This is a genomic window from Caldimonas manganoxidans ATCC BAA-369 (assembly GCF_000381125.1).
Lineage (GTDB): Bacteria > Pseudomonadota > Gammaproteobacteria > Burkholderiales > Burkholderiaceae_C > Caldimonas > Caldimonas manganoxidans.
On the sequence record NZ_KB905936.1, the window covers coordinates 56,141 to 110,802 of the forward strand.

General features: G+C 65.9%; 50 protein-coding genes (1 of these 50 cut by a window edge). 24 read left to right on the forward strand and 26 right to left on the reverse strand.

Annotation, left to right across the window (positions count from 1 at the left end):
• The 5 genes from F615_RS0106565 to tsaD all read right to left on the reverse strand — a co-directional run.
• A protein-coding gene (locus F615_RS0106565) for an NAD(P)H-quinone oxidoreductase (protein ID WP_019560377.1) crosses the window boundary here: on the reverse strand, positions 1 to 723 show its 5' portion. 288 nt of this gene lie to the left of the window's left edge; 723 of the gene's 1,011 nt are visible here — the first part of the coding sequence; the start codon lies at positions 721 to 723; the stop codon falls past the left edge of the window.
• A gap of 28 nt (positions 724 to 751) precedes the next feature.
• Positions 752 to 2,902, reverse strand: a complete 2,151-nt coding sequence (pnp, locus tag F615_RS0106570; protein WP_019560378.1) for a polyribonucleotide nucleotidyltransferase — start codon at positions 2,900 to 2,902, stop codon at positions 752 to 754.
• 203 nt (positions 2,903 to 3,105) lie between these two features.
• Positions 3,106 to 3,375 carry a 30S ribosomal protein S15 gene (gene rpsO, locus F615_RS0106575; protein WP_019560379.1) on the reverse strand — a complete coding sequence of 90 codons (270 nt, stop codon included), beginning with the start codon at positions 3,373 to 3,375 and terminating at the stop codon, positions 3,106 to 3,108.
• A 169-nt stretch (positions 3,376 to 3,544) separates the two neighbouring features.
• Positions 3,545 to 4,804, reverse strand: coding sequence for a branched-chain amino acid ABC transporter substrate-binding protein (locus tag F615_RS0106580; protein ID WP_019560380.1), 1,260 nt, complete (start codon positions 4,802 to 4,804; stop codon positions 3,545 to 3,547).
• Positions 4,805 to 4,911: 107 nt separating this feature from the next.
• Complete coding sequence (gene tsaD / locus F615_RS0106585) at positions 4,912 to 5,946, reverse strand: tRNA (adenosine(37)-N6)-threonylcarbamoyltransferase complex transferase subunit TsaD (protein ID WP_019560381.1); 1,035 nt, start codon at positions 5,944 to 5,946, stop codon at positions 4,912 to 4,914.
• Between the two features lie 225 nt (positions 5,947 to 6,171).
• Between tsaD and F615_RS0106590 the strand changes: the two genes are divergently transcribed.
• The 5 genes from F615_RS0106590 to F615_RS0106610 all read left to right on the forward strand — a co-directional run bounded on the left by F615_RS0106590 (position 6,172) and on the right by F615_RS0106610 (position 10,451).
• Positions 6,172 to 6,444 carry a hypothetical protein gene (locus F615_RS0106590; RefSeq protein WP_019560382.1) on the forward strand — a complete coding sequence of 91 codons (273 nt, stop codon included), beginning with the start codon at positions 6,172 to 6,174 and terminating at the stop codon, positions 6,442 to 6,444.
• Positions 6,445 to 6,488: 44 nt separating this feature from the next.
• Positions 6,489 to 7,121, forward strand: coding sequence for an ANTAR domain-containing response regulator (locus F615_RS0106595; RefSeq protein ID WP_019560383.1), 633 nt, complete (start codon positions 6,489 to 6,491; stop codon positions 7,119 to 7,121).
• Between the two features lie 323 nt (positions 7,122 to 7,444).
• Positions 7,445 to 8,698 carry a CmpA/NrtA family ABC transporter substrate-binding protein gene (locus F615_RS0106600; protein WP_019560384.1) on the forward strand — a complete coding sequence of 418 codons (1,254 nt, stop codon included), beginning with the start codon at positions 7,445 to 7,447 and terminating at the stop codon, positions 8,696 to 8,698.
• Between the two features lie 24 nt (positions 8,699 to 8,722).
• Entirely contained in the window at positions 8,723 to 9,634 is a 912-nt protein-coding gene (gene ntrB / locus F615_RS0106605; protein ID WP_026330094.1) for a nitrate ABC transporter permease, read from the forward strand.
• A gap of 13 nt (positions 9,635 to 9,647) precedes the next feature.
• Complete coding sequence (locus tag F615_RS0106610) at positions 9,648 to 10,451, forward strand: ABC transporter ATP-binding protein (protein WP_026330095.1); 804 nt, start codon at positions 9,648 to 9,650, stop codon at positions 10,449 to 10,451.
• A gap of 1 nt (position 10,452) precedes the next feature.
• Here F615_RS0106610 and lgt read toward each other — a convergent pair whose 3' ends face one another.
• Positions 10,453 to 11,280, reverse strand: a complete 828-nt coding sequence (gene lgt / locus F615_RS0106615; RefSeq protein WP_019560387.1) for a prolipoprotein diacylglyceryl transferase — start codon at positions 11,278 to 11,280, stop codon at positions 10,453 to 10,455.
• Positions 11,280 to 12,188 carry a LysR family transcriptional regulator gene (locus tag F615_RS0106620; protein ID WP_019560388.1) on the reverse strand — a complete coding sequence of 303 codons (909 nt, stop codon included), beginning with the start codon at positions 12,186 to 12,188 and terminating at the stop codon, positions 11,280 to 11,282. Before F615_RS0106620 ends, lgt begins: the two co-directional genes overlap by 1 nt.
• Before the next feature lie 126 nt (positions 12,189 to 12,314).
• On the opposite strand from F615_RS0106620, the gene ilvD reads away from it, so the two are divergent.
• Positions 12,315 to 13,994 (forward strand): dihydroxy-acid dehydratase, encoded by a 1,680-nt coding sequence (gene ilvD, locus F615_RS0106625; RefSeq protein ID WP_019560389.1) that lies wholly within the window; start codon positions 12,315 to 12,317, stop codon positions 13,992 to 13,994.
• Between the two features lie 5 nt (positions 13,995 to 13,999).
• On the opposite strand, the gene F615_RS0106630 is transcribed toward ilvD, so the two are convergent.
• Positions 14,000 to 14,245 carry a TIGR04438 family Trp-rich protein gene (locus tag F615_RS0106630; protein ID WP_019560390.1) on the reverse strand — a complete coding sequence of 82 codons (246 nt, stop codon included), beginning with the start codon at positions 14,243 to 14,245 and terminating at the stop codon, positions 14,000 to 14,002.
• A gap of 120 nt (positions 14,246 to 14,365) precedes the next feature.
• On the opposite strand from F615_RS0106630, the gene F615_RS0106635 reads away from it, so the two are divergent.
• Complete coding sequence (locus F615_RS0106635; protein WP_019560391.1) at positions 14,366 to 14,668, forward strand: c-type cytochrome; 303 nt, start codon at positions 14,366 to 14,368, stop codon at positions 14,666 to 14,668.
• A 56-nt stretch (positions 14,669 to 14,724) separates the two neighbouring features.
• Here the strand turns inward: F615_RS0106635 and pabB are convergent, their stop codons facing one another.
• Both pabB and acs read right to left on the reverse strand, forming a co-directional pair.
• A complete protein-coding gene (pabB, locus tag F615_RS0106640; RefSeq protein WP_019560392.1) occupies positions 14,725 to 16,464 on the reverse strand; it encodes an aminodeoxychorismate synthase component I in 1,740 nt (579 codons plus the stop codon).
• 368 nt (positions 16,465 to 16,832) lie between these two features.
• Complete coding sequence (acs, locus tag F615_RS0106645; protein WP_019560393.1) at positions 16,833 to 18,800, reverse strand: acetate--CoA ligase; 1,968 nt, start codon at positions 18,798 to 18,800, stop codon at positions 16,833 to 16,835.
• 217 nt (positions 18,801 to 19,017) lie between these two features.
• Between acs and F615_RS0106650 the strand changes: the two genes are divergently transcribed.
• The gene (locus tag F615_RS0106650; protein WP_019560394.1) at positions 19,018 to 19,623 is read left to right on the forward strand and encodes a YqhA family protein; all 606 of its coding nucleotides are present in this window, start codon (positions 19,018 to 19,020) and stop codon (positions 19,621 to 19,623) included.
• Between the two features lie 6 nt (positions 19,624 to 19,629).
• Positions 19,630 to 20,151: a DUF2062 domain-containing protein gene (locus F615_RS0106655; RefSeq protein ID WP_019560395.1), complete on the forward strand. Its 522-nt coding sequence runs from the start codon at positions 19,630 to 19,632 to the stop codon at positions 20,149 to 20,151.
• Here the strand turns inward: F615_RS0106655 and F615_RS0106660 are convergent.
• Genes F615_RS0106660 through F615_RS0106685 form a run of 6 tightly spaced genes read right to left on the reverse strand, consistent with a single transcriptional unit; the run spans position 20,136 to position 26,067 of the window.
• On the reverse strand, positions 20,136 to 20,477 hold the full coding sequence (locus tag F615_RS0106660) for a Na+/H+ antiporter subunit G (RefSeq protein WP_019560396.1): 342 nt from the start codon (positions 20,475 to 20,477) through the stop codon (positions 20,136 to 20,138). The genes F615_RS0106655 and F615_RS0106660 overlap by 16 nt on opposite strands.
• A gap of 8 nt (positions 20,478 to 20,485) precedes the next feature.
• A complete protein-coding gene (locus F615_RS0106665) occupies positions 20,486 to 20,770 on the reverse strand; it encodes a K+/H+ antiporter subunit F (RefSeq protein WP_019560397.1) in 285 nt (94 codons plus the stop codon).
• Positions 20,767 to 21,288, reverse strand: a complete 522-nt coding sequence (locus tag F615_RS0106670; protein ID WP_019560398.1) for a Na+/H+ antiporter subunit E — start codon at positions 21,286 to 21,288, stop codon at positions 20,767 to 20,769. Before F615_RS0106670 ends, F615_RS0106665 begins: the two co-directional genes overlap by 4 nt.
• A complete protein-coding gene (locus tag F615_RS17885; RefSeq protein ID WP_019560399.1) occupies positions 21,285 to 22,892 on the reverse strand; it encodes a monovalent cation/H+ antiporter subunit D in 1,608 nt (535 codons plus the stop codon). Before F615_RS17885 ends, F615_RS0106670 begins: the two co-directional genes overlap by 4 nt.
• A complete protein-coding gene (locus tag F615_RS0106680) occupies positions 22,889 to 23,227 on the reverse strand; it encodes a Na+/H+ antiporter subunit C (RefSeq protein WP_198150852.1) in 339 nt (112 codons plus the stop codon). The genes F615_RS17885 and F615_RS0106680 overlap by 4 nt, the downstream gene beginning before the upstream one ends.
• A gap of 2 nt (positions 23,228 to 23,229) precedes the next feature.
• Positions 23,230 to 26,067 carry a monovalent cation/H+ antiporter subunit A gene (locus tag F615_RS0106685; RefSeq protein WP_019560401.1) on the reverse strand — a complete coding sequence of 946 codons (2,838 nt, stop codon included), beginning with the start codon at positions 26,065 to 26,067 and terminating at the stop codon, positions 23,230 to 23,232.
• Between the two features lie 264 nt (positions 26,068 to 26,331).
• On the opposite strand from F615_RS0106685, the gene F615_RS0106690 reads away from it, so the two are divergent.
• Positions 26,332 to 27,858, forward strand: a complete 1,527-nt coding sequence (locus F615_RS0106690) for a fumarate hydratase (RefSeq protein ID WP_019560402.1) — start codon at positions 26,332 to 26,334, stop codon at positions 27,856 to 27,858.
• A gap of 150 nt (positions 27,859 to 28,008) precedes the next feature.
• Positions 28,009 to 29,496, forward strand: coding sequence for a potassium/proton antiporter (locus tag F615_RS0106695; RefSeq protein ID WP_019560403.1), 1,488 nt, complete (start codon positions 28,009 to 28,011; stop codon positions 29,494 to 29,496).
• Between the two features lie 7 nt (positions 29,497 to 29,503).
• Here F615_RS0106695 and F615_RS0106700 read toward each other — a convergent pair whose 3' ends face one another.
• Positions 29,504 to 30,805: a mechanosensitive ion channel family protein gene (locus F615_RS0106700; RefSeq protein ID WP_019560404.1), complete on the reverse strand. Its 1,302-nt coding sequence runs from the start codon at positions 30,803 to 30,805 to the stop codon at positions 29,504 to 29,506.
• A gap of 62 nt (positions 30,806 to 30,867) precedes the next feature.
• Complete coding sequence (locus F615_RS0106705; RefSeq protein WP_019560405.1) at positions 30,868 to 31,803, reverse strand: histone deacetylase family protein; 936 nt, start codon at positions 31,801 to 31,803, stop codon at positions 30,868 to 30,870.
• A gap of 50 nt (positions 31,804 to 31,853) precedes the next feature.
• Here F615_RS0106705 and F615_RS0106710 point away from each other — a divergent pair, with 50 nt between their 5' ends.
• Genes F615_RS0106710 through mltB form a run of 4 tightly spaced genes read left to right on the forward strand, consistent with a single transcriptional unit; the run spans position 31,854 to position 36,982 of the window.
• On the forward strand, positions 31,854 to 32,792 hold the full coding sequence (locus tag F615_RS0106710; protein ID WP_019560406.1) for an AAA family ATPase: 939 nt from the start codon (positions 31,854 to 31,856) through the stop codon (positions 32,790 to 32,792).
• A gap of 5 nt (positions 32,793 to 32,797) precedes the next feature.
• Positions 32,798 to 33,778, forward strand: coding sequence for a DUF58 domain-containing protein (locus tag F615_RS0106715; protein WP_019560407.1), 981 nt, complete (start codon positions 32,798 to 32,800; stop codon positions 33,776 to 33,778).
• A gap of 8 nt (positions 33,779 to 33,786) precedes the next feature.
• Positions 33,787 to 35,862: a transglutaminase TgpA family protein gene (locus tag F615_RS0106720; RefSeq protein ID WP_019560408.1), complete on the forward strand. Its 2,076-nt coding sequence runs from the start codon at positions 33,787 to 33,789 to the stop codon at positions 35,860 to 35,862.
• Positions 35,855 to 36,982: a lytic murein transglycosylase B gene (mltB, locus tag F615_RS0106725; protein WP_051090199.1), complete on the forward strand. Its 1,128-nt coding sequence runs from the start codon at positions 35,855 to 35,857 to the stop codon at positions 36,980 to 36,982. The genes F615_RS0106720 and mltB overlap by 8 nt, the downstream gene beginning before the upstream one ends.
• Here the strand turns inward: mltB and F615_RS17890 are convergent.
• The 4 genes from F615_RS17890 to F615_RS17895 form a co-directional block, all read right to left on the reverse strand.
• Complete coding sequence (locus tag F615_RS17890) at positions 36,960 to 37,172, reverse strand: hypothetical protein (protein ID WP_019560410.1); 213 nt, start codon at positions 37,170 to 37,172, stop codon at positions 36,960 to 36,962. The genes mltB and F615_RS17890 overlap by 23 nt on opposite strands.
• A 169-nt stretch (positions 37,173 to 37,341) precedes the next feature.
• Positions 37,342 to 38,298, reverse strand: coding sequence for an alpha-E domain-containing protein (locus tag F615_RS0106735; RefSeq protein ID WP_019560411.1), 957 nt, complete (start codon positions 38,296 to 38,298; stop codon positions 37,342 to 37,344).
• A 2-nt stretch (positions 38,299 to 38,300) separates the two neighbouring features.
• Positions 38,301 to 39,737: a circularly permuted type 2 ATP-grasp protein gene (locus tag F615_RS0106740; protein WP_019560412.1), complete on the reverse strand. Its 1,437-nt coding sequence runs from the start codon at positions 39,735 to 39,737 to the stop codon at positions 38,301 to 38,303.
• The gene (locus F615_RS17895) at positions 39,737 to 42,229 is read right to left on the reverse strand and encodes a DNA internalization-related competence protein ComEC/Rec2 (RefSeq protein WP_019560413.1); all 2,493 of its coding nucleotides are present in this window, start codon (positions 42,227 to 42,229) and stop codon (positions 39,737 to 39,739) included. Before F615_RS17895 ends, F615_RS0106740 begins: the two co-directional genes overlap by 1 nt.
• 97 nt (positions 42,230 to 42,326) lie before the next feature.
• On the opposite strand from F615_RS17895, the gene F615_RS0106750 reads away from it, so the two are divergent.
• The 3 genes from F615_RS0106750 to F615_RS0106760 are packed head-to-tail and all read left to right on the forward strand — an operon-like array spanning position 42,327 to position 44,465.
• Positions 42,327 to 42,782: a RidA family protein gene (locus tag F615_RS0106750; RefSeq protein ID WP_019560414.1), complete on the forward strand. Its 456-nt coding sequence runs from the start codon at positions 42,327 to 42,329 to the stop codon at positions 42,780 to 42,782.
• A 10-nt stretch (positions 42,783 to 42,792) separates the two neighbouring features.
• Positions 42,793 to 43,269 (forward strand): disulfide bond formation protein B, encoded by a 477-nt coding sequence (locus tag F615_RS0106755; protein WP_019560415.1) that lies wholly within the window; start codon positions 42,793 to 42,795, stop codon positions 43,267 to 43,269.
• 23 nt (positions 43,270 to 43,292) lie between these two features.
• A complete protein-coding gene (locus tag F615_RS0106760) occupies positions 43,293 to 44,465 on the forward strand; it encodes a zinc-binding metallopeptidase family protein (RefSeq protein ID WP_019560416.1) in 1,173 nt (390 codons plus the stop codon).
• Here F615_RS0106760 and parC read toward each other — a convergent pair.
• From parC to F615_RS0106775, 3 genes are read right to left on the reverse strand one after another with little or no spacing between them, the layout of a single operon-like run.
• The gene (gene parC / locus F615_RS0106765) at positions 44,454 to 46,766 is read right to left on the reverse strand and encodes a DNA topoisomerase IV subunit A (RefSeq protein WP_026330099.1); all 2,313 of its coding nucleotides are present in this window, start codon (positions 46,764 to 46,766) and stop codon (positions 44,454 to 44,456) included. The two genes, F615_RS0106760 and parC, sit on opposite strands and share 12 nt — an antisense overlap.
• A 20-nt stretch (positions 46,767 to 46,786) precedes the next feature.
• The gene (locus tag F615_RS0106770) at positions 46,787 to 47,314 is read right to left on the reverse strand and encodes a GNAT family N-acetyltransferase (protein WP_019560418.1); all 528 of its coding nucleotides are present in this window, start codon (positions 47,312 to 47,314) and stop codon (positions 46,787 to 46,789) included.
• 15 nt (positions 47,315 to 47,329) lie between these two features.
• Positions 47,330 to 49,303: a DNA topoisomerase IV subunit B gene (locus F615_RS0106775; RefSeq protein ID WP_019560419.1), complete on the reverse strand. Its 1,974-nt coding sequence runs from the start codon at positions 49,301 to 49,303 to the stop codon at positions 47,330 to 47,332.
• Between the two features lie 108 nt (positions 49,304 to 49,411).
• Between F615_RS0106775 and F615_RS0106780 the strand changes: the two genes are divergently transcribed.
• The 6 genes from F615_RS0106780 (at position 49,412) to bamC (ending at position 54,285) form a co-directional block, all read left to right on the forward strand.
• Positions 49,412 to 50,629 carry an MFS transporter gene (locus F615_RS0106780; protein WP_019560420.1) on the forward strand — a complete coding sequence of 406 codons (1,218 nt, stop codon included), beginning with the start codon at positions 49,412 to 49,414 and terminating at the stop codon, positions 50,627 to 50,629.
• A 7-nt stretch (positions 50,630 to 50,636) separates the two neighbouring features.
• Positions 50,637 to 50,780 carry a hypothetical protein gene (locus tag F615_RS20145; protein ID WP_019560421.1) on the forward strand — a complete coding sequence of 48 codons (144 nt, stop codon included), beginning with the start codon at positions 50,637 to 50,639 and terminating at the stop codon, positions 50,778 to 50,780.
• A 7-nt stretch (positions 50,781 to 50,787) separates the two neighbouring features.
• Positions 50,788 to 51,594, forward strand: coding sequence for an SDR family oxidoreductase (locus F615_RS0106790; protein WP_019560422.1), 807 nt, complete (start codon positions 50,788 to 50,790; stop codon positions 51,592 to 51,594).
• Positions 51,591 to 52,145 (forward strand): class I SAM-dependent methyltransferase, encoded by a 555-nt coding sequence (locus F615_RS0106795; RefSeq protein WP_019560423.1) that lies wholly within the window; start codon positions 51,591 to 51,593, stop codon positions 52,143 to 52,145. Before F615_RS0106790 ends, F615_RS0106795 begins: the two co-directional genes overlap by 4 nt.
• Positions 52,146 to 52,204: 59 nt before the next feature.
• Positions 52,205 to 53,095: a 4-hydroxy-tetrahydrodipicolinate synthase gene (gene dapA / locus F615_RS0106800; protein WP_019560424.1), complete on the forward strand. Its 891-nt coding sequence runs from the start codon at positions 52,205 to 52,207 to the stop codon at positions 53,093 to 53,095.
• A 68-nt stretch (positions 53,096 to 53,163) separates the two neighbouring features.
• A complete protein-coding gene (gene bamC, locus F615_RS0106805) occupies positions 53,164 to 54,285 on the forward strand; it encodes an NlpB/DapX family lipoprotein (RefSeq protein WP_019560425.1) in 1,122 nt (373 codons plus the stop codon).
• Positions 54,286 to 54,419: 134 nt separating this feature from the next.
• Here the strand turns inward: bamC and F615_RS0106810 are convergent.
• A partial coding sequence (locus F615_RS0106810) for a transposase (protein WP_019375049.1) occupies positions 54,420 to 54,662 on the reverse strand: 243 nt, incomplete at its 5' end.

Consider the following 54,662-nt stretch of genomic DNA (forward strand, 5'->3'; position numbering starts at 1 on the left):
GGCAATGATGACCAGGCGGCCGTCGTCGGCCAGGCAGCTGATTTCGCGCGGCAGGTAGTCACCGGCCACCATGTCGAGGATGACATCGGCGCCACGCCCGCCGGTCAGCTCACGGGTACGCTCGGCGAAGTCCTCGCGACGGTAGTTGATCGCGTGGTCGGCCCCGAGCCGGCAGCAAGCCTCGCATTTCTCGTCGGAGCCTGCCGTGGCGATGACGGTCGCACCGAAGGCCTTGGCCAGCTGGATGGCCGTCACGCCGATGCCACTGCTGCCCCCCTGCACGAGCAGCGTCTCGCCTGCCTGGAGGCGGCCGCGCTGAAAGACGTTGGACCACACGGTGAAGAAGGTCTCGGGCAGGCCTGCGGCCTCGACATCGGACCACCCCGGCGGCACCGGCAAGCATTGAGCCACTGGCGCCACGCACAGCTGCGCATAGCCGCCGCCCTGAACCAAGGCGCAGACCCGATCGCCCAGCCGAAAGCCGGCTTCGGCCAACGCCTGTGCATCTCCGGCCACGATCTGGCCAGCCACCTCGAGCCCCGGGATGTCCGAAGCCCCCGGCGGCACGGGATAGAGGCCCTTGCGCTGCAAGACATCGGGCCGGTTGACCCCCGAGGCGCTGACACGAATCAGCACCTCACCAGGCCCCGGCACTGGATCGGGGCGCTCGGTCAGGCGCAACACCTCGGGTGCGCCGTATTCAACGATCTCGACCGCTTTCATGAGGTCTCGTCCCGTGGCCTGCTCTGGCTCACTGTTGCTGCTGCTGTTGTTGCTGCTGCTCCTGAGCGTCACGTTCGGCCGCGGGCGCCCGTTCGGTCAAGGCCTTCATCGACAGCTTCACGCGCCCCTTGTCGTCGGTTTCGAGCACTTTGACACGCACGATCTGGCCCTCTTGCAGGTAGTCGCTGACCTTGTTGACACGCTCGTGAGCGATCTGGCTGATGTGCAGCAAGCCGTCTTTGCCAGGCAGCAAATTGACCAGGGCACCGAATTCCAGCAACTTGGTGACGGGGCCTTCGTAGATCTTGCCGACTTCGACTTCGGCAGTGATCTCCTCGATGCGGCGTCGGGCCTCCTCGGCGCGCGCGCCATCGGTGGAGGCAATGGTGATCGTGCCGTCTTCGGCGATGTCGATCTGGGTGCCGGTTTCCTCGGTCAGGGCGCGGATCGTGGCCCCTCCCTTGCCGATCACGTCGCGGATCTTCTCCGGATTGATCTTCATGGTGTACAGACGCGGAGCGAACTGCGACACCTCGGCCTTGGCGCCACCGACGGCCTCAACCATCTTGCTGAGGATGTGCATGCGCGCCTCCTTGGCCTGGGCCAGCGCGACTTGCATGATCTCTTTGGTGATGCCCTGGATCTTGATGTCCATCTGCAAGGCCGTGACGCCTTCGGTCGTGCCGGCGACCTTGAAGTCCATGTCGCCGAGGTGGTCCTCGTCGCCCAGGATGTCGGTGAGCACCGCAAAGCGGTTGCCCTCTTTGATCAGGCCCATGGCAATGCCGGCCACATGGGCCTTCAGGGGAACACCGGCATCCATCAGCGCCAAGCAGCCACCACACACGGAGGCCATGGAGGACGAGCCATTGGACTCGGTGATCTCGGAGACCACGCGCATCGAGTAGGCAAATTCGTCTTTGGAGGGCAGCACGGCCACCAACGCCCGCTTGGCCAGACGGCCGTGGCCGATCTCGCGACGCTTGGGGCTGCCCACACGGCCGGTTTCCCCGGTGGCAAACGGTGGCATGTTGTAATGCAGCATGAACCGGTCGGTGAACTCACCGGTCAGCGCATCGATCTTTTGCGCATCGCGATCGGTACCGAGGGTGGCCACGACCAGGGCCTGGGTTTCGCCGCGGGTGAACAGGGCCGAGCCATGGGTGCGCGGCAGCACGCCGGTGCGGATCTCGATCGGGCGCACGGTGCGCGTGTCGCGACCGTCGATGCGCGGCTCTCCGGCCAGGATCTGGCTGCGCACGATGCGCGCCTCGATGTCGAAGAGCAGCCCATCGACTTTGACCTCGTCGAATTCGAGGCCTTCGGTGCTGAGCGCCTCCTTGACGGCGGCATAGGCTTCACGGCAAGCCTGGGTGCGGGCCTGCTTGGAGCGAATTTGGTAGGCCGCGCGCAGTTTGTCTTCGGCCAGGGCAGTGACCTTGGCGATGAAAGCCTCGTCTTTGGGGGGCGGCTGCCAGTCCCATTCAGGCTTGCCCCCCTCACGCACGAGCTCATGGATCGCTTCGATCGCCACCTTGCCCTGCTCGTGGCCGAAGACGACGGCGCCAAGCATGACATCTTCGGGCAACTGGTCGGCCTCGGACTCGACCATCAAGACGGCCGCCTCGGTGCCGGCCACCACCAGGTCCAAACGGGACTGCGCCAGCTGGGTCTTGCCCGGATTGAGCACATACTCACCGTTGATATATCCCACGCGCGCCGCACCGATCGGACCGTTGAAGGGGATGCCCGAAACGGCCAACGCCGCGCTGGTGGCAATCATCGCAGGAATGTCCGGCTCGACCTCGGGATTGAGCGAGAGCACGTGCACGACGACCTGCACCTCGTTGAAGAAGCCCTCGGGAAAGAGCGGACGAATGGGTCGGTCGATCAGGCGAGAGGTCAGGGTTTCGTACTCGCTGGGCCGGCCCTCCCGCTTGAAAAAGCTGCCCGGGATCTTGCCAGCAGCATAGGTCTTTTCGATGTAATCGACGGTCAGGGGGAAGAAGTCCTGGCCAGGCTTGGCATTCTTGGCCGCCACCACGGTGGCCAGCACGACGGTGTCGTCCATGTTGACCAGCACCGCACCGGTGGCCTGACGAGCGATTTCGCCCGTCTCCATCGTGACGGTGTGCTGCCCCCATTGGAAGGTCTTGGTGACTTTGTTGAACATGCTCATGGATATCTCCGGTGATCGACGCGCATGTGGCCGCGCGCCAAGCCTGGAGCCTCGTCACCGGAGCGGAGTGCCATTCCAGGGCGCCTGCCCCGCAGGCGCCTTGGAATGACACAGCAACTCCATTGCAGTGGCGCGGACTCCGACAAAAAAACAAAGAGCCTGTGCTGGGGACGCCAGACAGGCTCTCGGTCATCCTCGGGCGCTTACTTGCGCAGACCCAGTTTCTGGATCAACGCCGTGTAGCGCTCGGCATCCTTGTTCTTCAGATAGGCCAGCAGACGCTTGCGGCGGTTGACCATCTTCAGCAAACCACGGCGACCGTGATGGTCCTTCTTGTGGAGCTGGAAATGCGGGGTGAGTTCATTGATGCGGGCGGTCAGCAAAGCCACCTGCACCTCGGGAGACCCGGTGTCGGCAGCGCCGCGGGCATGGGCCTTGATGATCTCGGCCTTGTTCAGATCTGCGATCGACATATCGTTCCTTGGAATCGACCGCCTCCGCCGGCACGCGAAAAGCGGGCTGCCGGAAGGGACGGTTTCGTGTTCACTTGCGGTCGCGGGCGAAACCTCCCCGCGCCGTGCCTCGTCCTGCAGTTTCGAGCTGCAAAACTTGCGCATTGTACACGATGGCTCGGTGCCGGGCTCAGGGTCGGCGCATCTGGCACTGATGAGGCGGCTCGGTGCTTGCGGCGCTCAGATGGCGCACGGTGGCAAATCCGTAGCCCGAGCCCTCGTTGTCGAAGCGCACGCCTGGGCCGCCGGCCTTTTGCATCAGGCTGACGTACAAGGGCTGGATGAACTGGTGATCGGCAGCACGCATGTAGCCCTGATGGACCCCGCCGAGGGCCGCCCCATCGAAGCGCGCGCCCTCCAAAGCCCGGGCCACGGCCAAGGGATCGGTCGTGCCCGCGCGCTCGACGGCAGCCACCAGCATCTCGACCATGGCCTGCATGCGCATGTGCAGGTAGTCGTCAGCGGCTCGGGGAAAGCGTTCGCGAAACGAAGCATAAAAGCGGTCAGAGGCCGCGCCGCCCGCATTCGGATGCCATTCAGCCACCGCCAGGACACGGCCCACGCCGGCCTCGCCGATGGCCGCCGGGACCCCCAGGGCATTGCCGTAGAAGGTGTAGAACTTGGCCTGCAGGCCCACCTCGCGCGCCGCCTTGATCATCAGCGTCAAGTCGTTGCCCCAGTTGCCGGTCACCACGGCCTGCGCGCCCGAAGCCTTGATCTTGGCCACGTAGGGCAGGAAATCCTTGATGCGGCCCATCGGGTGCAATTCTTCGCCGACGATGTTCAGGTCGGGCCGGCGCTTGGCCAGCATCTCACGGCTTTTGCGCACGACATGCTGCCCGAAGCTGTAGTCCTGGCCGATGAGGTAGACGCTGTGGACCGAACGGTCTTCGGCGAGCACGTCCATCAGCGCGGCCAGGCGCATGTCGGCATGGGCATCGAAACGAAAGTGCCAGAAACTGCAGCGCTCATTGGTCAGGCTGGGCTCGACGGCGGCATAGTTCAAGAACAGCACGCGGCGCTGAGGGTCGCGCTCATTGTGCTTGTCGATGGCATCGATCAGTGCGGCCGCCGTGGCCGAGCTGTTGCCCTGCGCCACGAAGGCAATGCGCTGGTCGATCGCCGAGCGCAGCATCGACAGGGCTTCTTCGGTTTGGCCCTTGCTGTCCAGGCGCACGATCTGCAGCGGCCGCGCGCCCTCGGGCAGTTGGACGCCGCCGCGGGCATTGATCCGCTCGGCCGCCCAGGCAAGATTGCGAAACACGGCCTCCCCGGCATTGGCGAAGGGGCCCGACAAGCCTTCGATGAGCGCCAGACGCACCGGCTCGGGCCTGGGCTGAGCCGCCGCAGGCCAGCTGCCGCACCACGTGGCCGCCAACACGGCAAGCATAGACTTCAAGACACGGTTTTTCATGGGCCGCAGGCGTGGACATCGATCGAGACAGGAACCGGGCCCGGATTGTGCCAGCACGCCGGGCCGCGCCGACGATGGCTGGCTCAGGCGCTGGCCAAGTCCCAGCGGGGGGCCACGTCGAAGGCGTAGTCGCGCCGGGCACGCTCGGGCTCACGTTGCAGACGCATGGCAGCGGCCAAGGCAATCATGGCGCCATTGTCCGTGCACAAGTGCAGCTCAGGATAGTGCACCCGCCAGCCGCGGCGCTGCGCCTGGGCGTTCAGCCGCTCGCGCAGCCGCCGGTTGGCCCCAACCCCACCGGCCACGACCAGACGTCGCAGCCCGGTTTGTCGCAAGGCCGCCAGCGACTTGTGCACCAACACATCCACGATGGCGGCCTGCGTCGAAGCCGCCAGGTTCGCCCGGTCGGGATCGCTCATGGACGGCCCGAGTTTGCGCACCTGGGTCCACACGGCGGTCTTCAAACCGGCAAAGGAAAAGTCGAGGTTGCCGCTGTGCAGCAGCGGGCGCGGCAGCTCGAAGACATCCGGATCGCCAAACTCCGCCAGCCGCGCCAGCGCCGGACCGCCGGGGTATCCCAGCCCCAGCAACTTGGCCGACTTGTCGAAGGCTTCGCCGGCCGCATCATCGATGGTCTCCCCCAGCAGGGCGTAGCAGCCCACATCATCCACCCGCATCAACTGGGTGTGGCCGCCAGACACCAACAGGGCGACGAAGGGAAACTCCGGCGGATCGGCCGACAGGAAGGGCGAGAGCAAGTGCCCCTCGAGGTGATGCACCCCGACCACCGGCCGATCCAGTGCCATCCCCAGTGCGCACGCCAACCCGGCGCCCACCAGCAAGGCGCCAGCCAAGCCCGGACCGCGCGTGTAAGCGATGGTGTCGATGTCGTCCAGGCGGCAGCCAGCCTCGGCCAGCACTTGCCGCGTCAGTGGCAGCACGCGCCGGATATGGTCTCGCGAAGCCAGCTCGGGCACCACGCCGCCGTAGGCTTGGTGCATGTCGATCTGGCTGTGCAGCGCATGGGCCAGCAAGCGGGGCGCCACCCGGCCCGCCTCGGCGCGCACCAAGGCCACGCCAGTTTCGTCACAGGAAGACTCGATGCCAAGAACCAACATCCGGCCAGTGTAGCGCCCTAGGGTCGGCCCGGATGGCAAGAGCCTTGCGCGCGACGCTGTTACAAATTCGCCGAAACCGTTTGCGCTTTGTCACAACTTGGACCTAGGGAATGCACCACACTGCGTCGAAATCACTTTCAGAAAAACGCACGGGCGGTTAGTCTTGTCACCCGTTTGCGCGAAGTAGGGAAACGGCGTTCGACCGTTGCAAAGTCGTTTGGGAACATGAAGGAATACAAGCTCTCGGGCTGGCCCGAATTGCCCCCGGCCTACCAGCGCACCGCCTATCAGCGGATGCTGCACCAAATGTCCCAGGGTTTCGTCCCGTTGAGTTTGCTGGTACGCGCCAGTGGGTTGGGCCGCGACGCGGTTCAGCATTTCCTTGCACAGCTCGACACCCGCGGCGTGCTGGTGGAGCGCACCCAGCCGCGTCCTCCTTTGGGCGCGGGCATGGCTTCGCGGTCACTCGCCTGGCTGCGCCGCGCGCTGCGCGTTTGAGTGCATAGCCTTGGCGTGGCCCGATATTTGCATGCTCGACGGGCATGAGCCCGTCTGCTGCACTACGCATTCTCATCGTTGCACCAGAAACGCTCAGCCCGGACCCTGACGATGCCCTCGCGGGCTGGCATGCCGAGCGCTCGCGCCGCCTGCGCATCGGTTTGCTGGAGGCCGGCTGCAACATCGTGGCCGTGCTGCCGGCCGATGCCTATCTGCCCGAGCGGGTGGCCCAGATCCAACCGGACATGATCATCGTCGATGCCGAGAGCGAGGCACGCGACACGCTGGAACACGTGGTCATGGCCACGCGCGATGCGCGCCGGCCTATCGTGCTGTTCACCGACGATGAAGACACCTCCCATGTGCGCGACGCCATCGCCGCGGGCGTCAGCGCCTATGTCGTGGCCGGGCTTGCACCGGAGCGGGTCAAGCCAGTGCTGGAAGTGGCGATGGCCCGCTTTCATCACGAGGAAGGTTTGCGGCGAGAACTGGCCGACGCACGCAACCAGTTGCATGAGCGCAAGCAGGTCGATCGGGCCAAGGGCATCTTGATGGAGCGCCTGGGCTGCACGGAAGCCCAGGCCTATGCACGACTGCGCAAGATGTCGATGGACAAAGGCTTGCGGCTGGCCGAGTTGGCCCAGCGGCTGATCGACGCCCACGACTTGCTGGCTTGAGGGTGTTCGGGGTCGGGCCCCTGCCCGCCCCATCGTGCGCGATCATTGTGCGCCGCACCATCCCTCAAGGCCTGCCGTCTGCGGCACGTGCACCGTGCCAGGGCAGGAATGCCGGCCGGTTCACCGCCTCCCCGAGGCCACCGCTGGCACGGTTCATGCATAGCCTCCTGTGCCCGGGTCAATGGCGACCCGCGGTCGTGGCCCGGCGGCATCGAGGAGGATGCACCGGCCCCTAGGACGAAGGCGTCCCCACCGGTCTGTCATCAGACCGCGTGAGGACGCCTTTTCTGTTTGGTGCTTCGATGAAATCAAGGACGCGACGCATGAAAGCCCACGATCTGCTCAAGGCCCGCCTGAGCCGCCGGACCCTGCTCAAAACCACGGCCGCCGCCGGCGCCACTGGCATGGTGCCCGGACTGCAAACGGCCGTATGGGCCCAAGGCTCAGACAAGCCCGAGAAAGAGGAGGTGAGAATCGGCTTCATCCCGCTGACCGATTGCGCCTCGGTGGTGATGGCCTCGGTGCTGGGATTCGACAAGAAGTACGGCATCAAGATCATCCCCAGCAAAGAAGCCTCTTGGGCGGGCGTGCGGGACAAGCTGGTCAACGGTGAACTCGACATGGCGCATGTGCTGTACGGCCTGGTCTACGGTGTGCACTTGGGGATTGCCGGGCCCAAAAAAGACATGGCCGTGCTGATGACCATCAACAACAACGGTCAGGGGCTGACCTTGTCGAAAAAGCTGGCCGACGAAGGCGTCACCCACGTCGCGCAATTGGCCGACCTGATGCGGCGCAAGACACGTGAATACACCTTTGCGCAAACCTTCCCCACCGGCACGCACGCGATGTGGCTGTATTACTGGCTGGCCAGCGCAGGCATTCATCCCTTCAAAGACGCCAAGGTGATCACCGTACCGCCGCCGCAAATGGTGGCCAACATGCGTGTTGGCAACATGGATGGCTTTTGCGTGGGCGAGCCTTGGAACCATCGCGCCATCATGGACGGCATTGGCTTTTCGGCCGCCACCACGCAAGACATCTGGAAAGATCATCCGGAAAAGGTCTTGGGCACGACGGCCGACTTCGTCAAGCAATATCCCAACACGGCCCGCGCCGTGGTGATGGCCATGCTGGAGGCCAGCCGCTGGATCGACGCCGGTTTGCAAAACAAGCTCAAGATGGCCGAGGTCGTGGCGCAGAAGGCTTATATCAACACCAGCGTGGATGTGATCAATCAGCGCATCCTGGGGCGCTATCAAAACGGCCTGGGCAAGACCTGGGACGACCCCAACTACATGAAGTTCTTCAACGACGGAGCGGTGAACTTCCCCTACTTGAGCGATGGCATGTGGTTCCTGACCCAGCACAAGCGCTGGGGGCTGCTCAAGGAACATCCGAACTATTTGGAAGTGGCCAAACAGATCAACCGCATCGATCTGTACAAGCAAGCGGCATCGGCCCTGAACGTGAGCATCCCCAAAGACGTGATGCGCACCAGCAAGTTGATCGATGGGGTGGTGTGGGATGGCAAAAACCCAGCCGCCTATGCCGATGGTTTCAAGATCAAAGTGTGAACGCGCAGCCTCAGGAGCCCCATCATGGTCAGTGCAGTGTTCCATTCCTCGGTAGGTCAGGCCCCCACAGCCCAGACTCAAGCCGCCCAGACTCAAGCCGCACCGAGTCGAACCCAAACGGCGGATCGCCTCCCCTCGACGGCCCGTGGCCCAGGCCCCAGGATCGATGTGCGCGCCGCCGCCGCGGCATGGCTGGCCCCGATGCTGGGCATGGCCTTGTTGATCGGCCTGTGGGCTTTGGCCACCACCGGGGGCTCGGGCTTTCCGACGCCAGCACAGACGTGGCAAGCGGCGGTGGCCTTGTTTTCCGACCCGTTTTATCACCACGGCCCCAATGACCAAGGCATCGGCTGGAACGTGTTGAACTCGCTGGCCCGGGTGGGCGTGGGCTTCGGCCTGGCCGCCGCAGTGGGCATTCCTTTGGGGTTCCTCATCGGCCGCTTCGCCTTCGTCCACCGAATGGTCTCTCCCGTCATCAGCCTGCTGCGCCCGGTCTCGCCGCTGGCGTGGCTGCCCATTGGGTTGTTGGTGTTCAAGGCCGCGCACCCGGCGGCGATCTGGACGATCTTCATCTGCTCGATCTGGCCGATGATCATCAACACCGCCGTGGGCGTGCAGCGGGTGCCGCAAGACTATCTGAACGTCGCCCGCGTGCTCAATCTGTCCGAATGGAAGGTGATCACGAAGATCTTGTTGCCTTCGGTCTTGCCCTATCTCCTGACCGGCGTGCGTCTGTCCGTGGGCACGGCATGGTTGGTGATCGTGGCCGCGGAAATGCTCACCGGAGGCGTGGGCATCGGCTTTTGGATATGGGATGAGTGGAACAACCTCAATGTGCAGCACATCCTGGTGGCGATTTTCGTGATCGGCATCGTGGGCTTGGTGCTGGAGCACACCCTCGTCACCGTGGCCAAACGCTTCAGCTACACCGACTAATCAAGGTTCGATCATGTCTACCCATTTCATTCAAGTCCAGGCCGCCGAGATGGTGTTTCAGACCCGCCAGGGGCCATTCCATGCGCTGCGCGACATCCATCTGACCGTTCAGCGCGGGGAGTTCGTCAGTCTCATCGGGCACTCCGGCTGCGGTAAATCCACGCTGCTGAACCTGATTGCCGGACTGCTCAAGCCCACGGCCGGGGTGCTGCTGTGCGACAACCGAGAAATCCGTGAGCCCGGCCCGGAACGCGCCGTGGTGTTCCAAAATCACTCGCTGCTTCCTTGGCTGACTTGCTTTGACAATGTCTATCTCGCGGTGGACCGTGTGTTCGCAGCCAAGGAGTCCAAAGCCCAGCTCAAGGCGCGCACCCAGGCGGCGCTGGAGCTCGTGGGCATGGGCCATGCCGCCACCAAGCGGCCGCACGAGATATCCGGGGGCATGAAGCAGCGCGTAGGCATTGCCCGGGCCCTGGCGATGGAGCCCAAGGTGCTGCTGATGGATGAACCATTCGGGGCGCTGGACGCCCTCACCCGGGCTCACTTGCAAGACGAGTTGCTCAAGATCGTGGCGCGCACCCACAGCACCGTGGTGATGGTGACCCACGACGTGGACGAGGCCGTGTTGTTGTCCGACCGCATCGTGATGATGACCAACGGGCCGGCGGCCACCATTGGTGACATCGTGCGGGTGGACCTGCCGCGTCCTCGCGACCGTGTCTCACTGGCCGAGGACGCGCGCTACATGGCGTGCCGCAAGGCGGTGCTGGACTTTCTCTACACCCGGCATGGACGAAAAGAAAAGCTGGCCGCCTGACTCAGCGCGCCGGCGTCGGCCGGGGGCCCGCCACGTCTTGTCGGCGCCCGGCCCACCACCACAGCACGGCGCCAGCGACCACCATCGGCACACACAGCCACTGGCCCATGCTGAGGTTGAGCGCCAGCAGTCCGAGGAAGCTGTCGGGCTCGCGGAAATACTCGGCCAGGAAGCGCAGCACCCCGTATCCCACCAAGAAGGCCCCCGAGACCTGCCCCATGGCACGCGGCTTGCGGGCATACCACCACAGCACCACGAACAGCAACAATCCCTCCAACGCAAACTGATACAAGGGCGAAGGATGGCGGGGTATCGCGGTGCCCGACTGCGGAAACACCATGGCCCAGGGCAAGGACGGGTCGGCCTCACGCCCCCAGAGTTCACCATTGATGAAATTGCCCAAGCGACCCGAAGCCAAGCCGGTGGGCACGCAAGGCGCAATCAGGTCGGTCACTTCGAGAAAGGGACGCTGGCGCTGCCAAGCAAACAAGGCCACGGCCAACAAGACCCCAAGCAGTCCACCATGAAAGGACATGCCGCCCTTCCACACGGCAATGATCTCCAGCGGGTGGACCATGTAGTAGCCGGGCTTGTAGAAGAAGACGTAACCCAGACGGCCCCCGATGATCACACCGAGCACCCCATAGAACAGCAAGTCCTCGACATCCCGGCGCGTCCAGCCGGCGTCTGCATAGGGCGAACGGCCGACCCGGATCGAAGCCAACCAGAGGAACAGACCGAAAGCCACGAGATAGGTCAGGCCATACCAATGGATGGCCACCGGCCCGATGTGCAGGGCCACGGGGTCGAACTGGGGATGCACGAGCATCAGAGCTTTTCCTTCTCGAACGATGGCACTGAAGCCATCACATGATCGACGAAGCGGCTCACGACCGGGGGCTGCGGAAGCCGCCACACCAAGCTGGTCTCGCAGGCCAGGCCCGCATCTTCGACGGTGCGGTAGACGACCCCGGGACGCTGCAGCCGCGTGACCGTCTCAGGCACCCAAGCCACACCGATGCCCGCAGAAACCAAGTTCACGATCGTCTGCATTTGAATGGCTTCCTGGGCGATACGCGGAGCACGCTGCCGGTCGCGATAGAACGCGAGCATCGCATCATATAGCGACGGGCTGATGGCGCGTGGGAAGATCACCAGCGGCTCGTCCAACACCTGCGCTGCCTTCAAGCTCGGATGAGCCGTCAGTCGATGGTCGCCCGGCAGGGCCAGCACCAGCGGCTCGCCCTGCACCCGCACGGCGCCAAATCCTGCCAGTCGTTCACCCGGAGCATGCAGCACGAAGCCGGCATCGATCTCGCCAGCCTCGAAGGCTGCCAACTGCACATCGAGGGTGGCCTCACGCAACGCCAACTCCACGCCGGGATGGGACTCGCGAAACGTCTTGAGCCAGCCCGGCAGCGGGCCGTAGCCGATGGTGGAGACGAAACCCAGGCGCAGCCGCCCAAGCGTGCCGGCCGCAGCAGCGCGCGCCATGGGCCCGAGCTGCTCGGCCTGTGCCAGCAGGCGGCGCGCTTCGGGCAACAGGGCGTGCCCGGCAGGACTCAGCAGCACCGAACGCCGCGTGCGATGGAACAAGGGCGCGCCCAACAGCGACTCGAGTTGACGAATGCCCATCGTCAACGGTGGCTGGGTCATGTGCAAGCGCGCGGCGGCGCGGCCGAAGTGCAGCTCCTCGGCCACGGCCACGAATTGACGGAGGTGACGCAACTCCAGCATTGATATTTAGAACGAATCAAAATGGTTTGAAAGATATATTGGAATCGATTTTGATAGCGCTGCATACTGTGCGGCCGACGGCCCTGCGAGGCCTGCTTCCCCACGACTGCATTGCTAGGACGAGCCATGAGCTACAACCGCCGCTCGAAGAACATCACCGAGGGCATCGCCCGTGCGCCCAACCGTTCGATGTACTACGGCATGGGCTACAAAGAAGAAGACTTTGGCAAACCCATGATCGGCGTGGCCAACGGCCACTCCACCATCACCCCGTGCAATTCCGGCCTGCAACGCTTGGCCGACGCGGCGGTCGAAGGTCTGAAAGCCGCCGGCGCCAACCCGCAAGTGTTTGGCACGCCCACGATCAGCGACGGCATGGCCATGGGCACCGAGGGCATGAAGTATTCGCTGGTGTCACGCGAGGTGATCTCCGATTGCGTGGAGACCTGCGTGGGCGGCCAATGGATGGATGGCGTGATGGTCATCGGCGGCTGTGACAAGAACATGCCCGGCGGCATGATGGGCATGCTGCGCGCCAACGTGCCCAGCATTTACATCTACGGTGGCACGATCCTGCCGGGCAAGTACAAGGGTCAGGATCTCAACATCGTCAGCGTCTTCGAGGCCGTGGGCCAGTTCACCGCGGGCAAACTGAGCAAGGAAGACTTCTGCGAGATCGAGCGTCGCGCGATTCCCGGCAGCGGCTCCTGCGGCGGGATGTACACCGCCAACACGATGAGCTCGTCCTTCGAAGCCTTGGGCATGAGCCTGCCCTACTCGTCCACGATGGCCAATGTCGAGGACGAGGTGGTGGAGAACGTGAAAAAGGCTGCCGCCGTGCTGGTGGAAGCCGTCAAGAAAGACTTGAAACCGCGCGACATCGTCACGAAAAAAGCGATCGAGAACGCCGTGGCGGTGATCATGGCCACCGGCGGCTCGACCAATGCCGTACTGCATTACCTGGCCATTGCGCATGCCGCCGGCGTGGATTGGACCATCGACGACTTCGAGCGCATGCGCAAGAAGATTCCCGTGCTCTGCGATCTGAAACCGAGCGGCAAGTACCTGGCCATCGACCTGCACCGCGCCGGAGGCATCCCGGCGGTGATGAAGGAACTGCTCAAAGCCGGCTTGCTGCATGGTGAGTGCATGACCATCACGGGCAAGACGGTGGCCGAGAACCTGGCCGACGTGCCCGACCTTTCCCCGCATCAAGACGTGATCCGGCCGGTCAGCCAGCCCATCTATGCCCAAGGTCATTTGGCGATCCTGAAGGGCAATCTGGCCCCCGAAGGCAGCGTGGCCAAGATCACCGGCTTGAAGAACCCGAAGATCACCGGCCCGGCCCGGGTGTTCGACGACGAACAGTCGGCCCTGGCGGCCATCATGGACAACCAAATCAAGCCCGGCGACGTGATGGTGCTGCGCTATCTCGGCCCCAAGGGAGGACCGGGCATGCCCGAAATGCTGGCACCCACCAGCGCGCTGATCGGCCAAGGTCTGGGCGAATCGGTGGGCTTGATCACCGACGGGCGCTTCTCCGGCGGCACCTGGGGCATGGTGGTCGGCCATGTCGCCCCGGAAGCCGCCGAGGGCGGCGCGATCGCCTTGGTGCGCGAGGGCGACTTGATCACCATCGACGCCCACACGCTGAGCCTGCACTTGCATGTCAGCGACGAAGAATTGGCCCGTCGCCGCGCCGCCTGGACGCCGCCAGCGCCGCGCTACACCCGCGGCGTGCTGGCCAAGTTCGCCAAGCTGGCCAGCAGCGCCAGTTCAGGCGCGGTGCTGGACAAATTCGAGTGATCGCCTCAGAGCCTGCGCTTGCGCGGCTCTTGCCCCAGGGCGGCCAAGTTCTTCTTGCGCCGCTCTTTCTTTTTTTCTTCCAGCTTGTCCATTTGCCGGCGCTTGGTATAACCCGAAGCGTCGGCCCAAGCCCACCACACCACCGCCAGCGCAAACGGCGACAAGACGACCCACCACGACCATTGGGCCACGGCGCCGAACTCGGCCAGCTTCAGCACGATCAGCAAGACACCCAGGACGACGAAATACATGCCAAGACTCCGTGAAGCCGCCGGGGCCATCGGCTCGAAGGCCCACCCAGGCACCGGGCGCAAAGCCTAGAATGCATGGTTGCGACTGTCAATCAACCCCACGATCGCAGGAATCACGACATGAAGCCTTTCCTCGCCCTTGCAGCCCTTGCCTGCCTGAGTGCCCCCGTCCTGGCCAGCCCCCAGCTGGCCCAGCAAAAGGCCTGTGTGGCTTGCCACGCCGCGGACAAAAAGATATTTGGCCCGTCCTTCAAGGACATCGCAGCCAAATACGCTGGACAAAAAGACGCCGTCGACAAACTGGCCCAGAAGGTCATCAAAGGCGGTGTGGGGGTCTGGGGCCAAGTGCCCATGCCGGCCAATTCCTCCGTCAGCGAAGCCGAGGCCAAGACACTGGTGCAGTGGATCCTGACGCACAAGTGATCGACGTTCGGCCCCCGGTCTGAATCGGCACCCCGCTTGGGCGGGGTGTCGTCTTTTCAGGAGATCAACTCGGCATCCAGCCAGCCGCGCAAGCTGTTGAGGAAGGCCAGCCCTTGCGCCCGCGCCAGAGCGTCCCGGTGCACCACTTGCTCGACCAGACGGCCTTCACGCAGGGCCACGGCCCGGCCGATCCCCCCCAACAGCCCGCAGGCCAGAGGAGGCGTCACCCAACGGCCATCCAGTTTCACCGCAACATTGCCGCGGGTGAATTCGGTAAGCTCCCCCGCCTCGTTCCACAGCAAGGTGTCGAAAACCGCCGCATCCACAGGCGCGAAGGCTTCATAGTGCGCACGCCGGGTGGTCTTGAAGCGCACGAATTCGCTGCCAGCCGCCTCGAAGGGACGCTCGGCCAGCCGAACCCGCACCGGGCTGGCCAGCTCGTGCAGTTCGAACGCCTCGGCGCGGCAACCCCCGTCGGCCCTGGCCAGCAGTCGCACCCGCCACAAACCGTGCGGATGCTCAGCCACCAGCCGGTCCAGCGCCCGCTCGGCTGCATCGATCTGCCAAACAAAGCCAAAGTGCCGCGCCGCGGCGGCCATGCGCGCCAGGTGTTCAGCGCGGTGGACCACCTGGCCAGACTCCAGCCGCAGGGTCTCCAGCAGCTCGAAAGCCGATTGGGCCCGCACGAGAAAGGCCTGCTTGCTGCGCCATTCCGCCCACTCGCCCGCGGCATCGGCATCGGCCGTGATGCCGCTGCCAATGCCGCAACGGGCTTGGCCAGCGGCCAAACGCACGGTACGGATGGGCACATTGAAAGTGGCCGAGCCGCCCGGGCGCACCACACCCACGGCGCCGCAGTAGACGCCACGCGGGCCGCGCTCGAGCCGTGCGATCCAGTGCATGGCCCGCAGTTTGGGCGCCCCGGTGACCGAGCCGCAGGGGAACAGCGCCTGGAAAACGTCCTCCAGACCCACCCCCGCTCGGGTGCGCGCGGTCACATCCGAAGTCATCTGCCAAACGGTAGGCAGCGCCTGCACCTGGAACAGACGGGGCACCTGGACGCTGCCCGGCTCGGCCAGGCGCGACAGATCGTTGCGGATCAGATCGACGATCATCAAGTTCTCGGCACGCTCTTTCTCGCTGCTGCGCAAATGGGCGGCGCGGCGCGCGTCGGCCTGTGGATCCGCCTCACGCGCGGCGGTGCCCTTCATCGGCCGGCAAAGCAAGCAGCCATCGCGCCAGTCGAAAAACAATTCAGGCGATACCGACAGCACCTGCTGGGCGCCGGTATCGATGTAAGCGGCATAGCCATCGGGCTGGGCCCGCAACAAGGCCTGGAACAAGCCCAAGGGCTCGCCATGAAAAGCGCTATGCCAAGGCGCAGTGAAGTTGATTTGGTAGACCTCGCCATCGGCGATGGCTGCGTGGATGCGGGCCACTGCCCGGTCGAATTCGGCGCGGTCGATGCCTGCGGTCCACGACAGCGGCTCATATGGCCACAGCGGCCCATCCGGCCAAGGACGCGCCTGGTCGAACACGCCGAACCAGGCCAACGGCCCATCTTGCGGCCGATGCACGGCCATCGCGGCATCGAAGGCCGGCGCCGCCTCGTACGCAACGAAGCCCACACACCATCGCCCCTGCCGAGCTTGGGCATGGACCTGTTGCAACACGTCCCGTACCTGCTCCAGCCGGTTCGCCTGGAGCACGGTCAGCGGCTCATAGAAAGCCAGACGCTCGCGTGAGGCGCCATCGGTCGGCGCGATGAAATCGATCAGGGCGGTCGGGGCAGACACGAAGACGGGGCAGAAGACGGCATTGGGGCCGACAGTCTAGCGCCCGGCCGCTATCGGGGGGTTCTGGTGAGCCCATCACGTCGCTGCGCGACATGAGTGCTCCCCGTCCCCTCTCGGGCGCTACCGCGCCCGGCCGCCATCGCGGGGTTCGGGTGAGCCCATCACGTCGCTGCGCGACATGAGTGCTCCCCGTCCCCTCTCGGGCGCTGCCGCGCCCGGCCGCTATCGCGGCACCTCGATCAGTTGGACTGCGCCAACTGATCGAGGATCGCGGGGTTCTGGTGAGCCCATCACGTCGCTGCGCGACATGAGTGCTCCCCGTCCCCTCTCGGGCGCTGCCGCGCCCGGCCGCTATCGCGGCACCTCGATCAGTTGGACTGCGCCAACTGATCGAGGATCGCGGGGTTCTCCAAGGTGCTGGTGTCTTGGGTGATGGGTTCACCGCGCGCGATGGAGCGCAACAGGCGACGCATGATCTTGCCCGAACGGGTCTTGGGCAGGTTGTCGCCGAAACGAATGTCCTTGGGCTTGGCGATGGGGCCGATTTCCTTGGCCACCCAGTTGCGCAGCTCATTGGCGATCTTCTTGGCTTCCTCGCCAGTCGGGCGCGGACGCTTGAGCACCACGAAGGCACAGATGGCCTCGCCCGTGGTTTCGTCCGGACGGCCCACCACCGCGGCCTCGGCCACCAGTTCGGTGCAACTGACCAAGGCCGATTCGATTTCCATCGTCCCCATGCGGTGCCCCGAAACATTGAGCACGTCGTCGATGCGGCCGGTGATGGTGAAGTAACCGGTTTGAGGATCTCGGCTGGCGCCATCGCCCGCCAAGTAGTAGCCCTTGAGCTCAGGCGGGTAGTAGCTCTTCTTGAAGCGTTCCGGATCGCCCCAGATGGTGCGGATCATGCTGGGCCATGGCTTTTTGATGACCAGGATGCCACCTTGGCCATGGGGCACGTCCTGGCCGGTCTCGTCCACGATGGCCGCATCGATGCCCGGGAAGGGCAGCGTGCACGAGCCCGGCACCAGCGGCGTCGCTCCGGGCAGCGGAGTGATCATGTGGCCGCCGGTTTCGGTCTGCCACCAGGTGTCCACGATCGGGCAGCGCCCGCCGCCCACGTTGGCGTGGTACCACTCCCAGGCCGCGGGATTGATGGGTTCGCCCACCGACCCGAGGATGCGCAGACTGGACAGATCGTAGCGCTTGGGGTGCACCGCCTCGTTGCTTTCAGCCGCTTTGATGAGCGAGCGGATGGCCGTGGGCGCGGTATAGAAGATCGTGACCTTGTGGTCCTGGATCATGCGCCAGAATCGGCCGGCATCCGGGAAGGTGGGCACGCCCTCGAAGACCAGTTCAGTGCCGCCGAGCGCCAAGGGGCCGTAAGCGATATAGGTGTGGCCAGTGACCCACCCGATGTCGGCCGTGCACCAGAAGATGTCCTTGTCCTTGAGGTCGAAGGTCCACTTGGTGGTCAGTGCGGCATGCAGCAAGTAGCCGCCGGTGCTGTGCTGCACGCCCTTGGGCTTGCCGGTCGAGCCCGAGGTGTAGAGCAGGAACAGCGGGTGCTCGGCCTCGACCCATTCAGGCTCGCATGTCGTCGGCTGGTTCTGGGTGACCTCGTGCAGCCACAGGTCGCGCGCGGCGTCAAAGGCGACTTGGCCACCGGTGCGACGGTAGACGATGACCTTGCGCACCGTCTCGCACCCTCCCATGCCCAAGGCCTCGTCGACGATGGCCTTCAGCGGCAGCTGCTTGCCTCCGCGCACTTGCTCGTCGGCGGTCAGCACCATCACCGCACCAGCATCCTGGATGCGGTCGCGCAGCGACTGGGCCGAGAAGCCGCCAAAAACCACCGAGTGCGTGGCACCAATGCGCGCGCAAGCTTGCATGGCCACGACGCCCTCGACCGACATGGGCATGTAGATCACCACCCGGTCGCCCTTCTTGACGCCCTGGGCCTTCAACGCATTGGCCAGGCGACAGGTGCGCTCCAACAGCTCGCGGTAAGTGACCCGGGTGATCTTGCCGTCATCGGTCTCGAAGATGATGGCCACCTTGTCACCCAGGCCACGCTCGACGTTGCGGTCCAGACAGTTGTACGATGCATTGAGCGTGCCGTCTTCGAACCACTTGAAGAACGGCGCGTTGCTGTCGTTCAACACCTTCGTGAACGGCTGCTTCCAGCTCACCATCTCGCGCGCCAGGCGGGCCCAATAGCCAGGATAGTCGGCCTGGGCCTCGGCACAGAGCTTTTCGTAGGCCGCCATGCCGGAGACATGCGCGCCGGCAACGATCTGGGGAGGCGGGGGGTAGAGCTTGCTGTGCGAGTCGGACATGGGTGCGTCTCCTGTGGATGGTCGGTCAATCCGCTGGGTGCCAAACCTTAGGGCGAAGCTCTTACGAAAGGCTGACTCCCCGCCCCTCCGGTTTTACCCTGGCATGCAAAGAGCACAAAGCCCTGGAATACTGCCGCCCGCTTGAGCTCGCGGGCTCGGTTGCAAGTGTCGGCTCGCTCTAGAATTTGCGACATTCCGTAGTATCCCTAGGCCATCGATGAGTGCCATCCCAGATCCCCGCACCACACGGCTGCGTCCGCTGCCCAATCTGATCTTTGCCAGCCGCTGGTTGCAACTGCCCCTGTATCTGGGGCTGATCGTCGCCCAGGGCGTGTACGTTTTTCACTTCTGGGTGGAACTGGTCCATCTGCTGGAGGCAGCCTTCGGCAGCCAGGCCGCGCTGGACAAGCTGGTCACCAGCATCGGCTACAAGGCCGACGCTGAGGTCACCGCGCTGAACGAGACCATCATCATGCTCGTGGTGCTGGCGCTGATCGACGTGGTGATGATCTCCAACCTGCTGATCATGGTGATCGTGGGTGGTTACGAGACCTTCGTCTCTCGCCTGCACCTGGAGGGGCACCCGGACCAGCCGGAATGGCTCAGTCACGTGAATGCCTCGGTGCTGAAGGTCAAGCTGGCCACGGCCATCATCGGCATTTCGTCCATCCACCTGCTCAAGACCTTCATCAATGCCGGCAATTACGAAGAGAAAGTGCTGCTGTGGCAAACCGTGATCCACATTGCCTTCCTGTTCTCGGCCCTGGCCATCGCCCTGGCCGACCGGCTGATGAGCCACTCCTCCCCGCGCGACGACCGCTGACTTCCCATGAAGCGTTGGCTGCCCACGCGTGAGCAACTGCTGGCGTCCAAATGGCTGCGCCCGGTGGCGCACCGCCTGCAGGATGATCACCTTTGGCACCTGGACCGCGGCAGCGTGGCCCGCGCGGTGAGCATCGGCCTGTTCTTCGGCTTCATGCTGCCGGTGGCGCAGTTCCTCTTTGCGGTGGTGACGGCGGTGTTCTTTCGCGCCAACGTGGCGGTGGCCGCCGCCTCGACGCTGGTCACCAACCCCTTCACCTTCCCGCCGGTGTACTGGTTGGCCTATCAGATTGGCAGTTGGGTCCTCGGCCATCGCAGTGGCGAAATCGTCGCACAGGCCCTCGAAAGCCAGATCGAAACCTTGGCTCAACAACAGGGCTGGTGGCAGGGACTGTGGCAGTCCATTCAGTCCACCGGCACCCCCTTGGTGGTGGGGCTGGCCATTCTGGCCGTGGTCAGCTCGACCCTGGGCTACGTGCTCGTTTGGGTCCTGTGGCGCCCCCACGAGCCGCCTCAGGAACGGGGTTGATCCGGCGGCACCGGCGCCTTCGATGGGCTACGCCGGTGCAAGGCCGCTTTGGCCAGCAGATTGGCAGAAACCGGCGCGGTCACGAACAGGAACAGCGTGATCAAGAGCTCATGCAAGCCGAATTGCCCCGCAGCCCATTGACTGACCATGCTGGCGATCAGCACCCCGCCGACGCCGAGGGTGGTGGCTTTGGTCGGCGCATGCAGACGCATGAAAAAGTCGGGAAAGCGCAACATGCCAATGGCACCGATCAAGGCGAACGCCCCACCGACCACCAAAGTCACCGCGATGACGGCCTGCACGGCCCAGTGAATGTCGTTCCACATGGCTCACCTCACTCGATCACATCGCCACGGCTGAGGTAACGAGCCAGCGCCACCGTGGAAGCAAACCCCAGCAAGGCAATGATCAACGCGGCCTCGAAGAGCAGCTCGGTACGAAACCGCATCCCCAACAGGATGACCAGAGCCACGACATTGATGTACATGGTGTCCAGCGCCAGCGCACGATCGGTCAATTCCGGGCCACGCAACAGCCGCCAGACGCACAGCACCAGCGCCATCCCCACGCAAGCCGAGGCGATGTCCAGCGCCCACGGAATCACAGGCCATTCATTCATCCGAAGATCTCCCTCAAGGGTTGCTCGTAGCGCGACTTGATTTGCGCAGCCAAAGCCTCGGGGTCCTGGCAGTCCAAGGCATGGACGAGGATCTCGCCACGTTCTTCATCGACCACACAGGAGACCGTCCCCGGTGTGTTGGTGATGATCGTGGCCAGCAAACTGATCGCACCGGGATGTTGGAGCTGCAAAGGCACCCGCACCCAGGCCGGCTGCGGGTCTGCCCCTGGCCACAGGACGATGCGGGCAACAGTGAGGTTGGAAACCACGATGTCCCACAGCACGATGGCAGCCAGGCGCACAACCGTGCGCATCCGCCGCGGCTGCAGCGCCGGCCCAAGAAAGCCGGCCGTCAGTCGTGGCAGCCCCCAACCGAGCACGGCTGCCGTGATCAGGTGAGGCACGGCCACACTGCCTTGCAACAGCAGCCAAGCCAAGGCCAGCAGCACCGACAACGCCAGGTGGCTTCCTGCAGGCATGCGGGAGCGATCGCGAGGGCCGGAGGATCGATCGTTCATCGTGAGGTCTCCTGCGCGGGGCGATACGGCCGTGTGGTGCGCGCGGCCTCGCCGCCCATTTCGGGCAAGGCCGCCCGCGCATAGGCGGCGCGATCCACGAGCTGCAATGCCGCCGCCTCGGTATAGCGCTGAATGGGCGCAGCCCAAACGCTCAGCGCAACACTGGCGGCCAACAAGGCCAGCGTCGGAACCAGCAGCCTGGGGCTGGCGCCGGAGGCGCCGATGGCCGGGCGATCATCACGCACGTGCCAGAACAGGATGCTGCCGGCCCGCGCCAGACCGACCAGCGTGAGAAAGCCCACTCCCAGCACGACGCTCCACACCATGGCCTGCCAGGCATGATGGCTGGCCGCCTCGAGGATCATCAGCTTGCCGATGAAGCCCGGCAGCGGTGGCAGGCCCGCCGTGGAGGCGGCCGCCAGCAGCAGCATCAGCCCCAGCAGCGTGGGTTGGGCCACCGGCGACGCCGGCACGAGCTGCGTGGCCGCATCGCCCCGCTGGGCGCCGACGAGTTCGGCCAGCAGGAACAGTCCGGCCGTCACCAGCGTGCTGTTGAGCATGTAGTACAGCGCCGCCGACCAGGCCTGGGAGGAAAACAGCCCCAAGCCGGCCAGCACGGTGCCCACCGAAGCCACCGTGAGCCAGGCCACCAAGCGCGGCAACGTGCGCGCCGCCAGTGCGCCGATCACGCCCACGACGCTGGTGAGGAGGGCCAGCGGCAGCAGGACCGGCTGCACGGTGAGGGCCGCATCACCTGCCTCGGCGCCGAAGATCACGCCATGCACCCGCACGATGGCATAAACCCCGACTTTGGTCATGATCGCGAACAGGGCGGCCACCGGCGCACTGGAGGCGGCATAAGTGGCCGGCAACCACATCGCCAGCGGCATCAAAGCCGCCTTGAAACCAAACACCACCAACAGCACCAAGGCTGCGGCCTGCAGCACCACCGAGTCCGGCGCGGCCACTTGGGGCACGCGCAGCGCCAAATCGGCCATGTTGAGCGTGCCCGTCTTGGCATAGATGAGTGCCACGCCGATGAGGAACAGTGAGGATGCGGCCAGGTTCAACACCACATAGTGCACGCCCACGCGGAAGCGCTCCTTCCCCTGCCCATGCACCATCAAGACGTAGGACGCAATGAGCAGCACCTCGAAGAAGACGAAGAGGTTGAACAGGTCGCCGGTGACGAACGCACCGTTGAGCCCCATGAGCTGAAACTGGAAGATGGCGTGGAAGTAGCGGCCGTGTGCATCCCAACCGCCCGTGGCATACCACAGCACCGGCAGCGCCACGCAGGAGGTCAGCAGCAGCATCAGCGCGCCCAAGCGATCGACCAATACGAGAATGCCAAAGGGAGCCGGCCAGTCGCCCACCCGGTACGCCAGCAGCTCGCCACGACCGACTTCGACGACCAAGCCGACGGCAATGCACAGGCCCAGCACCGTCGAGGCCAAGCCGATGCGGCGAGCCCACAGCAGTTTGTGGTGTCCATGCCCGCCATGGGAGTCGCCCCCATGATCGCCAAGGAGCAGCAAGACGATGGCGGTGAAGGCCGGCAGCAGCACCGGCAAGATGGGCAGGTGGTGGATCAGTCCGCTCATGCCTGCTCCGTCTTGTCTGCGCGCCCATCGACATGGTCGGTGCCGCTTTCGTGCCGACTGCGCAGCGCCATCTCGATCACGAAGCCGGTGGTGGCAAACCCGATCACGATGGCAGTGAGCACCAGTGCCTGGGGCAGCGGGTCGGCCACCTCGGCGCCTCGTGTCAGGATGGGCGGTGCACCGCTCCACAGACGGCCCATCGCGAAGATGAACACGTTGACCGCATAGCCCAACAGACTCAGACCGAGCACCACCGGGAAGGTGCGCCCGCGCAGCATCAGGTAAATGGCGCAGGCCGTCACCCAGCCGATGCCAGTGGCCACGAGGAACTCCATCGTCATGCGCTTGCTCCCTTGTCCTTGGACGTTTCCTTGCTGGCCGCCCCCAGCACCGACAGCATCAGCATGGTCGCGCCCACCACGGTGATGTAGACCCCCAGATCGAACAGGGCGGCGGTGGCCAACGGCAGCTCTCCCAGCACGGGCACGACCGGATGACCATGGGCGCTGGTCAGGAAGGGCTTGCCGAAGAAGAAGGCCCCCACGCCGGTGGCCCAGGCAATGCCCAGGCCGATGCCGATCCAACGCACGAAGCGCCGACCGGCTGCGCTGCGCAGCACGGCCTCGGCACGGGCTTGCCCCATGGCCATGTACTGCAAGACCAAGGCCACGGCCGTGATCAATCCGGCAATGAATCCGCCGCCCGGCAGGTTGTGGCCACGCCAGAAAATGTAGACGCTGACCAGCAAGGCCAAAGGCAAGACCAAACGGGCGACCACCCGCAGCATCAAAGGTTCCTGACCATAGCTCCAGGGGCGCCCCTCGGGATCCAAGCGGGGCCGCCGCACGCGCAGGCCGTCCAGCAGCGCCAAGACGCCCAAGGCCGCAATCCCCAGCACGGTGATTTCGCCAAAAGTGTCGTAGCCACGAAAGTCGACCAGGATCACATTGACCGCATTGGTGCCGCCGCCAGCCGGCACGGACTGCTCGAGGAAGTACCAGGCGATGGACTCGTGGTTGCTGGTCAGCATCAACCACGTGACCCAGGCCACGGCCCCGCCAGCGGCCAGCGCCAGCGTCCCATCGCGCCATCGGCGCCAGCGGCTGGATTCGGCCGGCGTCGTCTGCGGCAGCAAGGCCAAGCCCATCAGCAGCAGCACGGTGGACACCACGTCCACCGACAGTTGCGTCATGGCCAGGTCCGGCGCGGACAGGGCCAGGAAGGTCAGTGAGGCCGCCAGCCCCACGGCCCCGGCCAGTATGGCTGCCACATAGCGCTGGCGGTGATTGAGCAGCAAGGCTGCACCAACGACGAGCAGCACGCCCCACACCCCCACGGCCACGGGCGATGCCGGCAACAACTCCCGATCGCCCGGCCCCAGCGTCGGGGCTGCTGGCGTCCAAAACGGCCAGGCTCCCAGCACAATCGCCAAGCCGATCATCCAGGCCAGGTAGCGCTGCAGCGAGCCGTTCTCGAAAACGGCCGTGATGCGACCGGCAAGCCCGAACAGACCGTCAATGAACGCCGTGAAAACGGCCTTGCCGCTGAAGGCGCGCGGCTCGTGGCGGTGCAGGCGACCGCCTGCCTGCAAAGCAAAGTAGTAGATGGCACCACCACCGACGGCGATCACGCTCATCAGCAGCGGCAGGTTGAAACCATGCCACAGAGCCGGGTGGAACTCCGGCGGCGGCGCGCCCAGCACCGCGGTGGCGGCGGCCACCACCAGCGGCCCGGTGATCAACGCCGGCATCAGGCCCACGGCGATGCAGATCGCCACCAGCAAGGCCACCGGGGCCTTCATGCCCCAGGGGGGTTCGTGCGGATGGACCGGCAGATCGCGGGCTGGGCCGTTGAAGAACACGTCGTGCACCAGGCGCAACGAGTAGGCCATCGAGAACAGCCCGCCGACGGTGGCCAGCGCCGGCACGAGCCAGCTCAACGAGCCCCAGAACTGCGCGTGCACGGCCTGCTCGAACATCATCTCCTTGGACAAGAAGCCGTTGAACGGCGGCAGTCCAGCCATCGAGGCCGCAGCCAGCATCGCAAAGCTGCCCATCCACGGCATGGCCGTCATCAGCCCGCCCAAGCGGCGCATGTCGCGGGTGCCGGTTTCATGGTCCACGATGCCGGCGGTCATGAACAGCGCCGCCTTGAAGCTGGCATGGTTGAGGATGTGGAAGAGCGCCACCACGGCCGACATCGGCGAGGACAGGCCGATCAAAAAGGCGATGAAGCCCAGGTGGCTGACGGTGGAGTAAGCCAGCAAGCCTTTCAGATCGTGCTTGAACAATGCCACGAAGGCGGCAAACACCATCGTCACCAGGCCCACGGTGGCGACGATGCCCTCGAACAAGGCGTTGCCGCCGACCACCGGGTACAGCCGCGCCAGCAGGAAGAGCCCTGCCTTCACCATGGTGGCTGAGTGCAGGTAGGCCGACACCGGCGTGGGCGCGGCCATGGCCTCGGGCAACCAGAAGTGGAATGGGAACTGCGCGCTCTTGGTGAAGCAACCCAGCAGGATGAGGACGAGCGCCACCGGGAACATCGGGTGGGACTGGATCTCGGCTCCGCGACCGAGCATCTGCGACAGCTCGTAGGTGCCAGCGATTTGGCCCAGCACCACGAAGCCGGCCAGCATCGCCAGCCCACCACCGCCGGTGACCGCCAGCGCCATGCGGGCCCCGGCGCGCGATTCTTCCTTGTGGCCCCAGTAGCCGATGAGCAGGAAGGACGACAGGCTGGTGAGCTCCCAGAACACCACCAGCAGCAGCAGATTGTCCGACAGCACGATGCCCAGCATCGCCGCCATGAAGAGCATCAGCGTGCTGAAGAACTTGCCGGCTGGATCGTGCTCATGCAGGTAGTAGGCGGCATACAGCACGATGAGAACGCCCATGCCACTGATCAGCGCGGCGAACATCCAGGCCAGGCCGTCCAGCCGCAGACCGACATTCAGGCCGATGGCGCTCACCCAGGGCCAGTGCGCCAGCAAGGTTTGGCCGGCCAACACCGGCGCGGCCGAGACGAGCAACAGCCCCAGCACGGCGATGGCCACCCCGCCGGCCGCCCAAGCGGTGGCCCGGCGTCGCGCCGGCGTCTGAATGCGCCCCAACCAGAAGCACAACCCAGTGCCCAGCACCAGGGGGAGCAAGACGACCGTGGCCAGCAGGTTCATCGTATCCATGCAAGCGAATGGGTGGCTCAAACCGCCGACATGGCACCCCATGACGGCGCGCAAAAACCGGCAGATTGTAGAAACATGTGCCGCCTCGTTTTCCGTGGTCGTCACTCGGACATTTCGCGGCAGCCGGTCCACCTCGTGCAAGCATGGTCCCGATCGCTCAGGCCAACGGGTGCTTGCCCCTTCGGCCAGCTAAAATCATGGGCTGCCCGGGCTTTCGCCGGTTTGCCCCACTCACACACTCCTCCAGCCAGCCCCATGACCACCACGATCCAGTACGACGATCTCGTCGAAAGCGTGGCTTCTGCCTTGCAGTACATCAGCTACTACCATCCGGCCGACTACATTGCGCATTTGGCCCGCGCCTATGAACGCGAAGAGTCACCGGCGGCCAAGGATGCAATTGCGCAAATCCTCACCAACTCGCGCATGAGTGCCGAGGGACGCCGCCCGATCTGTCAAGACACCGGCATCGTCAACGTGTTCCTCAAGATCGGCATGGATGTGCGGTTCGCCAATTTCCCCGGCTCCATCGCCGACGCGATCAACGAAGGTGTACGCCGCGGCTACCTGCATCCAGACAACAAGCTGCGCGCCTCGGTGCTGGACGATCCGCAATTCGAGCGCAAGAACACCAAGGACAATACGCCGGCAGTCATCCACATGGAGCTGGTGCCCGGCCACACCGTGGACGTGACCGTGGCGGCCAAGGGCGGCGGCTCGGAGAACAAGACCAAGTTCGTGATGATGAACCCCAGCGACTCGTTGGTGGACTGGGTGCTCAAGACCGTGCCCACCATGGGCGCGGGCTGGTGCCCGCCGGGCATGCTGGGCATCGGCATTGGCGGCACGGCTGAAAAAGCCATGTTGCTGGCCAAGGAAGCCCTGATGGAAGACATCGACATGTACGAGCTCCAGCAGCGCGGCCCGCGCAACAAGCTCGAGGAGCTGCGCCTGGAGCTGTACGAAAAGGTCAATGCGCTGGGCATCGGCGCACAGGGCTTGGGCGGACTGACCACGGTGCTGGACGTCAAGATCAAGATGTACCCGACGCATGCGGCGTCCAAGCCGGTGGCGATGATTCCCAACTGTGCCGCCACGCGGCATGCGCATTTCGTGCTCGATGGCTCCGGGCCGGTCTACCTCGATCCGCCGAGTCTGGATCTGTGGCCCGATGTGCACTGGGCCCCGGATTACAACAAGAGCCGCCGGGTGGACTTGAACACGCTCACGCGTGAGGAAGTCGCTAGCTGGAAGCCCGGGCAAACGCTATTGCTGTCTGGCCGGATGCTCACCGGCCGCGATGCGGCCCACAAGCGTATCCAAGACATGCTCTCACGCGGCGAGAAGCTTCCGGTGGATTTCACCAACCGGGTGATCTATTACGTGGGCCCGGTCGATCCGGTGCGCGACGAGGTGGTGGGCCCGGCAGGCCCGACCACGGCCACGCGCATGGACAAGTTCACCGAGATGATGCTCAGCCAAACCGGGCTGATCGCCATGATCGGCAAGGCCGAACGCGGCCCTGCAGCCATCGAGGCCATCAAGAAGCACAAGAGTGCTTACCTGATGGCCGTGGGCGGGGCGGCCTATCTGGTCAGCAAGGCGATCAAGGCCGCCAGGGTCGTGGCCTTCGAAGACCTGGGCATGGAGGCCATCTACGAGTTCGACGTGGTGGACATGCCCGTGACGGTGGCCGTGGATGCCGGCGGCACCAGCGCCCACATCACCGGCCCGCGAGAATGGCAAGCCCGCATCGGCAAGATCCCGGTGGCAGCCGTCTGAGGCCAGCCACCGCCCCCGCCTGAGCGGCGGCGGCACGCGCATCACCCGCGGGGCGGCAACCATGACCTTGCATGCCGCAGCCCTTCATGCACGCGGCCCATCGGCCGCGTGGACTTGCTGTTACGCTGGAGCCTGTCCGCAGGTCCGTGCATGGATTTCAATTTCATCAATGTCCCCCTCCTCATTGCCTCCGCCTTGCTGCTGGGCAGCGTGTTGGCCGGCATGTTGTCGGCCCGGGCGGGTTTTTCCTTTTTGCTGATCTTTCTGATCGCCGGCGGCCTGGCCGGAGAGGACGGACCGGGAGGATTGAAGTTCTCGGACTTCACGCTCAGCTTCTGGGTGGGCAACGTGGCGCTGGCCGTCATCCTGCTCGACGGCGGGTTGCGCACCGCGTTGTCGACCTTCCGAACCGGGCTCAAACCATCGCTGCTGCTGGCGACCGTCGGGGTCTTGATCACCGCGGTGCTCACGGGGGTGGGCGCCATGCTGCTGCTGGGCTTGCCGTGGCAGCACGGCTTGTTGCTGGGGGCGATCGTCGGCTCCACCGATGCGGCTGCGGTGTTTGCCCTGCTCAAGAGCTCGGGGGTGCAGCTCAATGAACGCGTGGCCGCCACGCTGGAGATCGAATCGGGCATGAACGACCCGATGGCCGTCTTCTTGACGATGGCCTTCATCGCACTCATCACCGCCGCACCCACGGCCGACACGGGCATGGCCATGATGCTGTGGTCTTTTCTGCAACAGTTCGGACTGGGCACGCTCGTCGGCGTGGGCGCGGGCTTTCTGATGAGCGAAGTCGTGCACCGCCTGCCTCGTCAGCAAGCCGGCGGCGGCATCATGGGTTTGCTGCTGGTGGCCTCGGGTTTGCTGGTGTTCTCGCTCACCGGTTGGAGCGGGGGCTCGGGCTTTCTGGCGATTTATCTGTTCGGCATGGTCCTGGGCAACCGCGGTGGCCGACGGGTGCGGGCGGCCTTTTCCGCGATGGACGGCTACGCGTGGTTGTCGCAGGCGGTGATGTTCTTGTTGCTCGGCCTGCTGGTGACGCCCTCACGGCTGCTGGACAGTGGCTTGGCGGCCTTGGGAGTCTCGGCCGTCTTGATGTTTCTGGCACGCCCCTTGGCCGTCTGGATGTGTCTGGCGCCTTTTCGCTTTGCCGCCCGCGAGGTGTGGTTCATCTCTTGGGTGGGCTTGCGCGGGGCGGTGCCGATCGTGCTGGCCATCTTCCCGCTGATGGCCGGAGTGGGCGATGCGATGCTGCTGTTCGAGGTGGCCTTCGTGGTCGTGCTGGTGTCCTTGGTCTTGCAAGGCACGACCATCGGGTGGGCCGGCCGGCGCTTCGGTGTGGCCCTGCCCGAACGGGATGATGAAGAACTCAGCCGCGCCGTCTTTGGCGACTTCGTGCTCGACGGTCACCAACCCATCGGCTTGTTGTGCGAGTTCTACGGGCTGCCAGCCGTGCCCGATGCCCACCTCCCGCTGGCCGAATGGGTCGCCCAGCATCTGGGTCGCCCCGCTGTCGTGGGCGATCGGGTCACGCTGGGCGAGGCCATCCTGAGCGTGCGCGAGATGGACGGCCCTCGCATCCGTCGCCTGGGGCTGTCGATTCCGCTGCGCACGGCCGAGGGCGACGCGCCGTGAGCACGGTTCAGCGCGCGGGGTCGGCTGCGCCCTCGGCCGGCGCCGGTGCGCGCCAATGCACCACCCGTTGGGGGAAGGGAATCTCCACCCCGCGTTCTTGGAACAGCGCCAGGATGGCGAGATTGACACTGGAGCGCACATTGGCCTGACCGTTCTCCGGATCGGCGATCCAGAAGTAGACCGTCAGCTCCAACCCGTCGCTGGCGAAAGCGGTCAAGTGCGCCGACGGGCCCGGCTCCGACAGCACCCGGGGCACCTGTTTGACCCGCTCGACGATGTGCTCCCGCAGGGTTTGGACATCCGTGCCATAAGCCACCTGCACCACGGTGGACAGCAGCACGTTACGGTCGGCCAGCGAGAGGTTTTCGACCCGCGTGGTGATGAGCGTTTCGTTGGGCACGATGGACTCCCGACCATTGGGTGCGCGAATCACCGTGTAGCGCGTGGTGATGTCGGTGACATAGCCCTCGAAGTTGTCTACGCGCACATAGTCGCCGATGCGCAAAGACCGTTCGGCCAGGATCACGAAACCGCTGACATAGTTGGCCGCCAACTTCTGCAGGCCAAAGCCGATGCCCACGCCCAGTGCCCCGCCCAACACCGACAGCGCCGTCAGGTCGATGCCCACCGAGGACAATGCCACCAGCAAGCCGACGAACAGCAGCAGCGCGCGCACCGCATTGGATGCGGCTTTGCGCAGCGACAGGCGCTCGCCCACGGCCCCCTTGAGCAATTTCGATTCGATCGCCGCCGAGATCCACAGGGCCACCATCATCACGAAGCCGGCGGACAAGGTTCCTTCGAGCACCTGTCGCAGCGACAGGGTCGTGCTGCCCAAGGTCCAACGGATGCCGTCGAGCTCGTCCAACAACACCGGCAAAGCGCCTGTGATCCACAACACCACGGCCAGCCAGGCGAGCCATGAAATCGTGCGCTCGGCCGCCCGCATCAAGGCCGAAGCCGGAAACGCCGCTGACAACACCCGCACGCTCATGCGGATGATCACCAACGACATGAGCACCGGCACGGCCACGCGGAACACGGCAATCGGCACCCGGCCGTCCACGATCACGCGCGCCAGGTACACCAAGGCCAAGGCGGCCACCGGAAAGAGCACGCCATCGACGATGCGTCGGCCAAACCAGATGGACGACTCCGGGATGCGCGGGCCTCGCAGCAAACGCACCAGCAGCCAAGCCAATGCAAGGCAGACCGCAATGACGCCGATTTCGATCAATGCAGAGGGCTGGACGATGGCCTCCAGCAAATCTTGCAAATCCTTCGGAGCCGCAGCAGGAGAAAACGCCATGAGTCAGGATGTCGTGAGTGGTTGCGGCGCAAAGCATAGCGCCCGCGCCCAGAGGCTGCCGCTCACACGCCGGCCAGCACGCGCAGATGGGCTGCGACGCTGCGTGCCAGCGCGCCGAGGTGATAGCCCCCCTCCAGGCTGGACACCACCCGCCCTTTGGCGTAGCGCTCAGCCACGTCCATCACCCGCCGAGTGATCCATTCGTAGTCGGCTTCGACCAAGCCAAGCTGTCCCAGGTCGTCGTCGCGGTGGGCATCGAAGCCGGCGGAGATGAAGATCATCTGCGGTCGGAAGCGCTCCAGACGCGGAATCCAGATCATCTCGATCAGCTCGCGCACGTCCATGCCTTTGGTGTAGGCAGGCACCGGCACGTTGCACATGTTGTCCGCCGCGGGCTGGTCTCCGCTGTAGGGGTACAGCGGGTGCTGAAAGAAGCTCACCATCAACGCGCGGTCGTCGCCGGCGAAGATGTCTTCGGTACCGTTGCCATGGTGCACGTCGAAGTCCACCACCGCCACGCGCTGCAAGCCGCGCACATCCAACGCATGGCGGGCGGCCACCGCGATGTTGTTGAAAAAACAAAATCCCATCGCCTGGGCGCGTGTGGCATGGTGGCCCGGCGGACGCACGGCGCAGAACGCATTGTCCAGCTCACCATCGAGCACGGCGTCGGTGGCGGCCACCGCCGCCCCGGCAGCACGCAGAGCAGCCTGCCAGGTGTGCGGCCCCACCACCGTGTCCAAGTCGATGGCCCGGCGCTCGCCCGAGGCCGCCACTTGTTCCATGACGTCCTTCAGATGCGCGACATAGCCCGCGTGATGAGCCCGCTGGACGTCGCGCAAATCCACCAGTGGCGCTTCCCGCCGGTCCAGGGCCACGTCCAAGCCCGTGGCGATCAGGTGGTCTTCGATGGCCGCCAGGCGCTCTGGACACTCGGGATGACCGGGCCCCATGTCATGGCGCCTGCAGTCGGGATGACTGAAATAGCCGGTGGCCATCGTGAACTTGTCCCCTTGGGGTCTTTCTGTTTTCGGGTAAGGTCCGCGCCATGAATGCGCCGGCCTTTCCCCACTTGCACAGCCAACTCCAGCGGCTGCGTGATCAGATTAACACGATCATCGTCGGTAAGCCGACCCAGGTGGAAGACGCCCTGGCCTGCTTGTTGGCCGGCGGTCACCTGCTGATCGAAGACGTGCCGGGCGTGGGCAAGACCACGCTGGCCCATGCCTTGGCCGTGTCTCTGGGGCTGCGCTTTGCCCGGGTGCAGTTCACGGCCGACCTGATGCCCACCGACCTGGTGGGGGTGAGCATCTACGATCGCGGCAAAGAAGCCTTCGTGTTCCACCCCGGCCCCGTATTTGCCCAAGTGTTGCTGGCCGACGAAATCAACCGGGCCGGGCCTAAAACACAAAGCGCGCTGCTCGAAGCGATGGAGGAGCACCAGGTCAGTGTGGAAGGCGAGACCCGCCCTCTGCCCTCGCCGTTTTTCGTCATCGCCACGCAAAATCCGAATGACCAGCTCGGAACCTACGCCCTGCCGGAGTCCCAACTCGACCGCTTCATGATGTGCATCACCCTGGGCTACCCGGACCGGGCGGCCGAGCGGCAGCTGTTGGCCGGGCAGGATCGTCGCGAGGCGGTGGCTCGGCTGCAGCCGGTGATGAGTCCGGCCGAGCTGTTGGCCGCCCAGCAAGCCGTCGGCGCCGTGCATGCGGCCCCTGCGCTGCTGGACTATCTGCAAGATCTGCTGGCCGCCACGCGCGACGGCCGCTGGTTCGTCGAGGGTCTGAGCCCGCGCGCGGGCTTGGCCGTGCTGCGCGCCGCGCGGGCGCGGGCCTTGCTGGCGCAGCGCGACTATGTGGCCCCCGACGACATCCAAGCCATCTTGCCACAGACCATCGCGCACCGGCTTCAGCCCGTGCCTGGCAGCGGGCGCGGGCGTGTGGAGCAGGTGCGCGCCCTGCTCGAGGCCGTGCCCCTGCCCTGACGCGAATGAGCGCCCTGTCCCTGCCCCGCCGGATCTGGCGCGAGCGATGGCAGCGCTGGTGGGCCTTGCGTCATCCGCGCAGTGACACCCTGCAGCTCACCCACCGCAATGTCTACATCCTGCCGACTCGACCCGGCGCATTGTTCGCCCTGACCTTGCTGGTGCTGCTGCTGGCCTCGATCAACTACCAGCTCAATCTGGGCTACCTGCTGACCTTTCTGCTGGCCGGGGCTGCGGCCGTGAGCATGCCTCTGACCCATGGCACCCTGCGCGGCCTGCATCTGTCACTGCGTCCGGGCCCGCCATGCTTCGCTGGCGAAGACGCCCACCTCGAGATCACGCTGCAGCACAGCCAGCCTCGCGCTCGTCATGGCATTGGGCTGAGGGTGGCGCGGCCCGAACGCCACCGTCCCCACTGGGCTTGGACGGACGTCCCGCCTGCCGGCATGGCCCGGGTGCATCTGGGCGTGCCGGCCCCACGGCGCGGCTGGTTGGACCTGCCACCGCTGCGCATCGAGACGCGCTTTCCGCTGGGCATTTTCAAGGCCTGGGCCCCCTGGCGCCCGGCGGCCCGCGTGCTGGTCTATCCCCGCCCCGACCCGAGCGCAACCGCGCTGCCACCGGCCGAAGCTGAGGGCGAAGGTCCAAGCCTGCGGGCCGACCCACGCGGCCTGGAACCCGACGGCGTGCGCGCCTACCGACGGGGAGACTCGCCCCGGCGAGTGGTGTGGAAGAAGGTCGCCAAGACCGACCAGCTCGTCAGCCGAGAAAGCACGAGCCATGCCCAGCACGAACTCTGGCTGGACTGGCAGGCCGCCGGCGCAGCAGACACCGAGCAGCGCCTGTCCCGCCTGTGCGCCTGGGTCTTGGCCGCCGAACAACGCGGCCTGCGGTACGGCCTGCGACTGCCGGGCCTGGAACTGCCCCCTGACCGCGGCTTGGCACACCAGCGTGCCTGCCTGCAAGCCCTGGCCTTGTGGTCATGACCCGTTCGATGTCTCGCCCTGCCGCCTTCGGGTCGCGTCTGCGCGCCATGCCGCGCGAGGTCCGCGACACCTTGTTCTTGCTGGCCGTGATCGCCTGGGTGGTGGCGCCTCACGCAGCTCACCTGCCGCTGTGGTGCACGGGTCTGGCCGCGGTCATGCTGGCCTGGCGCGCCCGCTTGGCCGTGCTCGGCCGCGCATTGCCGGGGCGCTGGGTGTTGGGAGGACTGCTGCTATTGACCTTGGCTGCCACCGCCTGGACCCACCGAACCCTGCTGGGCAAGGAGGCCGGCGTGACCCTGCTGGTGGTGTTGGTGACCTTGAAGACCTTGGAGCTGCGCGCCCGACGCGATGCGTTCGTGATCTTCTTCCTGGGCTTCTTCCTGGTGCTGACCCATTTTCTGTACTCACAGGCCCTGCCGGTGGCCATCGCGATGGTGGTGGCGGTTTGGGGCTTGCTGACCGCCTTGGTGTTGGCCCACATGCCGGTGGGCCAGCCCAGCCTGCGCCAAGCGGCAGGCTTGGCCGCTGGCCTGTGCGGGCTGGGAGCACCGATCATGGTGGCGCTCTTTTTGCTGTTCCCCCGTATCGCCCCGCTGTGGGGCGTGCCCGGTGACGGCCTGGATGCCCGCACCGGCTTGTCCAACCGCCTGAGCCTGGGCAGTGTGGCCGAGCTGGCCCTGGACGATAGCGTGGCGATGAGCTTGCGCTTCTTCGGTGCGCCGCCGCCGGCCGAGCAGCTGTACTTCCGTGGGCCGGTGCTCAGCGAGTTCGACGGTCGGCAGTGGCGCCCGCTGTCACCCAGCATCGCTTTGCCGGGCCTGCTGCGCCCGCACACCCGCCCGGATCTGGCCAGCGGGGTCGACTACGAGATCACGCTGGAGCCCACCAAGGTGGCCGTGCTGCCTCTGCTGGAACTCACGCCCGCAGTGCCCACCGGCTTGCCCGAGGCGTGGCCGCTGCGTCAGCGCGCCGACCTGCAATGGGCCACGGACCGTCCGCTGGATGAGCGGTTGCGCCTGCGCTCCACCGCCTATACACGCTTCGAGCACGGCCCTGCGGAGCCGGTGGCCGGCTTGCGGCACTATGTGGAGCTGCCCGCGGGCTACAACCCGCGCACCCTGGCCTGGGCGGCCCAGATGCGCCGCGATCCGCGCTGGGCCCAAGCCAGCGCCGACACCCTGGCCCAAGCCCTGCTCGATCACATCCGCCGCGCAGGCTACACCTACACCCTGAGCCCTGGGGTCTACGGCGACGCACAGGGCCGTCACGCGATCGATGAGTTCTGGCTCGATCGCCGCGAAGGCTTCTGCGAGCATTTCGCCGCGGCCGTCACCGTGGTGCTGCGCGCCATGGACGTGCCGGCCCGCATCGTGACCGGCTACCAGGGGGCCGAGCGCAATCCGGTGGATGGCTACTACCTGGTGCGCAACAGCTTCGCCCATGCCTGGGTGGAATATTGGCAGCCGGAACGAGGCTGGGTGCGCCTGGACCCCACGGCGGCCGTCGCGCCGGAGCGCATCATGCGGCATGCCGCGCTGCGCCCGCCCCCCGGGCTGCTGGCCACCGCCCTGGACACCGTCACCCCAGGCCTGCTGACGCAATGGCGCCACCAGTGGCAAGCCCTGAACACCGCTTGGAACCAATGGGTGCTGAACCACTCGCGCAGCCGTCAGCTCGAGCTGTTGCGCCATTTGGGCGTGCGTTCGCCCGGCTGGCAGGACTTGGTGCTGGTGCTACTGGGGTTGATGGTGGCCGCCAGTGCAGCCGTGGTCGCCTGGGCCTGGTGGAACGGACGCCAAGTCGACCCTTGGCTGGCCACATGGCGGCGCATGCGCGCCGTGCTCGGGCGGCGCGGACTGGCCAGCAGCGATGCCAGCACACCGCGCGAACTCGCCCGGCAGGCCCGCCAGCGCTGGGGCCCCGCAGCGCGTGCGGTCGAAGGCGTTTTGCTGGAGATGGAGGCCCTGCGTTACGCCCCGGGGGCTTGGCCAGCCCTGCGCGCTGCCACTACACTGAGACGCAATCCTTCACGGACCCTGTTGCGCCGTTTGCGCCAGCATGTCCGACACCTGCCCGATGCCTGACACCCTGTTGCGCCCCCCACGCTCGTCCCTGGCCTTGACGCTGTCGAGCCTCGTCTTGGCCAGCCTGGTGGTGTGGACTGCCCCTGCTGCGGCCCGCGCCCCTTCCAAACGGCCGGTGGCCGACAACACCGAGCTCACCTATGCAGGCCGCGCCGAGGCCATGGCGCTGGCCGACGAGATTGCCCAACGCCATGGGCTGGACGCCGCATGGGTGCGCGGCCATTTGGCCCAGGCGCGCGTGCTGCCGGCCGTGCAGCGCTTGGTCATGCCCGCGCCGGCCGGCACGGCCAAGGATTGGGCGGCCTACCGCGCCCGCTTCATCGAGCCGCGGCGGGTGCGCCTGGGCGCCCAATTCTGGCGCGAGCATGCGGCTTGGCTGCGCAAGGCCGAGCAGCTGTACGGGGTGCCGGCGGAAATCGTCGTGGGCATCATCGGCGTGGAAACCTTCTACGGACGCCACATGGGCGGCTTTCGGGTGCTGGACGCCCTGGCCACCCTCAGCCTGGACTTTCCCTCCGGCCGACGCGACCGCAGTGCGTTCTTCCGGGAAGAGCTGGGCCAGCTCTTCGTGCTGGCCGCCAGCGAGGGCCTGGATCCGGCCTCGCTGCGGGGCTCCTACGCAGGGGCACTGGGCCTGCCGCAGTTCATGCCCAGCAGCTGGAACCGCTATGCCGTGGATTTCGATGGCGACGGTCGGGTGGACCTGCACAACAACGTCCCGGACGTGATCGGCAGCATCGCTCACTACCTGGCCGAGTTCGGCTGGACCCGCGGGTTGCCCACCCATTTCGAAGTGCGCCCTCCCGAGGACGCGACTCGGCGGGCCGAGCTGTTGGCCCCGGACATCGTCCCCAGCTTCACGGTGCAAGAATTCCTCGACCGCCAAGCCTGGCTGCCCGAAGCGGCCACCGAACACACCGGCCTGCTGGCCTTGGTGGAACTGCAAAACGGCAAGCAAGCACCCAGCTATGTGGCCGGCACCTCGAACTTCTACACCCTCACGCGCTACAACTGGTCGAGCTACTACGCCATGGCCGTCATCGAACTCGGTGCCGCCGTGGCGCAGGCGGTGCAGTCGCAGGCCGCCACCGCCCCGCTCAGCGCGGGCCGGACGCACTGAACAGCTCGTCGGGCGGCTCGGTGATTTCGGTCACCTCCAAGCCCTGCTCGAGCTCGTGTGCCGAATCCATCCACCAAGCCTTCTCGGCGGCCGACTCGGTCGGCCGAACGATGCCCTGTTCCAACGACGCCCGAAGTGCCTGCGAGGCCCGGGCAGCCGCCTTGCCGGACTTGCTCGTGAAGGTAAACATGGGACACCTCGGGGCGGCTGAACGATGTCACCCATGATGCGCCTGTGGGGGCGCACGGCATACCCCGCATTCACGTGGGACGCTGTCCCAGCCCTTGCCGCCCGTGCCAGATCTCACGGCCCGCGGCCCGCCCCGTTGGACTGGCTGCCGTGCCAAGCCAAGCGGCGACTCAGGCCGTGGGCACCAAAAAGTCGCGACTGATGCCACGGCCCAGATCGCCGATGCGATCGAGAAACTGCGTCAAGTAGGCATGCAGCCCGGTGGACAGGATCTCGTCGATGCGGGCGTACTGCAGATCGGCATGCAGCCGTCCGGCCCGCCTTCGGGTTTCCGCGGACTGATCGTTGGCCACGTGCGCGAGGTTGGACACCACCTCGGCCACGCAGGCCGCCAGTGAACGCGGCATGTCCGGGCGCAGGATCAGCAGCTCGGCCACCTTCTCGGGCCGGATCACGTCGCGATAGACCTTGCGGTAGACCTCGAAGCCCGACACCGACCGCAGGATGGCCGACCAGTGGTAGAAGTCATATTCCTGCTCCCGCGCCGCGAACGTGCCGAAGTAGTCGCCCTCCATGCCTTGGAACTTCACGTCCAGCAGCCGCGCCGTGTTGTCCGCACGTTCCAGGAAGGTGCCCAAGCGCAAGAAATGGAAGGCCTCGTCCTGCAACATCGTGCCCAGGGTCACGCCGCGCGACAGGTGGGAGCGGAACTTCACCCATTCGAACACTTCGCCCGGCTCACGTTCGAAATGCCCTTCGGCGATCAGCCGCCGAAACTCCAGCCAGGTCTGGTTCTGTGTTTCCCAGACTTCGGTGGTGAGTGCCCCGCGCACCGCGCGGGCATTCTCGCGGGCCGCGCGCAGGCACGACAGGATGCTCGAAGGATTGCGCTCGTCGCACACCATGTAGTGCATCACCTGGCGGGAGTGGATCGCGCCATAACGCTCGCTGTAGTCACCGGCCAGCTCGCAAATGCCCAGCAAGCCTCGCCACAGCTGCTCGGCCGACGCTGCGCCGCGAGGCATCAACAGCGTCTGGTAGTTCACGTCGAGCATGCGCGCGGTGTTTTCCGCGCGCTCCATGTAGCGTGCCATCCAAAAAAGGTGGTCTGCCGTGCGCGACAGCATGTTCAGGCCTCCAATACCCAGGTGTCCTTGGTGCCCCCGCCCTGCGAAGAATTGACCACGAGCGAGCCTTCGGCCAGCGCCACGCGAGTCAAGCCCCCCGGCACCATCTGGACGGTCTTGCCAGTCAGCACGAACGGACGCAGGTCGATGTGACGCGGTGCAATGCCGCTGTCGACGAAGGTCGGGCAAGTCGACAGGCTCAGCGTGGGCTGGGCGATGTAGCGGGCCGGATCGGCCAAAAGCCGGGCTCGGAAGTCCTCGATCTCGGCCCGAGTGGCCGCCGGCCCCACGAGCATGCCGTAGCCACCGGCGCCGTGCACTTCCTTGACCACCAGATCGGCCAGATGGTCCAGCACGTACTGCAAATCCTGCGGCTCTCGACACAGATAGGTCGGCACGTTGTCCAGCAGCGGCTTTTCGCCGAGGTAGAACTCCACCATCTTCGGCACGTAGGGATAGATGGACTTGTCGTCGGCAATCCCGGTGCCGATGGCATTGGCCACCGTCAGGTTGCCTGCGCGATAGACGTCGAGCAGGCCCGCGCAGCCCAGCACGGACTCGGGTCGGAACGCCAGCGGATCGAGGAAATCGTCATCCACCCGGCGATAGATCACATCCACCCGACGCGGGCCGCGCGTGGTGCGCATGTAGAGAAAGCCGTCCTTGACGAACAAGTCTTGCCCTTCCACCAGCTCGACCCCCATTTGCTGGGCCAAGAAGGCATGTTCGAAATAAGCCGAGTTGTACATGCCCGGCGTGAGCACCACCACCGTGGGCTCGCTCACGCCCGAGGGGGCCACCGCGCGCAGCGTCTCCAACAGCAAATCCGGGTAATGCGCCACCGGCGCCACCGCGTGCTCGCTGAACAGCTCGGGAAACAGCCGCATCATCATCTTGCGGTTTTCGAGCATGTAGCTCACCCCGCTGGGCACGCGCAGGTTGTCCTCCAGCACGTAATACCGGCCACTGCCATCGGGCTGGGCGGCGCGCACGATGTCGATGCCCGCGATATGCGCATACACCCCAGCGCTGACATCCACGCCCTGCATCTCGGGGCGGTATTGACTGTTGCGCAACACCTGCTCGGCCGGCACGATGCCGGCACGCAGGATGTCCTGGCCGTGGTAGATGTCGTGAATGAAACGATTGAGCGCCGTGGCCCGCTGCACCAGCCCGCGCTCCAGCACGCGCCATTCGGCCGCCGGAATGATGCGCGGGATCAGGTCGAAGGGAATGAGCCGCTCGGTGCCCGAGCCGTCCTCGTCCTTGTCCCCATACACGGCAAAGGTGATGCCCACGCGACGGAAGATCATCTCCGCTTCGCGACGCCTGGCCTGCATCAAATCACGGGGCTGACGGGCAAGCCAGCGGTCATAGGCTTTGTAATGATCACGCACCGTGGTGCTGGTGGCGTGCATCTCGTCGAAGCTCGGTCTCATCACTCGATTCCCTTGGCCGCAGTTGAAGCAATTTCCGGGCCCAGTTCAACTCCAAACTGGGGAGGCCCCCCTGTGCGATGGTGCCAGTATCGCCGGCGCAGGTCACGCTCGCAGCGCCCGCGGCCGGCCATCCAGCGATACGCCCCGCAGGTCGGGGTGGCGATGCGCTCGATGCCCTGCTGCCCGTAGCGGGCCCACACCGAAGGGGCCGGATGGCCAAAGCGGCTGCGATGCGCCACCTGAAACACGGCCACCCGCGGTTGGACGGCCTGCAAGAACTCCTCGCTGCTGGAGCTACGGCTGCCATGGTGCGGCACGAGCAGCCAGTCGGCAGCCAGTCGCTCGGCCTGGGTCTGGACGAGCCGCAACTCCTCGCGGCGGCCGATGTCCCCGGTCAGCAAGGCGCGGTGCTGTGGGGTCGAAACCCTGAGCACGCACGACACCTGGTTGGGCTGAAGCGGTGGCGAACGGTCTTCGGGCCCCGGATGCAGGATCTCGAAATCCACCCCGTCCCAGCGCCAGGCTTGGCCGGCCGTGCAGGGCGTGTGCGAAGCCACCGCGCCAAGCAGCTCATGCGTCGGCTCCAGCGAACTCATCACGGGGGTGTCCGGGTAAGCACGCAAGAAGGCCCGTGCCCCGCCCACGTGGTCCGCATCGCGATGCGACAGCACGAGCCGGTGCACCTGCCGTTCGCCCAGCGACTGCAGCACCGGCACCAGCACACGCTGCCCCGCGTCATCGTCGGCCGTGTATGCCGGGCCGGTGTCGTACACCAGCGTATGGCGCTCGGTGCGCACCACCACCGCGGTGCCCTGCCCCACGTCCAGCGCGATCACCTCGAACTGCCCTGGCGCCGGACGCGGCACCGGGGGCCATAGCAGCGGCAACATCAAGGCCAGCCCGAGCAGACGCAAGGTCAGCGGCCAAGGCAACACCGCCAACACCCCGCCGGCCAGGCCGACGGCCACGGCCCACATCGGCGCAGCCGCCGTCACCCACTGCGCCTGCGGCCAAGCCGCCAGCCAGGTCAAGCCGGCCGTCAACGCGGCCAACACCTCAGCCGCCCCGTCCCACAGCGCGGGCCACATCACGCCGAGCAGGGCCAGCGGGGTCACCACCAGGGTCACGACCGGCACGGCCACCAGATTGGCCAGAAAGCCCACGAGCGAGACCTGCTGGAAGCACACCAGCGTCAGCGGGGCCAGTCCCACGGTGGCGATCGCCTGGGTGCGTACCCCCGCGCCCACTGAGCGTTGCAACCAGTCCCGCCAGCGGGCCCGGCTGCCGGGGTCGGCCGCCAAAGTGGCTTGCACCCCGTCGCGGTCTGCACTGGCCAACAGCAGCGCCACTGCCACGAAGGACAGCCAAAACCCCGCTTGCAGCAAGGCCCAGGGATCGACCGCGGCCACCACCGTGGCCACCACCAGCAGCATCAGGCCCCAGGGCCAGCGCCGCCCCAGCTGCGCCAGCACCGCCACGGTGGCCAACATCCACACGGTGCGCTGGGCCGGCACGCCCCAGCCCGAGAACACCGCATATCCCGTGGCCAGCGCCAAGCCCCCCCAGCGTGCTGCCACCGGCGCGGGCAGGGCCAGCGTCCAGGCCGGCTGCATGCGCCACAGCCGGCGCAACGCGGCCGCGGCAAGCCATGCGAACATCGTGATGTGCAAGCCGCTGATGGCCATCAAATGGGCCACGCCGGTGATGCGAAAGAGATCCCAATCGGCCCGGTCGATGGCCGATTGCTCGCCCACCACCAGCGCGGCCAGCACCCCTGCCAGACGCGCATCGCTCACCCGCTCGGCGATACGCACCGCCACGGCCTGGCGCCAGCGGTCCACCAGATGTCCGTCGGCCTCGTCGAGCTTGCGATGGCGCTGGCTGCGCAGCGCACGCACATGGCCGGTGGCGCCAAACCCGTTGTCGAACAACCACAGCTCGGCGTCGAACCCATTCGGGTTGAAACGGCCGTGCACCTGCCGCAGGCGCACCACGAGCTGCCAACGCTGGCCAGCGGTCAAATCGTGCGGCGGCCGCTGCTGCAAGCGCCCCTCCTGCAGCCCCCCGCGCCAACTCAGCAGAACCCGCCGCGGCACCCCGAGCTCCTGCGGAGCTCGCGCGCCCTGCGCCGGGTCGGCCCAGGCCGGCCGCACCGTCTCCACCTCGAAGGCAAAGCGCACAGCGCCCTCGCGCCACAGCGGCACACCGGCCACGCGCCCCACCAGTTCGAGATCTTCCCCCTCGCGCGCCGGGTCGAGCCGATCGGCCAAACGCCCATGGGCACGCAGCTCCGTCAGACTGAAGCCCAGCAGGGCCGCCACGAGCGCCACCGCGAGATACCACCCCCGGTGTTGGCATGTGCGGCACCGCCACAGCGCGGCTGCGCCCAGCCCCGCCAGCGCCAAGACCGCCGCATCCAGCCACCCAGGCCACAGGGCCGCCTGCTGCAACTGCCACAGCGTGCCCATGCCATAGCCTGCCAGGGCCCACACCAGGCCCCACCTGCCCCTCGTCGCCATCCGACGTCCTCCCTGAACGCCTCGTGATGTGAAGTGTAGGATTGCTGGCTGTCCTGCAAGGAGCCATGACATGTCCGTTTACAACCAGCTCAAAGCCCTGAACATCGAACTGCCGCCGGTGGCCACCCCGGCGGCCGCCTACGTGCCTTTCGTGCGCTCGGGCAACCTCGTCTTCCTCTCCGGCCACATCGCCCGCAAAGACGGCAAACCCTGGGTGGGGCAGCTCGGCAAGGATTTGGGCACCGAAGAAGGCAAGGCGGCCGCGCGTGCGGTGGCCATCGACCTGTTGGGGACCTTGCAGGCGGCAGTGGGTGACTTGAACAAAGTCAAGCGCATCGTCAAGCTGATGAGCCTGGTCAACAGCACCCCCAGCTTCACCGAGCAGCACCTGGTGACCAATGGCGCCTCCGAGCTGCTCGGGCAAGTGTTTGGCGACAAAGGCGCCCACGCGCGTAGCGCCTTCGGAGTGGCCCAGATTCCGATGGGCGCCTGCGTCGAAATCGAATTGATCGCCGAAGTGGAATGAGGGCCGCGCCTTGAACCGCTGGAACCTCAAGACGGCCTGCGCGACCGTCATCGTGCTGTGCCTGGGCGGTGTGGCCGCCGCCTTGGTATCACAGTACGTTTTCGACATGCAGCCTTGCCCATGGTGCATCCTGCAGCGCGTGATCTTCCTGCTCATCGCCTTGCTGGCCGCGCTGGCCCTGCTGCTGCCCGTGCGGGGCCTGCAGCAGGGCTTGGCTGGTGTGGGCCTGGCCCTGGCCGCCTCAGGCATTGCCGCGGCGGTCTATCAGAATCGGGTGGCGGCCCAGGAGTTTTCCTGCAACCTCACGCTGGCCGACCGCATCATCGGCGCCCTGGGTCTGGAAAGCGCCGTGCCGTTTCTGTTTCGCATCTCGGCCTCGTGCATGGACGCCGCGGTCAACCTCTTGGGCCTGCCGTATGAAGCCTGGAGCGGCTTGCTTTTCCTGATAGTGGGGCTGGTGCTGTGGGCCGGCTTGCGTGCGCGCTGAGATGACCGTCTCCAGGGGCTGCCATGGCGGGTTTTTTCGACACTCTGTCCGACCGGCTCGGCCAAGACTGGAAACCCCAACGCCAGCCGCGGGCTTGGCGGGCCTACCGTTGCGTGTGCCGGCGCCCGGTGTTCTTTCGCAACAGCCAATGCCTGGCCTGCCATGCCCCTTTGGGTTACGAACCCACGCGCGCTCAGGTCCTCGCGTTGCAAGCGGACCCACAGGCACCCGGGCTGTGGGCATTGGCCGACGGCAGCGCCTCGCCGCGCTACCGCCGCTGCGCGAACTTCGACTCACCGGCGGGCTGTAACTGGCTGGTGCCCGAGCACGACCCCAACCCGCTGTGCCGGTCCTGCCGCCTGAACCGAACCATCCCCGACTTGAGCCAGCCCGACAACGCGCAGCTGTGGCAGCGCATCGAAGCGGCCAAGGCCCGGCTCGTGTCGTCCCTGCTGGCGCTGCAGCTCCCCGTGCGCTCACGTCTCGGTGAAGACCCGCAGCACGGCCTGGCCTTCGACTTTTTGCGCGCCGTGCCGGGCGGCCCTGCCGTGGTGACCGGGCATGCGCAGGGCATCATCACCCTGGACATCGCCGAGGCCGACGACGCTCACCGCGAGCGCGTGCGCCGACAACTGCATGAGCCCTATCGCACCCTGCTGGGCCACTTGCGCCACGAGGTCGGCCACTATTACTGGGCTCGGCTGGTGGCCCAAAGCGCTTGGCTGGATGAATTTCGCGCCGTCTTCGGTGACGAGCGGCGCGATTACGCCGCGGCCTTGCAACGTCACTATGCCGAGGGGCCGCCCGCGCAGTGGTCGCTGCACCATGTCAGCGCCTATGCCAGCGCCCATCCTTGGGAAGACTGGGCCGAAACCTGGGCTCATTACCTGCACATGGTGGACACCCTGGACACGGCTTTGAGTTTCGGGCTGGAAGCCGATGAACTCGAAACCGGCTATGAACCCTTCACCACCGACTGCCTGTACCGCCCGCAAGACCCTGATGCACAGCGCTTTCTGTCCGTGGTCAACGCCTGGACCGAACTGACCGGCGTGCTCAACGAACTGTCGCGCAGCATGGGCCAGCCCGATTTCTACCCCTTCGTGCTGTCGCGCACGGCCGTGGCCAAGCTGCAGTTCGTGCACTTGGTGGTGACGCAAGCGGCCAGCACCGCCGGGCAGGACTCAGCCGGGTAGCACACGGGTGGCCTTGAAACCCAGGGCCTTGCCTTTGCGAGAGCGCCGACCGGTGAATTCGGCCAAGGCAGCGCCGCGATAGTCCTCTTCCTTGGCCTTGCCCCCGCGGCCGGTGCCCAGCACCTTCACCGTCCCGGCAAAGACCGCCACCGACACCAGCGGATCCTTCGCATCCACGTCCATCAAGGTCAGCCCACGCCCGCCCTTGGGCTGAAGCTTCAGCTCGCTCAACGGAAAGACCAACATCCGCCCGCTCAGCGACAAGCAGGCCACCTGATCGGCCCCGGGAGCCACCGGCGCTGGCGGCAGCAGGCGGGCAGCTTCATCCAGGTCGAGGAAACTCTTGCCGCCTTTCTGACGCGACACCATGTCACCGATGCGTGCCAACAAGCCATGACCGGCCGTGTTGGCCAACAGGAACGTCGCATCCAGCGATCCGGCCACGAAATGAGCCAGCTGGGTGCCCGGCTCCAGCTCGATCATCGTGGTCACCGGCTGCCCATCGCCGCGGGCGCCCGGCAAGGCACTGACTGCCACGGTATAGACGCGCCCATTGCTGCCAAAGACCAGCAGCGTATCGACCGTGCGGCACTCGAAAGTGCCGTACAAGCCATCGCCAGCCTTGAACGCAAAACTCGCCGGGTCGTGGCCGTGACCTTGGCGGGCACGCACCCAGCCCTTTTGACTGACCACCACCGTGACTGGCTCGTCGATCACCTTGACCTCGGCCACCGCCTTTTTGTCCTCCTGGATCAAGGTGCGTCGTTCGTCGCCGTATTGCTTGGCATCCGCCTCGATTTCCTTGACCACGGTGCGCTTGAGCGCGGCCGGGCTGCCCAGGATCTCCTCCAGCTTGGTCTGTTCGCTGCGCAGCTCCTTGAGCTCCTGCTCGATCTTGATCGCCTCCAGGCGCGCCAGCTGACGCAGCCGGATCTCGAGAATGTCCTCGGCCTGGCGCTCGCTCAAGGCAAAGCGCTCGATCAGCGCCGGTTTGGGCTCATCGGCGTGGCGGATGATGCGAATCACTTCATCGATGTTCAGCAGCACCAGCTGCCGGCCCTCCAGCACATGGATGCGGTCAAGCACCTTGTCGAGCCGATGGCGCGTGCGACGCGCCACGGTGGCCAAACGGAAGCCGATCCACTCGGTCAACACCTGGCGCAAGGACTTCTGCGTGGGCCGGCCGTCGCTGCCGACCATGGTCAGGTTGACGGGCACCGAGCTTTCCAAACTGGTGTGCGCCAACAGCGTGTTGATGAGCTCTTGCTGATCGATGCGGCTGGTCTTGGGCTCGAACACCAGGCGCACCGGCGCCTCCTTGCTCGATTCGTCGCGCACGGCATCGAGCACGGCCAGCACGGTGGTCTTGAGCTGGATCTGCTCGGTGCTCAGCGCCTTCTTGCCGGCCTTGACCTTGGGATTGGTCAGCTCCTCGATTTCCTCCAGCACCTTCTGCGCGCTGGTGCCCGGCGGCAGCTCGGTCACCACCAGCTGCCACTGGCCGCGCGCCAGATCCTCGATCTTCCAGCGAGCCCGCACTTTGAGGCTGCCGCGTCCGCTGCTGTAGGCCTCGCGGATGTCGGCCGCGCTGCTGATCACCTGGCCACCTCCGGGAAAATCCGGGCCGGGCAGCAGCGCGAAGAGCTCCTCATCGGTGAGCTTCTCGTTCTTGATCAAAGCCACCACTGCGGCGGCGACCTCGCGCAGATTGTGCGAGGGAATCTCGGTGGCCAGGCCCACCGCGATGCCGCTGGCGCCGTTGAGCAGCACGAAAGGCAGCCGTGCGGGCAGCTGACGCGGCTCCCGCGTGGAGCCATCGTAGTTCGGAACGAAATCGACCGTGCCCTCGTCGATCTCATCGAGCAGCAGCCGGGCGATCGGCGCCAGACGCGCCTCGGTGTAGCGCATCGCCGCCGCACCGTCGCCATCGCGCGAGCCGAAATTCCCCTGCCCATCGATCAACGGATAGCGCTGGCTGAAGTCCTGCGCCATGCGCACCAACGCATCATAGGCCGCGGTGTCTCCGTGCGGGTGGTAGCGGCCCAGCACATCGCCCACCACGCGCGCGCTCTTGACCGGCTTGGCCCCGCCGCTGCCGGTAAAGCTCAGCCCCATGCGCTCCATCGCATACAGGATGCGACGCTGCACCGGCTTTTGGCCATCACACACATCCGGCAAGGCGCGGCCTTTGACCACGCTCAGCGCGTACTCCAAGTAAGCCCGTTCGGCATAACGGGCCAGGGTCAGGCTGTCGCCGCCTTGGCCACCCATCGAAAAATCCAAGCTCGTCTGATCCATCATGACTTGTGTGGTGCCGCCCATCAGTCGGCCGTTTCCAGGCCCCTGTCCACGCGGGCACGATATTCGTCTTCCAGCATCGACATCACGATCAGCGACTCGAAGCCATGGTCGGTGAGCACGCTTTCGCGCAGCCGGCCTTCCTCCACGAAGCCCTCGGTGTCGTACAGCGCCTTGGCACGGGTGTTATTGGGCCGCACATCGAGCCAAAAGCGATGCGCGCCCAGGTCATTGAAGGCAATGCGCTTGAGCAGCCGCAAGCAGGCGCGCCCCAGACCCTGCCCCTTGGGCTGGATCACCATGCGCTTGAGTTCGATCGAGCGGTGACGGTTGCGACAGCCCACCAAAATCACGAACCCCACCGGCACATGCGAATCCCCGGTCTCCACGATGAAATGCCGGAAATCCGGGAAGCGCACCGCCGCCTCGTGCTGCGTGCGGTCCCAGGGGGTGATGGTCGGCCGGTTGACCGGGTCGTTCTCCATCGCCACGACCTCGTCCAGGTCGTCGATCAGGGTGGGCCGCAAGCGGACCCGGGTATTGCCCAGCACGGTTGGCGCCCCTCGTCAGATGTCCACCTCGACCGCGTGGCCGTGCAACTCCATCAGTTCGCGCCGGGCCTGCGCCTCGCCCTTGCCCATGAGCTTGTTCATGAGCTGCTCGGTGTCGGTAAAGCCGAGGTCCCCATAGGCCACGCGCAACAGGCGCCGGGTGTCGGGGTTGAGCGTGGTCTCCCACAGTTGCTCGGCACTCATCTCCCCCAAGCCCTTGAAACGGCTGATCGTCCACGCCCCTTCCCGGCACCCTTCCTTGCGCAGTTTGTCCAGGATGGCGGCCAGTTCGCCCTCGTCCAGCGCATAGAGCTTGGCCGCGGGCTTCTTGCCGCGCGCCGGGGCATCCACGCGAAACAGCGGCGGCTTGGCCACGTACACATGGCCACGCTCGATCAGCTTGGGGAAATGGCGGAAGAACAGCGTGAGCAACAGCACCTGGATGTGGGAGCCGTCCACATCCGCATCCGACAAGATGCAAATCTTGCCGTAACGCAGCCCCGACAAATCGGGATCGTCCGTCGGCCCATGCGGGTCCACGCCGATGGCCACGGCAATGTCGTGGATCTCATTGTTCTTGAACAGCAGATCGCGCTCGACCTCCCAGGCGTTGAGCACCTTGCCGCGCAACGGCAAGATGGCCTGGGTCTCCTTGTCGCGCCCCATCTTGGCACTGCCGCCGGCGGAATCTCCTTCGACCAAAAAGACTTCATTGACCGACAGGTCACGGCTTTCACAGTCGGTGAGCTTGCCCGGCAGCACGGCCACGCCCGAACCCTTTTTCTTCTCGACCTTCTGCCCGGCGCGTTGGCGTGCCTGGGCCTGTCGAATCACCAACTCGGCCAGGCGCTTGCCCTGGTCCACATGCTGGTTCAGCCACAATTCCATCGCCGGCTTCACATACGCCGACACCAAGCGCAGCGCATCGCGGCTGTTGAGCCGCTCCTTGGTCTGCCCCTGGAACTGCGGGTCCAGCACCTTGGCCGACAGCACGAAACTCGCCCGTGAGAACACATCCTCGGGCATCAGCTTCACCCCTTTGGGCAGCAGGCCATGCAGCTCGATGAAGCCCTTGACCGCGGCGAACAAGCCGTCCTTCAGCCCAGCCTCGTGCGTGCCCCCGGCCACCGTGGGAATGAGGTTGACATAGCTCTCACGCACGGGCGCTCCCTCCTCGGTGAATGCCACACACCAGGCTGCGCCCTCGCCTTCGGCGAAGTTTTCCGTCTCCCCTTCCTCGGCGTAGTGCTCGCCCTCGAAGAGCGAGATCAGCGGATCGGCCGGCAAGGTTTGCAACAAATAGTCTCGCAAGCCCCCTTGGTACAGCCAGGTCTGGGTCTCGCCGGTTTTCTCCTCGGTGAGGGTGACCGTCACCCCGGGCATCAACACTGCCTTGCTGCGCAGCAAGTGCACCAGCTCGGGCCGAGGCAGTTGGGCGCTGTCGAAATACTTTGGATCAGGCCATACCCGCACCGTCGTGCCGTGACGACGCGCCCCGGGCTCGGCTTTTCGAACGGCCAGGGGCTCGATCACCTCGCCACTGCCAAACGCCAGACTGGCCACCTGGCCGTCGCGCCAGACCTGCACCTGCAGGCGCTTGGACAGCGCATTGGTCACGCTCACGCCAACCCCGTGCAACCCGCCGGAGAAGCTGTAGGCCCCGCCGCTGCCCTTGTCGAACTTGCCGCCGGCATGCAATCGCGTGAAGACGATCTCCACCACCGGCACCTTTTCCTCGGGGTGCATCCCGAAGGGAATGCCTCGACCATCGTCTTCGACACTGACCGACCCATCGGTGTGCAAGGTGACCGAAATCCGCCGCCCGAAGCCAGCCAAGGCCTCGTCGGCCGCGTTGTCGATGACCTCTTGAATGATGTGCAGCGGGTTGTCGGTGCGCGTATACATGCCCGGACGCTGCTTGACGGGCTCCAAGCCCTTGAGCACCCGGATCGACGCCTCGCCGTAGGAATGTTGCGCTTTGCTCGCCATGGCGGCGCATTCTAGGCCGACCGCGCCGCCGACCGCCAAGCTGAATGACAGCTGAACCCAAAGTGCGCAGCACCAGCAGACTGGCGGCGGCTTGGCTACAGTTCAGTCATGAACTCCACCGCCACCCCGAAGCTGTCCATGACGCAGGTGCTCATCTGTGGCGCCTTGATCGTGACCCTGTCCATGGGCATCCGCCACGGCTTCGGGATGTGGCTGCAGCCGATCACGATGGAACGTGGCTGGAGCCGCGAGACCTTCGCGTTTGCCATTGCGGTCCAAAACCTCATGTGGGGAGCCACCGGCCCCTTGGCCGGCATGCTGGCCGACCGCTTCGGCGCCTTTCGCGTGCTGCTGGCCGGCGCCGCGCTGTACGCCGTCGGTCTGGTGCTGATGGCCCTGGCCACGTCGGGTCTGGCCTTCACCGGCAGCGCCGGCCTGTTGTTGGGCATGGCCCAGGCAGGCACCACGTATGCCGTCGTCTACGGCGTGATCGGCCGCAATGTGGCCCCCGAGAAGCGTTCCTGGGCCATGGGCGTGGCCGCTGCGGCCGGCTCCTTTGGCCAATTCCTGATGGTGCCGGTGGAGAACTGGCTGATCGGCAGCTTCGGCTGGCAAAACGCCCTCTTCATCCTGGGCTGCCTGGCGCTGGCCATCATGCCGCTGGCCCAGGGCCTGAAGGAGCCCCGACGGGCCGCCTCGGCCGCGGGCTTCGAGCAAAGCATCGGCCAAGCCATACGAGAAGCCCTCGGCTACCGCAGCTTTCAATTGCTGATGGCCGGCTACTTCGTCTGCGGCTTCCAAGTGGTGTTCATCGGCGTGCACATGCCCAGCCACCTCAAGGACCAAGGCCTGTCGCCCGAAGTGGCCACCTATGCGCTGGCGCTCATCGGTCTGTTCAATGTCTTCGGCACCTATGCCGCTGGCGTCCTGGGCCAACACCTGGCCAAACGCCACATCCTGGCGGCGATCTACTTCCTGCGCTCGGTGGCCATCGTGGCCTTCCTGTGGGCGCCGCTCACGCCGATGAGCGTCTACGTCTTCTCGGCCGTCATGGGCCTGCTGTGGCTGTCGACCGTGCCGCCCACCAATGCCGTGGTGGCCCAGATCTTCGGCGTGCAATACCTGTCGATGCTGGGCGGCTTCGTCTTCTTCAGTCACCAAATCGGCTCCTTCCTGGGCGTGTGGCTGGGGGGCCGGCTCTACGACAGCACGGGCAGCTACGACATCGTCTGGTGGATTGCCGTGGCCCTGGGCGTCTTTGCGGCCTTGGTCAACCTGCCCGTGCGGGAAACCGCCATTCGACGGAGCGCCCCGGCTGCGGCATGATGTGACCATGATCCCGAAGCGCCCCCTCTTGCGCCCACTCCAGGTCTTGGCCTGGACGCTGGGCCTGCTCGTGCTGCTGGCAGTGTTCGCCTGGTATGCCCAGCCGGCCATGGTGTTCGAGCTGGCCCAGCAGTTCTGGAATTGCTTCTAGGCGTCCCATGCAAGTGATCGTCTTGACCGGTGCCTCCGAAGGCATCGGCGCCGAAATGGCGCGTCAGCTCGCGCAGCGTCACGGCCCGCAGGCCGCCTTGGTGCTGGCCGCACGCCAACGGCAACGCTTGGACGCGGTGGCCGCCCAGTGCCGAGCACACGGCGCCGAGGTGCTGGTGCAGCCGACCGATGTGAGCGTGCAGGCCGAGTGCCGCGCCCTGATGCAGGCCGCCGTTCAGACCTATGGTCGCATCGACACCCTGATCAACAATGCCGGCATGTCCGCCCATGCCTTGCTGCGCGAGGTCCAAGACCTTGGCTGGTACGAACAGCTCATGCGCATCAACCTGTGGGGCGCGGTCTGGTGCACCCATGCAGCCTTGCCGCATCTGCTGGCCAGCCGAGGGCGCTTGTGCGCCGTCAGCAGCCTGGCCGGCCTGGTGGGCGTGCCCGGCCGCACGGCCTACAGCGCCACCAAGTTTGCGATGACGGGCTTTTTCGAGGCGCTGCGCGTCGAACTCATCGGCACCGGCGTCAGCGTGACCATCGCCTATCCCGGCGTGGTGGCCACCGAAATCCGCCGACGCGGCTTCAATGCCGCCGGCCAGCCGGCCGGCGTCAGTGGCCTGGACGAGCGCGGCGCCATGCCGGTGGACACCTGCGCCCGCCTCATCCTGGAAGGCCTGGAACGTCGCCGCCGTGACGTGGTGATGACGGCGCAAGGCCGACTCGGGCGCTGGCTCAAGCTCATCGCGCCGGCCATCGTCGACCGCATGGCCCTGGCGGCCCTCAGTCGGGAGGCCCGGCCCCGATGAGCAAGCCCAGCACCCACGGGAACACGCACGTCTCGGACTGGGTGCGGCGCTGGGCCGCGCTGATCCCGGCCGGCGGCACCGTGCTCGACGTGGCCTGCGGCAGTGGGCGCCACCTGCGCTGGCTGGCCGCGCACGGGCACCCGGTCACCGGCGTGGACCGCGACGCACAGGCGGTCGAGCCGCTGCGCCCGCTGGGCGAGATCGTCGTGGCCGACATCGAAAACGGCCCCTGGCCCTTCGAAGGCCGGCGCTTCGACGCCGTGGTGGTCACCAATTACCTCTGGCGACCCCTGCTGCCCATCCTCGTTGACACCGTGGCTCCCGGCGGTGTGCTGATTTATGAGACCTTCGCGCTCGGTCACGAGACGGTGGGCCGGCCGCGCCATCCCGACTTCCTGTTGCGTCCGGGCGAACTGCTGGAGGCTGCGCGCCCCCACTTGCGCGTGGTGGCTTACGAAGAAGGGTGGCTGCGGGCCCCGGAGCGCCTCGTGCAGCGCCTGGCAGCCGTGCGGGAAGCCGCCTCCTGCGTGGCGCGGCACCGCTTGGACTGAACCCGCCCCAAGCCGCCAGTGTGCGGATCGGCCGTGGGTAGAATCGATGAATTCATAGGATGACCCGCATGAAACCCATCACTGGCAGCATCGTGGCCCTGGTCACGCCCATGCATGACGACGGCAGCATCGATTACGACGGTCTGCGCAAGCTCATCGACTGGCACATTGCCGAAGGCACCGACTGCATCGGCGTGGTCGGCACCACCGGTGAGTCTCCCACCGTCACCGTGGAAGAGCAGGCCGAAATCATCCGTGTGGCCGTCGAACATGCCAAGGGCCGCGTGCCCATCATGGCCGGGGCTGGCGCCAACTCCACACGCGAGGCCATCGAGCTGTCGAAGTTCGCCAAACAGGCCGGGGCCGACTGCACTCTGCAAGTGGTGCCGTACTACAACAAACCCACCCAGGAAGGCATGTATCGCCACTTCCGGGCCATCGCCGAGGCGGTGGATATCCCGATGGTGCTGTACAACGTGCCCGGTCGCACAGTGGCCGATATGCAGCACGAGACCGTGCTGCGCTTGGCCCAGGTGCCTGGCATCATCGGCATCAAAGAAGCCACCGGCAACATCGATCGGGCTGCCTGGTTGATCAAACATGCTCCGCGCGGCTTTTCGATCTACTCGGGCGACGATCCCACGGCCGTGGCCCTGATGCTCCTGGGCGGCCATGGCAACGTCAGCGTCACCGCCAACGTCGCTCCGCGGGCCATGCACGAGCTGTGCATGGCGGCCATCGCCGGCGATGCGCGCCGCGCCGCCGAAATCCATCTGCGCCTGCTGTCGCTGCACAAACTGCTTTTCGTCGAACCCAACCCCATCCCCGTGAAGTGGGCCTTGCAACGCATGGGGCGCATCCGCGGGGGCCTGCGCCTGCCGCTCAGCCCCTTGAGCGAAGCCCACCACGGCGCCTTGGAACAAGCCCTGCGTGAAGCGGGTCTGATTTGAGCCTGCCGCCGCCCCGGCCCGACGAGGCCGGCGGCATTCCACGGTCTCGTCTTCAGCGCTTACGGAGAATGCCTTTGCAGAAACTGCCCCTGTCCCGGCCCATCGTGGCTGCCTGCGCCTTGGCCCTGGCCGGCTGCTCGTCGGTGTCCAATGTCCTGTCGGGAGACAAGGTTGATTACCGCAGTGGCAGCACCATGCGTGAAAGCACGCTGGATGTGCCCCCGGATCTGACCCAGCTCTCGAGAGATTCACGCTACCTGCCCTCTGGCGGCAGCGTCAGTGCGGCCAGTTACCAAAGCGCGCGCGCTTCGTCCGGTGCCACGGTCACGGTGGCTCCGAACCAGCTGGGGACGGCCCGCATCGAGCGCGCCGGCAATCAACGCTGGCTCGTGGTGGACATGCCGCCGGAACAACTCTGGCCCAAGCTGCGCAGCTTCTGGCAAGAGCTGGGCCTGACGCTCACGCTGGACTCGCCCGAAGCCGGCGTGATGGAAACCGAGTGGGCCGAAAACCGCGCCAAGCTGCCCAACGACATCATCCGACGCACGCTGGGTCGCGTGCTGGACTCTCTGTACTCCACCGGCGAAGTCGATCGCTACCGCACCCGCGTGGAACGCACCGCGCAAGGCGGCAGCGAAATCTACATCAGCCACCGGGGCATGGAAGAAGTGTATGTCGACCAGCGCCAAGAAATCACGCGCTGGCAGCCTCGTCCAGCCGACCCCGAGCTGGAAGCCGTGATGCTGACGCGGTTGCTCACCCACTTGGGCCAATCCCCCGAGCAGGCACGAACCCTCCACGAGCAGGCCCGCCAAGCGCCCGCCCGTGCCCGCGTGGTCGAACAAGGCGGCACCATCGGTGTGCAAATCGACGATGGCTTCGATCGCGCCTGGCGCCGCCTGGGCCTGTCGCTGGACCGCAGCGGCTTCACCGTCGAAGACCGCGACCGCGCCCGTGGCCTGTATTTCGTGCGCTATGTGCCGCCCCGCCCCCCGCAACCCGAGCCCGGTTTGCTGGGACGGATGTTCGGGCGCGGCAACGACGAGACGCCCTCGCCTCAGCGTTACCGCATCGCCCTGCAATCCGAGGGCGATCGCAGCTTGGTGCTCGTGCAAAACGAGCAAGGTGAGCCCGATCGCAGCCAGACGGCCCGGCGCATCGTGAACCTGCTGGCCGAAGACCTCCGATAACCCCACCAGCCTGAAAAACCCTTGAAATATTTGTCACCAATATATTCAAGGGTTTGTTGGTTTGTTACTTGGCATCCCGATTTACCGATCGAGAATCGCCGGCTCCATGTCGTTTCGTGTGGAAAGCAACACCGTCACTGGGGCATCGCCGGCGCGAACGGACTGGCCGGCAGGTGCTTGAGCTTAGACATGCGTAGGTAGGCGATGGCGATGAAGTTCTGGCTCGTCCTGAAGCCGCGCGCGGCGCGCTTGGCCTGCTGCAGCAGCCCGTTCATCGCCTCGACGAAGGCGTTGCTGCGGTGATCGACCATGCCGCGCACCACCGCGTCGAACCGCTCCTTGAGCGTGGCGGCCAGCTTCTTGAACGGCTCGAGCCG

Excerpts from the sequence above, each read along its gene's own strand:
- parC (WP_026330099.1), bottom strand. The coding sequence starts at position 46,766 with ATGATGGATCAGACGAGCTTGGATTTTTCGATGGGTGGCCAAGGCGGC.
- F615_RS0106790 (WP_019560422.1), top strand. The coding sequence starts at position 50,788 with ATGCAAGTGATCGTCTTGACCGGTGCCTCCGAAGGCATCGGCGCCGAA.
- F615_RS0106695 (WP_019560403.1), top strand. The coding sequence starts at position 28,009 with ATGGATTTCAATTTCATCAATGTCCCCCTCCTCATTGCCTCCGCCTTG.
- F615_RS0106655 (WP_019560395.1), top strand. The coding sequence starts at position 19,630 with ATGAAGCGTTGGCTGCCCACGCGTGAGCAACTGCTGGCGTCCAAATGG.
- F615_RS0106685 (WP_019560401.1), bottom strand. The coding sequence starts at position 26,067 with ATGAACCTGCTGGCCACGGTCGTCTTGCTCCCCCTGGTGCTGGGCACT.
- F615_RS0106740 (WP_019560412.1), bottom strand. The coding sequence starts at position 39,737 with ATGAGACCGAGCTTCGACGAGATGCACGCCACCAGCACCACGGTGCGT.
- F615_RS0106705 (WP_019560405.1), bottom strand. The coding sequence starts at position 31,803 with ATGGCCACCGGCTATTTCAGTCATCCCGACTGCAGGCGCCATGACATG.
- F615_RS0106610 (WP_026330095.1), top strand. The coding sequence starts at position 9,648 with ATGTCTACCCATTTCATTCAAGTCCAGGCCGCCGAGATGGTGTTTCAG.
- F615_RS0106795 (WP_019560423.1), top strand. The coding sequence starts at position 51,591 with ATGAGCAAGCCCAGCACCCACGGGAACACGCACGTCTCGGACTGGGTG.
- pnp (WP_019560378.1), bottom strand. The coding sequence starts at position 2,902 with ATGAGCATGTTCAACAAAGTCACCAAGACCTTCCAATGGGGGCAGCAC.
- F615_RS0106775 (WP_019560419.1), bottom strand. The coding sequence starts at position 49,303 with ATGGCGAGCAAAGCGCAACATTCCTACGGCGAGGCGTCGATCCGGGTG.
- F615_RS0106780 (WP_019560420.1), top strand. The coding sequence starts at position 49,412 with ATGAACTCCACCGCCACCCCGAAGCTGTCCATGACGCAGGTGCTCATC.
- F615_RS0106660 (WP_019560396.1), bottom strand. The coding sequence starts at position 20,477 with ATGTGGAACGACATTCACTGGGCCGTGCAGGCCGTCATCGCGGTGACT.
- F615_RS0106630 (WP_019560390.1), bottom strand. The coding sequence starts at position 14,245 with ATGTATTTCGTCGTCCTGGGTGTCTTGCTGATCGTGCTGAAGCTGGCC.
- F615_RS0106735 (WP_019560411.1), bottom strand. The coding sequence starts at position 38,298 with ATGCTGTCGCGCACGGCAGACCACCTTTTTTGGATGGCACGCTACATG.
- F615_RS17885 (WP_019560399.1), bottom strand. The coding sequence starts at position 22,892 with ATGAGCGGACTGATCCACCACCTGCCCATCTTGCCGGTGCTGCTGCCG.
- F615_RS0106690 (WP_019560402.1), top strand. The coding sequence starts at position 26,332 with ATGACCACCACGATCCAGTACGACGATCTCGTCGAAAGCGTGGCTTCT.
- ntrB (WP_026330094.1), top strand. The coding sequence starts at position 8,723 with ATGGTCAGTGCAGTGTTCCATTCCTCGGTAGGTCAGGCCCCCACAGCC.
- F615_RS0106635 (WP_019560391.1), top strand. The coding sequence starts at position 14,366 with ATGAAGCCTTTCCTCGCCCTTGCAGCCCTTGCCTGCCTGAGTGCCCCC.
- F615_RS0106760 (WP_019560416.1), top strand. The coding sequence starts at position 43,293 with ATGGCGGGTTTTTTCGACACTCTGTCCGACCGGCTCGGCCAAGACTGG.
- bamC (WP_019560425.1), top strand. The coding sequence starts at position 53,164 with ATGCCTTTGCAGAAACTGCCCCTGTCCCGGCCCATCGTGGCTGCCTGC.
- lgt (WP_019560387.1), bottom strand. The coding sequence starts at position 11,280 with ATGCTCGTGCATCCCCAGTTCGACCCCGTGGCCCTGCACATCGGGCCG.
- ilvD (WP_019560389.1), top strand. The coding sequence starts at position 12,315 with ATGAGCTACAACCGCCGCTCGAAGAACATCACCGAGGGCATCGCCCGT.
- F615_RS0106620 (WP_019560388.1), bottom strand. The coding sequence starts at position 12,188 with ATGCTGGAGTTGCGTCACCTCCGTCAATTCGTGGCCGTGGCCGAGGAG.
- F615_RS0106650 (WP_019560394.1), top strand. The coding sequence starts at position 19,018 with ATGAGTGCCATCCCAGATCCCCGCACCACACGGCTGCGTCCGCTGCCC.
- dapA (WP_019560424.1), top strand. The coding sequence starts at position 52,205 with ATGACCCGCATGAAACCCATCACTGGCAGCATCGTGGCCCTGGTCACG.
- F615_RS0106600 (WP_019560384.1), top strand. The coding sequence starts at position 7,445 with ATGAAAGCCCACGATCTGCTCAAGGCCCGCCTGAGCCGCCGGACCCTG.
- rpsO (WP_019560379.1), bottom strand. The coding sequence starts at position 3,375 with ATGTCGATCGCAGATCTGAACAAGGCCGAGATCATCAAGGCCCATGCC.
- acs (WP_019560393.1), bottom strand. The coding sequence starts at position 18,800 with ATGTCCGACTCGCACAGCAAGCTCTACCCCCCGCCTCCCCAGATCGTT.
- F615_RS0106680 (WP_198150852.1), bottom strand. The coding sequence starts at position 23,227 with ATGGAGTTCCTCGTGGCCACTGGCATCGGCTGGGTGACGGCCTGCGCC.
- F615_RS0106590 (WP_019560382.1), top strand. The coding sequence starts at position 6,172 with ATGAAGGAATACAAGCTCTCGGGCTGGCCCGAATTGCCCCCGGCCTAC.
- mltB (WP_051090199.1), top strand. The coding sequence starts at position 35,855 with ATGCCTGACACCCTGTTGCGCCCCCCACGCTCGTCCCTGGCCTTGACG.
- F615_RS17890 (WP_019560410.1), bottom strand. The coding sequence starts at position 37,172 with ATGTTTACCTTCACGAGCAAGTCCGGCAAGGCGGCTGCCCGGGCCTCG.
- tsaD (WP_019560381.1), bottom strand. The coding sequence starts at position 5,946 with ATGTTGGTTCTTGGCATCGAGTCTTCCTGTGACGAAACTGGCGTGGCC.
- F615_RS0106750 (WP_019560414.1), top strand. The coding sequence starts at position 42,327 with ATGTCCGTTTACAACCAGCTCAAAGCCCTGAACATCGAACTGCCGCCG.
- F615_RS0106720 (WP_019560408.1), top strand. The coding sequence starts at position 33,787 with ATGTCTCGCCCTGCCGCCTTCGGGTCGCGTCTGCGCGCCATGCCGCGC.
- F615_RS0106670 (WP_019560398.1), bottom strand. The coding sequence starts at position 21,288 with ATGAACGATCGATCCTCCGGCCCTCGCGATCGCTCCCGCATGCCTGCA.
- F615_RS0106595 (WP_019560383.1), top strand. The coding sequence starts at position 6,489 with ATGAGCCCGTCTGCTGCACTACGCATTCTCATCGTTGCACCAGAAACG.
- F615_RS0106715 (WP_019560407.1), top strand. The coding sequence starts at position 32,798 with ATGAGCGCCCTGTCCCTGCCCCGCCGGATCTGGCGCGAGCGATGGCAG.
- F615_RS0106580 (WP_019560380.1), bottom strand. The coding sequence starts at position 4,804 with ATGCTTGCCGTGTTGGCGGCCACGTGGTGCGGCAGCTGGCCTGCGGCG.
- F615_RS0106665 (WP_019560397.1), bottom strand. The coding sequence starts at position 20,770 with ATGAATGAATGGCCTGTGATTCCGTGGGCGCTGGACATCGCCTCGGCT.
- F615_RS0106710 (WP_019560406.1), top strand. The coding sequence starts at position 31,854 with ATGAATGCGCCGGCCTTTCCCCACTTGCACAGCCAACTCCAGCGGCTG.
- F615_RS20145 (WP_019560421.1), top strand. The coding sequence starts at position 50,637 with ATGATCCCGAAGCGCCCCCTCTTGCGCCCACTCCAGGTCTTGGCCTGG.
- F615_RS0106700 (WP_019560404.1), bottom strand. The coding sequence starts at position 30,805 with ATGGCGTTTTCTCCTGCTGCGGCTCCGAAGGATTTGCAAGATTTGCTG.